General features: G+C 62.3%; 52 protein-coding genes and 3 pseudogenes (2 of these 55 running past the window's edge). 33 read left to right on the forward strand and 22 right to left on the reverse strand.

Annotated features, from left to right (window positions below; translation table 11 throughout):
• The 4 genes from PMM47T1_RS09155 to PMM47T1_RS09170 form a co-directional block, all read left to right on the forward strand.
• Window positions 1-158 carry the final stretch of a glycogen/starch/alpha-glucan phosphorylase gene (locus tag PMM47T1_RS09155; protein ID WP_008367912.1) on the forward strand. The gene continues 2293 nt to the left of window position 1, outside the view, so the window shows 158 of its 2451 coding nt (coding positions 2294-2451); the start codon falls outside the window, past its left edge; the stop codon is at window positions 156-158.
• 181 nt (window positions 159-339) lie between these two features.
• Window positions 340-3075, forward strand: a complete 2736-nt coding sequence (locus tag PMM47T1_RS09160; protein ID WP_008367915.1) for a DUF2339 domain-containing protein — start codon at window positions 340-342, stop codon at window positions 3073-3075.
• Between the two features lie 34 nt (window positions 3076-3109).
• Window positions 3110-4438: a DUF3999 domain-containing protein gene (locus PMM47T1_RS09165; RefSeq protein ID WP_008367917.1), complete on the forward strand. Its 1329-nt coding sequence runs from the start codon at window positions 3110-3112 to the stop codon at window positions 4436-4438.
• Between the two features lie 172 nt (window positions 4439-4610).
• Window positions 4611-5621, forward strand: coding sequence for a class 1 fructose-bisphosphatase (locus PMM47T1_RS09170; protein WP_008367920.1), 1011 nt, complete (start codon window positions 4611-4613; stop codon window positions 5619-5621).
• 188 nt (window positions 5622-5809) lie between these two features.
• Here PMM47T1_RS09170 and PMM47T1_RS30810 read toward each other — a convergent pair whose 3' ends face one another.
• A complete protein-coding gene (locus PMM47T1_RS30810) occupies window positions 5810-6574 on the reverse strand; it encodes a methyl-accepting chemotaxis protein (protein WP_425225301.1) in 765 nt (254 codons plus the stop codon).
• 90 nt (window positions 6575-6664) lie between these two features.
• Window positions 6665-7702 (reverse strand): annotated as a pseudogene (locus PMM47T1_RS30815) (HAMP domain-containing protein); the annotation flags it as partial.
• 243 nt (window positions 7703-7945) lie between these two features.
• On the opposite strand from PMM47T1_RS30815, the gene bamE reads away from it, so the two are divergent.
• Entirely contained in the window at window positions 7946-8200 is a 255-nt protein-coding gene (gene bamE / locus PMM47T1_RS09180) for an outer membrane protein assembly factor BamE domain-containing protein (protein ID WP_008367924.1), read from the forward strand.
• Complete coding sequence (locus PMM47T1_RS09185; protein ID WP_008367926.1) at window positions 8197-8775, forward strand: lipocalin family protein; 579 nt, start codon at window positions 8197-8199, stop codon at window positions 8773-8775. The genes bamE and PMM47T1_RS09185 overlap by 4 nt, the downstream gene beginning before the upstream one ends.
• A 111-nt stretch (window positions 8776-8886) precedes the next feature.
• On the opposite strand, the gene PMM47T1_RS09190 is transcribed toward PMM47T1_RS09185, so the two are convergent.
• Window positions 8887-10251, reverse strand: a complete 1365-nt coding sequence (locus PMM47T1_RS09190) for a formimidoylglutamate deiminase (protein WP_008367928.1) — start codon at window positions 10249-10251, stop codon at window positions 8887-8889.
• Window positions 10252-10406: 155 nt separating this feature from the next.
• Between PMM47T1_RS09190 and hutC the strand changes: the two genes are divergently transcribed.
• From hutC to PMM47T1_RS09290, 20 genes are all read left to right on the forward strand, one after another.
• On the forward strand, window positions 10407-11117 hold the full coding sequence (gene hutC, locus PMM47T1_RS09195) for a histidine utilization repressor (RefSeq protein ID WP_050990401.1): 711 nt from the start codon (window positions 10407-10409) through the stop codon (window positions 11115-11117).
• Complete coding sequence (locus tag PMM47T1_RS09200; RefSeq protein WP_008367932.1) at window positions 11114-11680, forward strand: HutD/Ves family protein; 567 nt, start codon at window positions 11114-11116, stop codon at window positions 11678-11680. The genes hutC and PMM47T1_RS09200 overlap by 4 nt, the downstream gene beginning before the upstream one ends.
• A gap of 383 nt (window positions 11681-12063) precedes the next feature.
• Window positions 12064-13743: a urocanate hydratase gene (hutU, locus tag PMM47T1_RS09205; RefSeq protein WP_008367934.1), complete on the forward strand. Its 1680-nt coding sequence runs from the start codon at window positions 12064-12066 to the stop codon at window positions 13741-13743.
• Window positions 13744-13991: 248 nt separating this feature from the next.
• A complete protein-coding gene (locus tag PMM47T1_RS09210) occupies window positions 13992-14849 on the forward strand; it encodes a transporter substrate-binding domain-containing protein (protein ID WP_008367936.1) in 858 nt (285 codons plus the stop codon).
• 63 nt (window positions 14850-14912) lie between these two features.
• Window positions 14913-15635: an ABC transporter permease gene (locus PMM47T1_RS09215; protein ID WP_008367938.1), complete on the forward strand. Its 723-nt coding sequence runs from the start codon at window positions 14913-14915 to the stop codon at window positions 15633-15635.
• Window positions 15636-15650: 15 nt separating this feature from the next.
• On the forward strand, window positions 15651-16388 hold the full coding sequence (locus tag PMM47T1_RS09220) for an ABC transporter permease (RefSeq protein WP_008367940.1): 738 nt from the start codon (window positions 15651-15653) through the stop codon (window positions 16386-16388).
• 17 nt (window positions 16389-16405) lie between these two features.
• Window positions 16406-17197 carry an ABC transporter ATP-binding protein gene (locus PMM47T1_RS09225; protein WP_008367941.1) on the forward strand — a complete coding sequence of 264 codons (792 nt, stop codon included), beginning with the start codon at window positions 16406-16408 and terminating at the stop codon, window positions 17195-17197.
• Window positions 17198-17223: 26 nt separating this feature from the next.
• A complete protein-coding gene (locus PMM47T1_RS09230) occupies window positions 17224-18690 on the forward strand; it encodes a purine-cytosine permease family protein (RefSeq protein WP_008367943.1) in 1467 nt (488 codons plus the stop codon).
• A gap of 16 nt (window positions 18691-18706) precedes the next feature.
• On the forward strand, window positions 18707-19558 hold the full coding sequence (locus tag PMM47T1_RS09235) for an ABC transporter permease (protein WP_008367945.1): 852 nt from the start codon (window positions 18707-18709) through the stop codon (window positions 19556-19558).
• A complete protein-coding gene (locus PMM47T1_RS09240) occupies window positions 19555-20364 on the forward strand; it encodes a quaternary amine ABC transporter ATP-binding protein (RefSeq protein ID WP_008367947.1) in 810 nt (269 codons plus the stop codon). Before PMM47T1_RS09235 ends, PMM47T1_RS09240 begins: the two co-directional genes overlap by 4 nt.
• Before the next feature lie 13 nt (window positions 20365-20377).
• Window positions 20378-21913 carry a histidine ammonia-lyase gene (gene hutH, locus PMM47T1_RS09245; protein ID WP_008367948.1) on the forward strand — a complete coding sequence of 512 codons (1536 nt, stop codon included), beginning with the start codon at window positions 20378-20380 and terminating at the stop codon, window positions 21911-21913.
• Window positions 21913-23136: an imidazolonepropionase gene (gene hutI, locus PMM47T1_RS09250; protein ID WP_008367950.1), complete on the forward strand. Its 1224-nt coding sequence runs from the start codon at window positions 21913-21915 to the stop codon at window positions 23134-23136. The genes hutH and hutI overlap by 1 nt, the downstream gene beginning before the upstream one ends.
• Window positions 23129-23947 carry an N-formylglutamate deformylase gene (gene hutG, locus PMM47T1_RS09255; RefSeq protein WP_008367953.1) on the forward strand — a complete coding sequence of 273 codons (819 nt, stop codon included), beginning with the start codon at window positions 23129-23131 and terminating at the stop codon, window positions 23945-23947. The genes hutI and hutG overlap by 8 nt, the downstream gene beginning before the upstream one ends.
• A 311-nt stretch (window positions 23948-24258) precedes the next feature.
• Complete coding sequence (pip, locus tag PMM47T1_RS09260; protein WP_008367955.1) at window positions 24259-25230, forward strand: prolyl aminopeptidase; 972 nt, start codon at window positions 24259-24261, stop codon at window positions 25228-25230.
• Window positions 25227-25664, forward strand: a complete 438-nt coding sequence (gene dtd, locus PMM47T1_RS09265) for a D-aminoacyl-tRNA deacylase (protein WP_008367957.1) — start codon at window positions 25227-25229, stop codon at window positions 25662-25664. The genes pip and dtd overlap by 4 nt, the downstream gene beginning before the upstream one ends.
• Before the next feature lie 265 nt (window positions 25665-25929).
• Complete coding sequence (locus tag PMM47T1_RS09270; protein WP_008367958.1) at window positions 25930-27663, forward strand: glucan biosynthesis protein G; 1734 nt, start codon at window positions 25930-25932, stop codon at window positions 27661-27663.
• On the forward strand, window positions 27656-30235 hold the full coding sequence (gene mdoH / locus PMM47T1_RS09275; protein ID WP_008367960.1) for a glucans biosynthesis glucosyltransferase MdoH: 2580 nt from the start codon (window positions 27656-27658) through the stop codon (window positions 30233-30235). Before PMM47T1_RS09270 ends, mdoH begins: the two co-directional genes overlap by 8 nt.
• 220 nt (window positions 30236-30455) lie before the next feature.
• Window positions 30456-31253, forward strand: a complete 798-nt coding sequence (locus tag PMM47T1_RS09280) for a transporter substrate-binding domain-containing protein (protein ID WP_043300890.1) — start codon at window positions 30456-30458, stop codon at window positions 31251-31253.
• Window positions 31254-31288: 35 nt separating this feature from the next.
• Entirely contained in the window at window positions 31289-32284 is a 996-nt protein-coding gene (locus PMM47T1_RS09285) for an ABC transporter permease subunit (protein WP_425226219.1), read from the forward strand.
• On the forward strand, window positions 32277-33011 hold the full coding sequence (locus tag PMM47T1_RS09290; protein WP_008367966.1) for an amino acid ABC transporter ATP-binding protein: 735 nt from the start codon (window positions 32277-32279) through the stop codon (window positions 33009-33011). The genes PMM47T1_RS09285 and PMM47T1_RS09290 overlap by 8 nt, the downstream gene beginning before the upstream one ends.
• A 343-nt stretch (window positions 33012-33354) precedes the next feature.
• Here PMM47T1_RS09290 and PMM47T1_RS09295 read toward each other — a convergent pair whose 3' ends face one another.
• Together PMM47T1_RS09295 and PMM47T1_RS30670 are read right to left on the reverse strand one after the other, a co-directional pair.
• Complete coding sequence (locus PMM47T1_RS09295) at window positions 33355-33555, reverse strand: hypothetical protein (protein ID WP_008367968.1); 201 nt, start codon at window positions 33553-33555, stop codon at window positions 33355-33357.
• A gap of 438 nt (window positions 33556-33993) precedes the next feature.
• Complete coding sequence (locus PMM47T1_RS30670) at window positions 33994-34227, reverse strand: hypothetical protein (RefSeq protein WP_157212976.1); 234 nt, start codon at window positions 34225-34227, stop codon at window positions 33994-33996.
• Here PMM47T1_RS30670 and PMM47T1_RS30675 point away from each other — a divergent pair.
• The 4 genes and pseudogenes from PMM47T1_RS30675 to PMM47T1_RS09310 all read left to right on the forward strand — a co-directional run.
• Window positions 34226-34731 (forward strand): annotated as a pseudogene (locus PMM47T1_RS30675) (DUF6861 domain-containing protein); the annotation flags it as partial. The gene PMM47T1_RS30670 and the pseudogene PMM47T1_RS30675 sit on opposite strands and share 2 nt — an antisense overlap.
• Before the next feature lie 180 nt (window positions 34732-34911).
• Window positions 34912-35385, forward strand: a complete 474-nt coding sequence (locus PMM47T1_RS30680; protein ID WP_337999155.1) for a polymorphic toxin type 15 domain-containing protein — start codon at window positions 34912-34914, stop codon at window positions 35383-35385.
• Between the two features lie 26 nt (window positions 35386-35411).
• Entirely contained in the window at window positions 35412-36029 is a 618-nt protein-coding gene (locus PMM47T1_RS09305; RefSeq protein ID WP_008367973.1) for a GAD-like domain-containing protein, read from the forward strand.
• Between the two features lie 182 nt (window positions 36030-36211).
• Window positions 36212-36421: pseudogene (locus PMM47T1_RS09310) on the forward strand (hypothetical protein); the annotation flags it as partial.
• A 569-nt stretch (window positions 36422-36990) separates the two neighbouring features.
• Here PMM47T1_RS09310 and PMM47T1_RS09315 read toward each other — a convergent pair.
• The 10 genes from PMM47T1_RS09315 to ubiE form a co-directional block, all read right to left on the reverse strand.
• On the reverse strand, window positions 36991-38571 hold the full coding sequence (locus tag PMM47T1_RS09315; RefSeq protein WP_008367977.1) for a methyl-accepting chemotaxis protein: 1581 nt from the start codon (window positions 38569-38571) through the stop codon (window positions 36991-36993).
• 189 nt (window positions 38572-38760) lie between these two features.
• Window positions 38761-39468: a 16S rRNA (uracil(1498)-N(3))-methyltransferase gene (locus PMM47T1_RS09320; RefSeq protein ID WP_008367979.1), complete on the reverse strand. Its 708-nt coding sequence runs from the start codon at window positions 39466-39468 to the stop codon at window positions 38761-38763.
• Window positions 39465-40256 (reverse strand): twin-arginine translocase subunit TatC, encoded by a 792-nt coding sequence (gene tatC, locus PMM47T1_RS09325; RefSeq protein ID WP_008367981.1) that lies wholly within the window; start codon window positions 40254-40256, stop codon window positions 39465-39467. The genes PMM47T1_RS09320 and tatC overlap by 4 nt, the downstream gene beginning before the upstream one ends.
• Window positions 40253-40747, reverse strand: a complete 495-nt coding sequence (gene tatB / locus PMM47T1_RS09330; protein ID WP_008367982.1) for a Sec-independent protein translocase protein TatB — start codon at window positions 40745-40747, stop codon at window positions 40253-40255. The genes tatC and tatB overlap by 4 nt, the downstream gene beginning before the upstream one ends.
• 3 nt (window positions 40748-40750) lie before the next feature.
• Window positions 40751-41017, reverse strand: coding sequence for a twin-arginine translocase TatA/TatE family subunit (locus PMM47T1_RS09335; RefSeq protein WP_008367984.1), 267 nt, complete (start codon window positions 41015-41017; stop codon window positions 40751-40753).
• A 23-nt stretch (window positions 41018-41040) separates the two neighbouring features.
• A complete protein-coding gene (locus PMM47T1_RS09340) occupies window positions 41041-41373 on the reverse strand; it encodes a phosphoribosyl-ATP diphosphatase (RefSeq protein ID WP_008367986.1) in 333 nt (110 codons plus the stop codon).
• Window positions 41366-41767, reverse strand: coding sequence for a phosphoribosyl-AMP cyclohydrolase (gene hisI / locus PMM47T1_RS09345; protein WP_008367988.1), 402 nt, complete (start codon window positions 41765-41767; stop codon window positions 41366-41368). The genes PMM47T1_RS09340 and hisI overlap by 8 nt, the downstream gene beginning before the upstream one ends.
• A 72-nt stretch (window positions 41768-41839) precedes the next feature.
• Window positions 41840-43444: a ubiquinone biosynthesis regulatory protein kinase UbiB gene (gene ubiB / locus PMM47T1_RS09350; protein ID WP_008367990.1), complete on the reverse strand. Its 1605-nt coding sequence runs from the start codon at window positions 43442-43444 to the stop codon at window positions 41840-41842.
• Entirely contained in the window at window positions 43441-44064 is a 624-nt protein-coding gene (locus PMM47T1_RS09355; RefSeq protein ID WP_008367992.1) for a ubiquinone biosynthesis accessory factor UbiJ, read from the reverse strand. Before PMM47T1_RS09355 ends, ubiB begins: the two co-directional genes overlap by 4 nt.
• On the reverse strand, window positions 44064-44834 hold the full coding sequence (gene ubiE / locus PMM47T1_RS09360; protein ID WP_008367995.1) for a bifunctional demethylmenaquinone methyltransferase/2-methoxy-6-polyprenyl-1,4-benzoquinol methylase UbiE: 771 nt from the start codon (window positions 44832-44834) through the stop codon (window positions 44064-44066). Before ubiE ends, PMM47T1_RS09355 begins: the two co-directional genes overlap by 1 nt.
• A 137-nt stretch (window positions 44835-44971) precedes the next feature.
• Here ubiE and PMM47T1_RS09365 point away from each other — a divergent pair, with 137 nt between their 5' ends.
• A complete protein-coding gene (locus PMM47T1_RS09365; protein WP_008367996.1) occupies window positions 44972-45250 on the forward strand; it encodes a polyhydroxyalkanoic acid system family protein in 279 nt (92 codons plus the stop codon).
• Window positions 45251-45443: 193 nt separating this feature from the next.
• Here the strand turns inward: PMM47T1_RS09365 and cptA are convergent, their stop codons facing one another.
• A complete protein-coding gene (gene cptA, locus PMM47T1_RS09370) occupies window positions 45444-47180 on the reverse strand; it encodes a phosphoethanolamine transferase CptA (protein WP_008367998.1) in 1737 nt (578 codons plus the stop codon).
• 226 nt (window positions 47181-47406) lie between these two features.
• Between cptA and PMM47T1_RS09375 the strand changes: the two genes are divergently transcribed.
• Entirely contained in the window at window positions 47407-47844 is a 438-nt protein-coding gene (locus PMM47T1_RS09375) for a phasin family protein (protein WP_008368000.1), read from the forward strand.
• 10 nt (window positions 47845-47854) lie between these two features.
• Window positions 47855-48631 (forward strand): phasin family protein, encoded by a 777-nt coding sequence (locus PMM47T1_RS09380; protein WP_008368001.1) that lies wholly within the window; start codon window positions 47855-47857, stop codon window positions 48629-48631.
• A gap of 195 nt (window positions 48632-48826) precedes the next feature.
• On the opposite strand, the gene PMM47T1_RS09385 is transcribed toward PMM47T1_RS09380, so the two are convergent.
• From PMM47T1_RS09385 to hslU, 6 genes are all read right to left on the reverse strand, one after another.
• A complete protein-coding gene (locus PMM47T1_RS09385) occupies window positions 48827-49441 on the reverse strand; it encodes a TetR/AcrR family transcriptional regulator (RefSeq protein ID WP_008368004.1) in 615 nt (204 codons plus the stop codon).
• A gap of 32 nt (window positions 49442-49473) precedes the next feature.
• Window positions 49474-51156 (reverse strand): class II poly(R)-hydroxyalkanoic acid synthase, encoded by a 1683-nt coding sequence (gene phaC / locus PMM47T1_RS09390; protein WP_008368006.1) that lies wholly within the window; start codon window positions 51154-51156, stop codon window positions 49474-49476.
• A 120-nt stretch (window positions 51157-51276) separates the two neighbouring features.
• Window positions 51277-52134, reverse strand: coding sequence for a poly(3-hydroxyalkanoate) depolymerase (gene phaZ, locus PMM47T1_RS09395; protein ID WP_008368007.1), 858 nt, complete (start codon window positions 52132-52134; stop codon window positions 51277-51279).
• 77 nt (window positions 52135-52211) lie between these two features.
• On the reverse strand, window positions 52212-53891 hold the full coding sequence (gene phaC, locus PMM47T1_RS09400; protein WP_008368008.1) for a class II poly(R)-hydroxyalkanoic acid synthase: 1680 nt from the start codon (window positions 53889-53891) through the stop codon (window positions 52212-52214).
• A gap of 247 nt (window positions 53892-54138) precedes the next feature.
• On the reverse strand, window positions 54139-54516 hold the full coding sequence (locus PMM47T1_RS09405) for a gamma-butyrobetaine hydroxylase-like domain-containing protein (RefSeq protein ID WP_008368010.1): 378 nt from the start codon (window positions 54514-54516) through the stop codon (window positions 54139-54141).
• A gap of 109 nt (window positions 54517-54625) precedes the next feature.
• Window positions 54626-55756, reverse strand: partial view of an ATP-dependent protease ATPase subunit HslU gene (hslU, locus tag PMM47T1_RS09410; protein ID WP_008368012.1) — the 3' portion only. The gene runs 207 nt beyond the window's last position; 1131 of the gene's 1338 nt are visible here — the last part of the coding sequence; the start codon falls outside the window, past its right edge; the stop codon is at window positions 54626-54628.

Raw genomic sequence — 55756 nt, forward strand, 5'->3', positions numbered from 1 at the left:
ATGGCTACTGGGATGCCCAGAAGCGTGTGGAAGACCTGTGGCACGACCCGGCCCACTGGTGGCGCTCGGCCGTGCTCAACACCGCGCGCACCGGCTGGTTCTCCTCCGACCGCACCATCCGCGAATACGCCGAGGAGATCTGGAACGCGCTGGAGTAACCTGACTCATCTGCTGAAAGCAGCCATGCCATGTGGGAGTGGGCTCTGGTGGGAGTGGGCCCTTAATGAATAGCCCTTTATGGCAGCGCCTGGTTGTTGGGATATCCGTCAGCAAATACTGGCCTAATCGATATACTGTCGCCCTACCAAGGACTTATGACACCGGTTAGGGAAATCGATCATGCAATGGGTATTGCTGTTGCTGGGCCTCGCGCTGGGTGGCGCTTTCGACGAATCAGTCGAAGGCGCGCTAGTGGGCGGCCTGCTGGGCCTGGTTTCCGGCCTGGCTTTTCGCGTGGGCTCGCTGGCGCGTCGCAGCGGCCAGCAACGCGTGCAATTGCAGGAAACGCAGCAGGCGCTCGCCGCCATGCAGTTGCGGCTGCACGCCCTGGAAGGGGGCGCCGCGGCGGCTGTCCCTGTGCCTTGCGAACCCATCGCCGATGCAGCCGCGCTGGAGTGGGAGCTACCTGTTACCCCGCCCGTACCTGCCCCTGAAGCGGTGCACGCCTGGTCTGCCCGGGCGCCCCAGCCCTCAGGGCCGGATATCTTCAGCAAGGCCTTCAGCGCTGCCCGGGGCTGGTTGCTGGGCGGCAATACCGTGTTGCGCGTGGGCCTGGTGCTGTTGTTCCTGGGCCTGGCCTTCCTGTTGCGCTACGCCACCGAAAACGTCGTGGTGCCCATTGAAATGCGCTACGCCGGCGTTGCCGCCAGCGCCCTGGCCTTGCTGGGCCTTGGCTGGTGGCTGCGGGTCAGGCGTCGTGGCTATGGCTTGCTGATGCAGGGGGCGGGGGTGGCGGTGTTGTACCTCACCGTGTTCGCCGCCATGCGTCTGCATTCACTGATCGAGCCCGGCCCGGCCATGGCCCTGTTGGTGGCGGTGACCGTGTTCTCGGCCATTCTAGCGGTGTTGCAGGACGCTCTGGGGCTGGCCTGCGCTGCTGCACTGGGTGGCTTTGCCGCGCCTGTTCTGGCTTCCACCGGCGATGGCAGCCACGTTGCACTGTTCACTTATTTTGCCCTGCTTGACGCCGGCATTCTCGCCATCGCCTGGTTCAAGGCATGGCGCTTGCTGAACCTGATCGGCTTCGTGGGCACCTTCGGCATCGGCTTTGCGTGGGGTGCACGCGCCTACACGCCGGAGCTGTTCTGGAGCACCGCGCCATTCCTGTGGCTGTTCTTCGCCATGTACTTGGCTATCGGCCTGTTGTTCGCTCGCCGTACCCTGCTCGACAGCCCCGAGCCACCGGCGGACGCCGACCGCGCCACCCTGCTGCGCTGGGCGGCGCGCCAGGGCGACTATGTGCATGGCACCATCCTGTTCGGGCCGCCTTTGGTGGGCTTTGGCCTGCAATGGGCGCTGATCCGCCACCTGGAGTTTGGCGCAGCCTTCAGCGCGCTTGGGCTGGGGGCCATTTACATGGTGTTGGCGTGGATGCTGGCGCGACGAGCGCCGCAGCGGGCCATGCTGCTCACCGAGACCTGCCTGGCCCTGGCGGTGATTTTCACCAGCCTGGCGATTGCGCTGGGCCTGGATGCACGCTGGACCAGCAGCGCCTGGGCCCTGGAAGGCGCCGGCCTGTATTGGCTTGGCCTGCGCCAACAGCGGCGCCTGGCACGCGCATTCGCCTTGCTGCTGCAACTGGGCGCGGCGGTTTTCTGCCTGCTGGACTGGAATGACTCGCCCTTCGTGACGCCCACCGGCGACTTTGCCTTCAGTGCCCTGTTGCTGGCAGTGGCGGGGCTGGTCTGCGCCTGGCGCCAGCACGTTGAGCGTCCGGCCACTGCGCTGGCCACGGCCCTGCTGCTGTGGGGCGCGGTGTGGTGGTTGCTGGCGTGCGTCACCGGTGTGCCGCGCATTGTGCAGTGGCCGTGGGACACGGCGGCCGTGTTGATCGCCTTCAGCGCCAGTGCGGCCTTGGCCGCTGTGTTGGCACCGCGCCTGCGTTGGTCGGGCTTGGCGTATGTGGCCTTGGCGCTGGTGCCCCTGGCGTGGTTACTGTTACCGCTGGGCTGGCGCCACGGCTTTCACGTGTCGGCTCGCATGGGCTGGCTGGCCTGGCCGCTGGTGCTGGTGGCGCACTTCTGGTCGCTGCGTCGCCTGCCTGACTGGGTGAACGCCCGGGTGTTGACCGCAAGCCATGTACTGGGCGCCTGGTTGCTGATTGTCTTGCTGTCGCTTGAGCTGAGCTACGGGCTGGAGCTGCTTTGCGGCTATTACAACGCCTGGCGCTGGCTGGGCTGGGCCGTGTTCCCGGCACTGTTCCTGTTGCTGGCCGCCAGCGAGCGCCAATGGCCCTGGCCGCTGGGCAGTTACCCACAGGCTTATCGCTGGTGGGCCGCCTGGCCCCTGGCCTGGGTGATGCTGGCGTGGCTATGGCTGGCCAACTTCTTCAGCGACGGTTCGGCCGACCCGCTGCCTTATGTGCCATTGGCGAACCCGCTGGAATTGGGCTTGCTGGTGATGCTCTACGCCATGTTCACCTGGGCGCGTCGCTTCGACAGCCGCTTGCGCAGCCTGCACATGCGTGGCCCGGTGACCTGGAAACTGGCCGCTTCCGCGTTCGCCGTGCTGACCGGCATGGTCATGCGCACTGCCCACCACTATGCCGGCTTGCCCTATGATCTGGATGCGTTGCTGGCGTCCATGCTGGTGCAGGCCAGCCTGTCCATTGTCTGGACGTTATTGGCCCTGGGCCTGATGATTGGCGGTCATTTTCGCGGCCGGCGTGACGTGTGGCTGGTGGGGGCGGGGTTGATCGCCGTGGTGGTGGCCAAGCTGTTCTTTGTCGAATTGAGCAACCACGGCGGTTTGGCGCGGATTGTCTCGTTCATTGGCGTGGGCGTACTGTTGCTGGTGGTCGGTTATTTCGCGCCGCTGCCGCCACGGCGCATAGAACCGGCGGGGGCCGATTGCTGATATGGGGCACATGATCAAAGCATGGTGTGGAGTGATGGGCCTGTTTGCCGCGCTGTCGGCCATGGCCCAGGAGCAACTGGGTGATTACGCCAATCAGGTGCCCTTGACCGTCAGCGGCCAGGGCCCCTGGTATCGCCTGGACCTGCCCCTGGCAGTGCAACTGGGTGCCCGCCAGGCCGACCTGTCCGATGTGCGCGTGTTCAATGCCGCCGGCGAGCCCATGGCCTACGCCCTGGTGCGCGAGCCGGTGCGTCATCAGCAAAGTGAGCACCAGGCCAGCGTGAAGTGGTTCCCGCTGTACGACGCCGCCGAAACCGCGCTGGCCACCCCCAAGGTGCGCATCCAGACCGGCCCCAACGGCAGCCTCATCGAAGTGCAGCCCGAGGAAGAACTGGAGGCGGGCGAGGAGGTGCTGCGGGGCTGGTTGCTGGACACCAGCGCCATCACCGAGCCCTTGACCCAACTGAGCCTGGACTGGAGCAGCGAGCGCGAAGGCTTCCAGCGCTTCAGCATCGAAGCCAGCGATGACCTGCAGCATTGGCGCTCATGGGGCGATGGCCAGGTGGCACGCCTGTCGTTCGCCGATGAGCGCATCGAGCAGCACGATGTCAGCCTGCCCACGCAGCCGGCCCGTTACCTGCGCCTGTTATGGCAGGTGCCGCAGTCGGCGCCGGTGCTCAGCCAGGTGCTGGTCCAAAGCAGCGCCAGCAGCCGTGTTCCGCCCGCACTGGTGTGGTCAGAGCCCATCACGGGCAGCAGCGCCAAGGCCGACGAGTACACCTGGACGCTACCGGCCGCCCTGGCCGTGGAGCGCGTGCAAATCGGCCTGGCCCAGCCCAACAGCCTGGCCCCCGTGGACCTGTTTGGCCGTTATGACCTCAATGGCAGCTGGGAGCCGCTGGAAAGTGGCTTGCTCTACCGCTTGACGCAGAACGGCCAGGACGCGGTGCAAAACGAACTGCCCATGCGCGGTGAAACCCTGCGCCAGCTCAAGTTGCAGGTGGACGACCGTGGCGGCGGCCTGGGTGCCGAGGCGCCGGTGCTGCGGGTGGCGGTGCGGCCGGTTCAGTTAGTATTCCTGGCCCGCGGCGCAGGGCCTTATCGATTGGCCATCGGCAACGCCAACGCCATCGGTGCGCAACTGCCCTTGGGCACCCTGATACCCGACGGCGATGAGCAGCGCCTGGCCACCCTTGGCGTTGCTGAGCCGGCCATTACGCCGGTGATCGTCGCGCCACCGGCGCCGGCCGCCTCGGCGTCGAACTGGAAGCGCTTCAGCCTGTGGCTGGTGCTGGTGGTCGGCGTGCTGGCGCTGGCGGCCATGGCGTTCAGCCTGGTGCGTGCGCGCCCCAGCGGGCGATGAGGCCATACGCGCCACCTGTGGTCGGTTTCGGACTACGCTTGAGCGGGTGGCGTGAACCTTTAACGTTACAGCCCTGTCTGAAGGGCTGGAACCGCGCCCCTATCGCTCGCTAGGTTTTCAATGAGCCTGTAAACTGCGCGGGTTTTTCCCACCCCATTCTCCGGAGCCGTCCATGTCCCGCGTTACCTTGAGTCGCTATTTGATCGAGCAGACCCGCAGCAACAAGACCCCTGCCGATCTGCGCTTCCTTATCGAAGTGGTGGCGCGCGCATGCAAAGAGATCAGCCACGCTGTGTCCAAGGGCGCCCTGGGCGGCGTACTGGGCAGCATGGGCACTGAAAACGTGCAGGGTGAAGTGCAGAAGAAGCTGGACGTGCTGTCCAACGACATCCTGCTCGAATCCAACGAATGGGGCGGCCACCTGGCCGGCATGGCGTCCGAGGAAATGGACAATGCCTACCAGATCCCTGGCCAGTACCCTAAAGGCGCGTACCTGTTGGTGTTCGACCCGCTGGACGGCTCGTCCAACATCGACGTCAACGTGTCGGTCGGTACCATTTTCTCGGTACTGCGCTGCCCAACCGAGTACCTGACCCAGAACGACAGCCTCAACGAGCAGGCTTTCCTGCAGAAGGGCACCGAGCAGGTCGCCGCCGGCTACGCCATCTATGGCCCGCAGACCATGCTGATCCTGACCCTGGGCAACGGCGTCAAGGGTTTCACCCTGGACCGCGAGATGGGCAGCTTCGTGCTCACCCACGAAGACATCAGCATCCCGGAAACCACCGCCGAGTTCGCCATCAACATGTCCAACCAGCGCCACTGGGAAGCCCCGGTGAAGCGTTACGTCAGCGAGCTGACCGCTGGTGAGGAAGGCCCGTTGAAGAAGAACTACAACATGCGCTGGATCGCCTCGATGGTGGCCGACGTGCACCGCATCCTGACTCGTGGCGGCCTGTTCATGTACCCGCGTGACAGCCGTGAGCCAGAGAAACCAGGCAAACTGCGCCTGATGTACGAAGCCAACCCGATGTCGTTCCTGGTGGAACAGGCCGGTGGTGCGTCCACCGACGGTCACCAGCGCATCCTCGACATCCAGCCTGAAGGCCTGCACCAGCGTGTGGCGGTGTTCCTGGGGTCCAAGCAGGAAGTGGAGCGCGTAACCGCGTACCACAAGGAATAAACCGCTCTGATGGAGCCGCTGGCTTTTGTGTGGGAGCGGGCTCTGCCCGCGAAGATGGCCCCGCGTAGCGGCTGACGAAATGCGTTGTTCTTTTCCCGGGCAGAGCCGGCTCCCACAAGAACAGGTTTTCTCAGCAGTCAGCTAAAAGCGCGCAAAAAAAATGCCCCCAGCGCTGGGGGCATTTTTGTTTAGATGCGGAAACTGCCCACCAGATGCTTCAGCCGCGTGACCTGCTGTTCCAGGTCGCTGCACGCGCGCAGCGTCGACTGCAGGTTTTCCACGCCTTCCTGGTTCAGCGTGTTGATCTCGGTGATGTCGACATTGATGGCTTCCACCACGGCGGTCTGCTCTTCGGTAGCGGTGGCCACTGACTGGTTCATGCCGTCGATCTCGCCGATACGCTGGGTCACGCTGCCCAACCGCTCGCCGGCCTGGTTGGCAATGCTCACGCTTTGTTCGCTCTGGCTCTGGCTTTCGGTCATGGTGCCCACCGCTTCACGGGCGCCCACTTGCAGTTCCTCGATGATTTTCTGCACTTGCTGCGCCGAGTCCTGGGTGCGGTGGGCCAAGTTGCGCACCTCGTCGGCCACCACGGCAAAGCCGCGGCCGGCATCACCGGCACGGGCCGCTTCAATGGCGGCGTTGAGTGCCAGCAGGTTGGTCTGCTGCGAAATGCTGGTGATCACTTCCAGGATCTGGCCGATGTTCACCGTGTTGGCGTTCAGGGTCTCGATATTGCCGCACGAGTCGCTGATCTTCGCCGACAGCTGGCCCATCACTTCGATGGTCTTGTTCACTACTTGCTGACCATCTTCGGCCAGGCTGCGTGCGTCGCTTGAGTGCTGGGAGGCGAGGGCAGCATTCTGGGCGATTTCCTGGGCGGCGGCGCCCAGTTCGTTGATGGCAGCGGCCACGCTGCTGGTGCGGCTGGCCTGCTGGTCGGAGTTGAGCATCGAGGAGTTCGAGGCGCTGACCACCTGCAAGGCCACTTCGTTGACCCGGCCAGTGGCCGAGGACACTTCGCGGATCGATTCGTGGATACGCTCCACGAAACGGTTGAACGAGTTGCCCAGCATGCCGAATTCGTCCTGGGCATGGATGGTCAGGCGCTTGGTGAGGTCGCCTTCACCTTCGGCGATGTCATGCATGGCGCGGCCCATCACGTGCAGCGGCTCCATCAGCACGCGAATCAGCAGGCCCAGCAGGGCGATGATGATCACCACGGCAATCACCGTGGCCACCAGCGCCGAATTGCGGAATTCACCCAGCATGGAATAGGCGGCGTCCTTGTCCAGCACCAGTGCCACGTACCAGTCGGCCGACGGAACACCGTTCACGCGGGTGAAGGAAACAAACTGCGCCTTGCCGTCGAGTTCCACTTCCTTCATGCCCGGGCTGACCTGTGGTGCGCCCTGCGGGTAGGCCTCGGCCAGGGTCTTGAGTACCAGTTTGCTGTCCGGGTGAATGAGAATCTTGCCGTTGCCGGTCACGATGAACGCGTGGCCGTGGCCGCCAAAGTTCAGCGAGTTGATGATGTCGCTGACGTTGGTGAGGTCAATGTCCGCACCGGCCACGCCGATGAACTGGTTGTCATGGCGCACCGGGGTGGCGATGGTGATCACCAGTTTGCCCGACGAGGCGGCGATGTAAGGTTCGGTGACGATGGTCTGCTGGGCCGCATTGGCCGCCTTGAACCAGCCTCGCTGGCGCGGATCATAGTCGGCAGGGCGGTTGCCGGCCGGTACCGAGAACATCACCCCGTTTTGGCCACCAAAATAGGTGAGCTGGAAGTTGCTGGAGTAAGCCGGCAACGCCACGCTGCGCGCAAGGCTTTGGGCCGAGTCACCGTCCACGGCAACCTGCTGGCCCAGGGACTGCAACAACTGGATGCGGCTTTCCAGCCACGTCTGAATGTTGCTGGTAGTCAGGGTGCCCAGCTGTTTCATCGAGGCATCGGTGCTTTCGTGCAAGGTGGCACGTTGGCGATAGTCGTTGAACAGCATGAAGCAGGCGAACGCCAGGGCGACGATAAGGGCCGCTGCGATCAGGATCTTGTGGCTGAATTTCAGGTTTTTTGTCATGGGGTTGATCTGTGCGCAAGGGGGCTGGTCAAACAGGGGTGGCAATCTGCCAGATAGACGCAGATAGCGCTATCTACTGTCGGCACAAATTTACCGAAGATTAATGTACGGTTTGGTGAGTCGACCGGCGGGCGGACAAGGGCTGGCATAAATGCCTGGGGCGCTGGGGAACCAGATCGCGGTTTTCTCTTCTAAGCTCAAGCTGGCAGCCAAGCCGGCCTTATTGTCCAGGAGTGACCTTTCATGTCTTTGCGTTCCATCGCCCTGCTGTCGTTTTGCGTACTGCTTGCTGCGTGCAACAAGATCAACCAGGAAAACTATTCACAGATCAAGGCAGGCATGAACAAGCAAGAGGTCGAGAAACTGCTGGGCAGCCCTACCGATTGTTCGGGCGCGCTGGGCATGTCGAGTTGCACCTGGGGTGACAAAAATAGCTTCATCAGCGTGCAGTACGCCGGTGAGAAAGTGGTGATGTACTCGGGGCAGGGTCTGAAATGAGCCGTATCAAACTGGTGGGTTGGCTGTTGGGTGGCCTGGCGGCCGGTGCATTGCTGGCCGGTTGTGCCAACCGCGGCGATGACCCGCTGGCGCCGCGCACGGTGGACAATGTGGACCTCAAGCGCTACCAGGGTACCTGGTATGAATTGGCGCGGTTGCCGATGTTCTTCCAGCGCAATTGTGCCCAGTCCGAGGCCCATTACCGCCTCAAGCCCGATGGCAACGTGGCGGTGCTGAACCGCTGTCGCACCATGAAGGGCGACTGGGAAGAGGCCACCGGTACCGCTTCGCCGCAGGTGCCGGGCAAAACCGACAAATTGTGGGTGGTATTCGACAACTGGTTCTCGAAGATCCTGCCGGGCGTGGCCAAGGGCGACTACTGGATTCTTTACGTGAGCGACGACTACAAGCAGGCCGTGGTTGGCAACCCCGACCGTAAATACCTGTGGCTGCTGTCGCGCACGCCTACGGTATCGAAGGACGTGCGCGAAGAACTGCTGGCCAAGGCGCAGCAGCAGGGCTTTGACACGACCAAGCTGATCTGGCGCGCCAAAGACGCAGAGATCGGCAAATAGGCTGATTTTTGTGGGAACGCGCTCTGCCCGCGAAGATCACGACAAGGAGCATCTGGTCGTCCTCTGCGGCGTGCTTTTCGCGGGCAGAGCCCGCTCCCACATTGACGCTTGTCAGTTCAGGAGGTCGCGCAGTACTTGGGCGAATGCCACGGCGCTTTCCTGCTCCTGGGCATGCCGCCCCTCGCTCACCACCTGCTTGCCATTGATCCACACATCCCGCACCTGACGATCCCCGCCGGCGAACAGCCAGCGGTTGAGAATGCCATCGCCCTGGGCGGTGGCCAGGTAAGGATCGCTGCCATCCAGCACCAACCAGTCCGCCCGCGCGCCCACGCGCAATTCGCCGATGGCCTGGCCCAGCGCCTGGGCGCCGCCTTGCAGGGTGGCGTCGTACAGGGTGCGGCCGACCATGGGCTGGTCCTTGCCATACAGGCGGTTGCGGCGCTGGTCGCGTAGGCGCTGGCCGTATTCCAGCCAGCGCAGTTCTTCCACCACGCTCAGCGACACATGGCTGTCGGAACCAATGCCCATGCGCCCGCCCTGGGCCAGGAAATCCACGGCCGGGAAAATACCGTCGCCCAGGTTCGCCTCGGTGGTCAGGCACAGCCCGGCCACCGCGCGGCTGGCGGCCATGCGCTGCACTTCGTCGGCATCGGCATGGGTGGCATGCACCAGGCACCAGCGCTGGTCCACCGCCACGTTGTCGTATAGCCATTGCAGTGGCCGCTTGCCGCTCCAGGCCAGGCAATCGTTGACCTCTTTCATCTGCTCGGCAATGTGGATATGCACCGGGCACGTAGCGTCGCTGGCGGCCAGCACTTGGCTGATCTGCTCGGGGGTGACCGCCCGCAGCGAATGGAAACACAGCCCCAGTTGCTGCGCCGGTTGCTCGGCGAGGATAGGGGCCAGGCGTTGTTGCAATGCCAGGTAGCCGTCGGTGCTGTTGATGAAGCGGCGCTGGCCTTCATTGGGTGCCTGGCCGCCAAAGCCCGAGTGGCTGTACAGCACCGGCAACAAGGTCAGGCCGATGCCGCTGGTGGCCGCAGCGTGGCTGATTTGCCGGGACAGCTCGGCGGGGTCGGCGTAGGCCTTGCCGCTGACATCGTGATGCACGTAATGGAACTCGGCCACCGAGGTGTAGCCGGCCTTGAGCATCTCGATGTACAGCTGGCGGGCGATAACCCCCAGTTGCTGGGGGCTGATCTTGCCTACCAGGCGGTACATCAGGTCGCGCCAGGTCCAGAAACTGTCATTGGGGTTGCCGGCCACTTCGGCCAGCCCAGCCATGGCGCGCTGGAACGCATGGGAGTGCAGGTTGGGCATGCCCGGCAGCAGCGGGCCCTTCAGAGGCGTGGCATTCTCGGCACTGGCGTTGGCCTGGAGCAGCGTGATCAGGCCGTCGGTGCCCACCTCGATGCGGACATTTTCAGCCCATCCGGTTGGCAACAACGCGCGTTCGGCAAAGAAAGCGGACATCGACACGTACCTCATCAGGTTTATTTGTATATACATATACAGACGTTTGCCTGCTCGGTAAACTGCGGCAAGCTATCCATCTATCGTTTCGAATTTGCTTACCAGAAGGATTTCCCGTGCCGACTCCGCCCGTTGTTTCTCCACTGGTTGCCCAGATGGGCGAAAGTCCGGCACCGCTCTACGCCCGTGTCAAACAGATGATCGCCCAGCAGATCCAGAACGGTACCTGGCCGCCGCATCACCGCGTGCCGTCGGAAAGCGAACTGGTCAGCCAGCTGGGTTTCAGCCGCATGACCATCAACCGCGCACTGCGTGAATTGACCGCCGAGGGCCTGCTGGTGCGCATGCAAGGCGTGGGCACGTTCGTGGCCGAGCCCAAGAGCCAGTCGGCGCTGTTCGAGGTGCACAACATCGCCGATGAAATCGCCGCGCGCGGTCATCGCCATCGCTGCCAGGTGGTCCTGCTGGTCGAGGAGGCTGCTGGTTCCGAGCGTGCGCTGGCGCTGGACATGCGCGAGGGGCAGAAGGTGTTTCACTCTCTGATCGTGCACTTCGAGAACGACATTGCAGTGCAGATCGAAGACCGTTACGTCAACGCGGTGGTAGCCCCTGACTACCTCAAGCAGGATTTCACCAGTGAAACGCCCTACGCTTACCTGACCCGCGTTGCACCGTTGACCGAAGGTGAACACGTGGTCGAGGCGATCCTGGCCGAGCCCTCGGAATGCAAACTGTTGCAGATTGAACCCGGCGAGCCATGCCTGTTGATTCGCCGCCGAACCTGGTCGGGGCGCACGCCGGTGACCGCCGCGCGCCTGATCCACCCCGGTTCCCGCCATCGCCTGGAAGGACGGTTCAGCAAATGAGTTCATTCAAGCTGCTGCGCGCCGCTGATTACCCCCGCATGCCATGGAAAAATGGCGGCGGCAGCACCGAGGAAATCACCCGTGACGGCGGCGACGGCCTCGAGGGCTTTGGCTGGCGCCTGTCGATTGCCGACATTGGCCAGTCTGGCGGGTTTTCCAGCTTTGCCGGCTATCAGCGGGTCATCACCGTGTTGCAGGGTACCGGCATGGTACTGACCGTCGACGGCACCGACAGTCGTGAGTTGCAGCCTTTCGATGCCTTTGCTTTCCAGGGTGACAGCGCCACCGCATGCACCTTGGTGGGCGGCGCCATTCGCGATTTCAACCTGATCTACTCGCCAGCGCTTTACCGCGCGCGGCTGCAATGGCTGGACGCGCCGCAACGGCTGTTCACGGCGGCGCGCACGGTGCTGGTGTTCAGCGTGGCTGACACCCTGACTGTGAAGGCCAACACCTCGGCGCAGATCCTCGGGCTGTATGACTGCCTGCAGATCGAAACCGATGGGCTTGTGGAGCTGAATATCGATGGCCAGTGCTGCCTGATCGAAATCTCCCCCGCTTGAATCGTTCACCCGTCCTCGCGTCTGTTGCTGCGGTCTTGCGTGGGAGCGGGTTCTACTCGTGAAAAGAACACCGCGCGTTGTCGATACTGCGCGGTACTTGCTTCGCGGGCAGTGCCCGCTCCCAGGTTGCTGATTGATGTAAGACCCAATCAGGGCGCACCAAAATGTTACTGATTGCCCCATGGCAGCGCAGAACGCTCCACCAGTAACACCGCCATCCTCCCCCGCCTAACCGCCACGCCCTCTGCAGAACCCGCCCACCACCTGGCTCGCACGCCTTTTTCAAACCCCGTCCGAAAACTTGGCCACTCAATTGCATATGCTTGTATGTACAAGTAAATACGTGCACGGAACAGTGCACTCAAAGCTGAGGAGTCTCGTTCGTGACTGACAATGCCCAAAACAAATTCCGTGACGTTGAAATCCGTGCCCCCCGCGGTACCCAGCTGACCGCCAAGAGCTGGCTGACAGAAGCGCCGCTGCGCATGCTGATGAATAACCTAGACCCGCAAGTAGCCGAAAACCCCAAGGAATTGGTGGTGTACGGCGGTATCGGTCGTGCCGCGCGCAATTGGGAATGTTACGACAAGATCGTCGAGAGCCTTACCCACCTCAACGACGACGAAACCCTGCTGGTGCAGTCGGGTAAACCGGTGGGCGTGTTCAAGACCCACAGCAACGCACCCCGGGTGCTGATCGCCAACTCCAACCTGGTACCGCACTGGGCCACGTGGGAACACTTCAACGAACTGGATGCCAAGGGCCTGGCCATGTACGGCCAGATGACCGCGGGCAGCTGGATCTACATCGGCAGCCAGGGCATTGTCCAGGGCACCTACGAAACCTTCGTCGAAGCCGGCCGCCAGCATTACAACGGTAGCCTGCAAGGTAAGTGGGTGCTGACCGCAGGCCTGGGCGGCATGGGCGGCGCGCAGCCGCTGGCCGCGACCTTGGCCGGCGCCAGTTCGCTGAACATCGAGTGCCAGCAGAGCCGCATCGACTTCCGCCTGGCCAGCCGCTATGTAGATGAGCAGGCCAGCGACCTGGACGACGCCCTGGCGCGCATCACCCAGTACACCGCCGAAGGCAAGGCCATCTCCATCGCTTTATTGGGCAACGCCGCCGAAATCCTGCCGGAGCTGGTGAAGCGTGGCGTGCGCCCCGACATGGTCACCGACCAGACCAGCGCCCACGACCCATTGAACGGCTACCTGCCGGCCGGCTGGACCTGGGAGCAGTACCGCGACCGTGCGCAGAGCGAGCCGGCCGCTGTGGTCAAGGCCGCCAAACAGTCCATGGCCGTGCACGTGCAAGCCATGCTCGACTTCCAGAAACAGGGCGTGCCGACCTTCGATTACGGTAACAACATCCGCCAAATGGCCAAGGACGAAGGCGTGGCCAATGCTTTCGACTTCCCCGGCTTCGTACCGGCCTACATCCGCCCGCTGTTCTGCCGCGGCATCGGTCCGTTCCGTTGGGCCGCGCTGTCGGGTGACGCCGAGGACATCTACAAGACCGACGCCAAGGTCAAGGAACTGATCCCGGACGATGCCCACCTGCACAACTGGCTGGACATGGCGCGCGAGCGCATCAGCTTCCAGGGCCTGCCGGCGCGTATCTGCTGGGTTGGCCTGGGCCAGCGCGCCAAGCTGGGCCTGGCATTCAACGAAATGGTGCGCCGTGGCGAGTTGTCGGCTCCCGTAGTGATTGGCCGTGACCACCTGGACTCCGGTTCCGTGTCCAGCCCCAACCGCGAAACCGAGGCCATGCAGGACGGCAGCGACGCCGTGTCTGACTGGCCTTTGCTGAACGCCCTGCTGAACACCGCCAGCGGCGCTACCTGGGTCTCCCTGCACCACGGTGGTGGCGTGGGCATGGGCTTCAGCCAGCACTCGGGGATGGTCATTGTCTGCGACGGTACCGATGAAGCCGCCGAGCGCATTGCCCGCGTGCTGCACAACGACCCGGCAACCGGCGTCATGCGCCACGCCGACGCCGGTTACCAGATCGCCATCGACTGCGCCAAGGAGCAGGGCCTGAACCTGCCTATGCTCAAAGGCTGATGAGCCAGCCTGGGCCTTGGTCAGTGAATCGGTGTGGGAGCGGGCTCTGCCCGCGAAAAGGGCACCGCGGGTTATCAGGAATGTCGCGGTGCGGCATTCGCGGGTAGAACCCGCTCCCACAGAGTGCAGTACAGATCTATCAGGGCACAGACATTGGCTTCCAATTTGCTTGTATGTACAAGCATAGATAATTGCCTGGTGCGGGCATGTAACACTTTCTCTCATTCGACATTGCAGGAAGGTTAACGATGGCGCAGAAATTCAAGTTATTGGGTTCATTGGCATTGGGCGCAGTGTTATTGGCAGGCATGCCCCTGGCGCAGGCCAAGGACTGGACCTCGGTCAACATCGCCACCGAAGGCTCCTACGAGCCGTGGAACGTCACCCTGCCTGGCGGCAAGATCAGTGGCTTCGAACCGGAGCTGATGGACATCCTCTGCCAGCGCATGAAAATCACATGCAACATTTCCGTGCAGAATTGGGACGGCATGATCGCCAGCCTCAATGCCGGCAAATTCGATGTGCTGATGGACGCCGTGGTCATCACCGATGACCGCAAGAAGGTCATGGCCTTCTCCATTCCCTACGCACGCACCCCCGCCAGCTTCGTGGCCCTGGACGCCACTATGTTGCCAGGCAAGACCGGCGCGGCGAACGAAATCACCCTGGGCACCGACGAGAAGCAGATCAGCGAGGCCATCGAAGGCCTACGCAAGGCGCTGAAGGGCAAAACCATCGGTATCGCCTCGGGCACCATCTACACCCCGTTTATCGATGACCACTTCAAGGACGTTGCCACCATCCGTGAGTACAACGCCTCGGCCGACACCATTCTCGACCTGCAGGCCGGGCGCATTGACGTGGCGTTCGATGATGTGACCTTCCTGGACTCGCTCAAGGCCAAGGAAGAAAACAAGAACCTGGCCTACACCGGCCCGCAGATTGGCGGCCCGATCTGGGGCGAAGGCGAGGCCCTGGGTTTGCGCCAGGCAGACCCGGACCTGAAGGCCAAGTTCGACGCGGCCCTTAAGCAAGCCCTGGCCGACGGCACGGTGAAAAAGCTCAGCGAGAAGTGGTTCAAGCTCGACCTCACGCCCAAGTCGTAAGGCGGCCTGGCCGGCGCCTGCGGGCGCCGGGTGTTCAACGATTGAAGTGTTGGGGTGAACGTCATGAATCTCTTGCAAATGCTCAGCTTCGGTGACACCGGTTGGGGCATGGCGCTGCTCAAGGCAGCGGCCATGACCCTGCTGCTGACCCTGGCGGCGTTGCTGATCGGCGCCCTGGTGGGCAGCTTGGTGGCGGCGGCGAAACTCTCGCGCCAGCGCAGCCTGCGGTACCTGGGCGATGTCTACTCGATCCTGTTCAGAGGGATTCCTGAACTGTTGGTGATCTACCTGTTTTATTTCGGCGGCGCCAGCGTGGTGTCGGCGATCGACCACTGGTTTGGTGGCCAGGGCTACGTGGACGTGCCGCCGTTCCTGGTGGGCGCCATAGCGGTGGGGCTTATTTCGGCCTCGTATCAGGCCGAAGTCTACCGTGGGGCATTTATTGCGGTGGCCAAGGGCGAACTGGAAGCGGCGCTGGCCATCGGCATGAGCCGTGGCATGCGCATACGCCGCGTGCTGATTCCGCAGATCTGGCGTTACGCGCTGCCGGGCCTGGGCAACGTCTGGCAAATGAGCCTGAAGGACTCGGCGCTGATCTCGGTGATCGGCCTGGTGGAGCTGATGCGCGCCAGCCAGGTGGCGGCCGGTTCCACCCGCCAGTACTTCACGTTCTACATCGTCGGCGGGGTGTGCTACCTGATCCTCACCGGGCTGTCGGGCCGCCTGTTCCACCTTGCCGAATCCCGCGTGCAGCGCACCCAGCGCCGCAACCCGACGCAGTCCTGAGAAGGGGAAACACCGATGATCGACTTTGCCTTTCTCGCCGACACCATGCTCAAGCTGCTGAGCGCTCTGCCCACCACCCTGACGCTGTTTTTCTCGTCCCTGCTGCTGGGCCTGATCCTGTCGTTGGGCGTGGTGTCCATGCGCGTCAGCCGCTGGTGGTTCCTGAGTTACCCGGCGCGCTTCTACATCATGCTGTTCCGTGGCACGCCGCTGCTGATCCAGATGTTCCTGATCTACTACGGCCTGGGCCAGTTCCCGGCCATCCGCGACAGTTTCCTCTGGGTGGTGCTGAAGTCGCCTTACGGCTGCGCCGTGGTATCGCTGGCCATGTGCACGGCGGGCTACACCGCCGAGATTATCCGTGGCGGCCTGCAAAGCGTGCCCCATGGCCAGATCGAAGCCGGCCAGGCGGTGGGCATGAACCGCTGGACCCTGCTGTACCGCGTGATCGGCCCGGTCACCCTGCGCCAGGCGCTGCCGGCCTATTCCACCGAGGCCATCCTGCTGGTGAAGTCCACTGCCCTGGCCAGCCTGGTCACCGTATGGGACGTGACCGGCGTGGCCCAGCAGATCATCCAGCGTACCTACCGCACCATGGAAGTGTTCATCTGCGCGGCGTTGATCTACCTGATCCTCAATTTCCTCGTGGTACGGGCCGTGGCCTGGATTGAGCACCGGCTGTCGCCGCACCTGCGCGAACGCCCCCAGGGCTTGCCGGCGACGCCGGTGCCTGACGCCACCCCCCATTCCTGATTGCAGCGGAGCTTGTCATGAGTACTCAATTCCAGACCGCCCTGTCGGTCGCCAATATTCACAAGGCCTTCGGTGCAACCCAGGTGCTCAAGGGCATTTCTCTGGACGCCCACAAGGGCGACGTGATCTCCATTCTCGGTGCCAGCGGTTCGGGCAAAAGTACCTTTCTGCGCTGCATCAACCTGCTGGAAACCCCCGATGAGGGCAGCATTGTCCTGGACGGCGAAGCCATCGAAATGAAGCGCCACCGCGACGGCCGCCTGCTGCCAGGCAACCGCCGCCAGGTGGAAGCCATGCGCAGCAAGCTGGGCATGGTGTTCCAGAGTTTCAACCTGTGGTCGCACATGACTGTGCTGCAGAACGTCATCGAAGGCCCGATGCGGGTGCTCAAGCGCTCGCGTGCCGAGTGCGTGGAAGAGGCCGAGCAACTGCTGCACAAGGTGGGCCTGTACGAGCGCCGCGATTACTACCCGGCGCATCTGTCGGGCGGCCAGCAACAGCGCGTGGCCATTGCCCGGGCGCTGGCCATGAACCCGCAAGTGATGCTGTTCGACGAGCCCACGTCGGCCCTGGACCCGGAGCTGGTGGGCGAGGTGCTGCGGGTGATGCGCTCCCTGGCCGAGGAAGGCCGGACCATGCTGGTGGTCACCCACGAAATGGGCTTCGCGCGCCATGTGTCCAACCGCGTGGTGTTCATGCAAGGGGGCCAGATCGACTGCGAAGGCACCCCCGCCCAATTGTTCGAAGGCTTGCCGACCGAGCGTTTTCGCCAGTTCGTGTCCAGCCATCAGCAGCGTAACGCCGAGTAAACGCTACCTAACCCGAGGATCGTTGTATGGCTGGTTCAGTTGACCGTGCTGCAAGCGCGCCATTGATCGAAAAACGCTCAATCGACTACATCCCTGAATCCGAGCGCCATGGTCGGTTATTCAGCCAGTTCACCCTGTGGCTGGGTGCCAACCTGCAGATCACCGCCATCGTCACCGGCGCCCTGGCCGTGGTACTGGGCGGCGATGTGTTCTGGTCGCTGGTGGGCTTGTTCGCAGGCCAGTTGCTGGGCGGTGGGGTCATGGCCTTGCATGCGGCTCAGGGGCCGCGCCTGGGCCTGCCTCAGATGATTTCCAGCCGCGTGCAGTTCGGTGTGTACGGGGCGGTGATTCCGCTGGTGCTGGTGTGCCTGATGTACATCGGCTTCTCGGCCAGCGGCTCGTTGCTGGCGGGGCAGGCCATTGCCCAGTTGCTGCAGGTGGATGACTGGAAGGGCATCGTCATCTTCGCCGCGCTGATCGTGGTGCTGACCATCTTCGGTTATCGAGTTATCCACCTGATCGGCCGCATCGCCAGTGTGCTGGGGGTGATCGCCTTCATGTACCTGTTCTACAAGCTGCTGGCCGGTAACGACATCGGTGCGCTGCTGGGCAACAAGCATTTCTCCCTGAGCAGCTTCCTGCTGGCGATTTCCCTGTCGGCGTCCTGGCAGATCGCCTTCGGCCCTTATGTGGCCGACTACTCGCGCTACCTGCCAAGCAAAACCCCGGTGGCCGGTACCTTCTGGGCCGTGGGCCTGGGCGCGGTGATCGGTGCGCAGGCGTCCATGGTGTTCGGTGTATTTGCCGCAGCCCTGGCCGGTTCGCAGTTCGCCCACCACGAAGTGTCGTTCATCGTCGGCCTGGGCGGCACCGGCGCAGTCGCCGCGCTGCTGTATTTCAGCGTGGCATTCGGCAAGGTCACGGTCACCACCCTGAATGCCTACGGCAGCTTCATGTCAATTGCCACCATCATCAGCGGCTTCCGGGGCAACCGCCACATCTCCAGCGCCCTGCGCCTGACCTACATCTTCCTGATGGTGGGCATGGCGACCTTGCTCGCGGTGCTGGGCAAGGACTCGTTCCTCAAGGACTTCTCGGCGTTCATCCTGTTCCTGCTGGCGTTCTTTACGCCCTGGAGCGCCATCAACCTGGTGGACTTCTACTGCATCACCAAAGAGCGCTATGACATTCCTGCGCTGTCCAACCCCGATGGCCGTTATGGGCGCTGGAACATCCCCGGCATCACTATTTACGTGATCGGCGTGCTGATCCAGATGCCTTTCATTTCCACGCACTTCTACACCGGCCCGCTGGTGGCCAGCCTTGGTGACACGGACATTTCCTGGATCATCGGCCTGGTGGTGCCTGCGGTCATGTATTACCTGGTTGCCAAGCGCTGGCACGGTGCAGTGCCAGAGCGCCTGATCCTGCCTGATGAGCAGTCGCCGGTGCCGGTGCCAGCGGGGAAGGCTATACCTCAGGGAACCTTCTGACGTGTGAGTGCCGCCCATGTTCCCCGATAACCTGACCTTCTCCATCGCCGACTGGGTCAACCGCGGCGTCGATGTCCTGGTGACCCGCTATGGCGACTTTTTCCGGCACGTGTCCGATTCGCTGTTATGGCTGATCGTGCGCCTGGAAAGCGGCTTGCGTCTATTGCCCTGGTGGCTGTTGCTGCTGGTGGTGGGCGGCATCGCGCTGCATGCCACACGCCGGGTAGTCAGTGCAGTGGTGATCATGGGGTTACTGTTCCTGGTCGGGGCCGTGGGGTTGTGGGACAAGCTGTTGCAGACGCTGGCGCTGATGCTGGTGGCCACTGTGATTGCCGTGCTGATCGGCATCCCGCTGGGTGTGCTGGCCGCGCGCAGCAACCGCTTGCGGGCGGTGTTGATGCCGTTGCTGGACGTGATGCAGACCCTGCCCAGCTTCGTGTACCTGATTCCGGTACTGATGCTGTTCGGCCTAGGCAAGGTGCCGGCCATCTTCGCCACGGTGATCTACGCCGCACCACCGCTGATACGGCTGACCGACCTGGGCATCCGCCAGGTGGACCGCGAAGTCATGGAGGCGGTAAACGCCTTTGGTGCCAGCCGCTGGCAGCAGTTGTTCGGTGTGCAGTTGCCGCTGGCCATGCCGAGCATCATGGCCGGCGTCAACCAGACCACCATGATGGCGCTGTCCATGGTGGTGATTGCCTCGATGATTGGTGCGCGGGGGTTGGGCGAGGACGTGCTGACCGGCATTCAGACGCTGAACATCGGCCAGGGCCTGGAGGCGGGGCTGGCCATTGTCATCCTGGCCGTGGTCATCGACCGCATCACCCAGGCCTACGGGCGTCCGCGCCACCAGGTGCACCCATGATCGAGGTGCGCAATGTGTCCAAGGTATTCGGTGCGCGGCCCGAGGCGGCCCTGGCCATGCGCCGCGAGGGGGCCAGCAAAGACCAGGTACTGGCGGCCACCGGCTGCGTGATTGGCGTGGATGACTTGTCGCTGACCGTGGAGCGCGGCGAGACCTTCGTGATCATGGGCCTGTCCGGCTCGGGCAAGTCGACCCTGGTGCGCCACCTCAACCGGCTGATCGACCCCACGTGTGGGCAGGTGCTGGTGGCCGGGCAGGACATTCTCGGCTACGACGGTGCGGCCCTGCGCGAATTTCGCCGGCATACGGTGAGCATGGTGTTCCAGGGCTTCGGCCTGCTGCCCCATCGCACGGTGCAGGAAAACGTAGCCTACGGCCTGGCGGTGCGCGGCGAAAGCCGCCAGCAGTGTGCCGAGCGCGCCGCGCACTGGATTGCCGCGGTGGGCTTGCAGGGTTACGAAAAGGCGTGGCCGGCGCAGTTGTCGGGCGGCATGCGCCAGCGCGTGGGCCTGGCGCGGGCGCTGGCGGCGGACACCCAGGTGCTGCTCATGGACGAAGCCTTCAGCGCGCTGGACCCGCTGATTCGCGCCGAAATGCAGGACCAGTTGCTGGCCCTGCAAGACAACTTGCACAAGACCATCGTGTTCATCACCCACGACCTGGACGAAGCCGTCCGGCTGGGCAAACGCATTGCAATCCTTCGGGACGGCCGACTGATTCAAGTCGGCGCCCCCGCGGATATTCTTCACCATCCGGCCGACGAGTATGTAGACCGTTTTGTCCGACGCCGGGTGGCCACTTATTAGGGGAGCGCTGTAGATGTTGTTGGCCGAAAACGTCGTAATCGCCGATGCGCGTATGCGTTGGCAGGATGTGGTCGCCGTGGCGCGCTTTGGCGCCCGGCTGGAGCTGTCCGCCCAGGCGTGGGCGCGAATCGACAATGCTCAGGGGATTGTGCAGCGCATCGTTGAAAGCGGCGAGCGCGCCTACGGCGTCAACACCGGCTTGGGGGCGCTGTGCAACGTGTCGTTGCAGGATGAACAGCTTAGCCAGTTGTCGCGCAATACGCTGCTCAGCCATGCCTGCGGGGTGGGCAAGCCGCTGACCGACGAGCAAACCCGAGCGATCATCTGCGCGGCGGTCATCAACTACTGCCAGGGCAAGTCCGGCCTGCATCGCCAGGTGGTGGAAGCCCTTTTGGCTCTGCTCAATCGCGGCATTACCCCGCAGGTGCCGTCCCAAGGCTCGGTGGGTTACCTGACGCACATGGCCCATATCGGTGTGGGCCTGCTGGGCATCGGCCCGGTGAGCTATCGCGGGCAAATCGTCGACGCTGCCCAGGCGTTCGCCGCCGAGGGCCTGCAACCGGTACTGCTGGGCGCAAAGGACGGTTTGTGCCTGGTCAACGGCACACCGTGCATGACCGGCCTTAGTTGCCTGGCGCTGGACGATGCCTGGCGCCTGACTGGCTGGGCCGACGTGATCGGCGCCATGAGTTTTGAAGCCCTGCGCGGGCAGATAGATGCCTTCGACCCGGCCATCATCAGCCTCAAGCCGCACCCCGGCATGCAGGTGGTGGCGCGCAACCTGCGCTGGCTGCTGGAAGGCAGCGAAGTGATCGCCAGCAGCCGCGGCATTCGTACCCAGGACGCCTTGAGTATCCGCTCCATTCCCCAGGTGCACGGCGCGTCCCGCGACCAGTTGGAGCACGCGGCGCGGCAGATCGAGATCGAGCTCAACTCGGCCACCGACAACCCGCTGCTGCTGGGCACCCCCGAGGATTACCGGGTGATGTCCCAAGCCAACCCCCACGGTCAGTCAGTGGCAATGGCCGCCGATGTGCTGGCCATCACCGTTGCCGAAATCGGCGCCATCGCCGAACGCCGCCTGGACCGCATGATCAACCCGTTGGTGAGCGGCTTGCCGGCGTTCCTGGTCAGCCAGCCGGGGGTCAACTCCGGGATGATGATTGTGCAATACGTGGCCGCCTCGCTGTGCGCGGAAAACCGCCAGCTGGCGCAACCGGCGGTTGTGGATAACTACGTGACCTCGGGCCTGCAGGAAGACCACCTGAGCATGGGCACCAACGCCTCGCTCAAGCTGCACCGGGCCCTGGAAAACTGCACGCAGATCCTCGCCATCGAGTACCTGCTGGCGGCCCAGGCGTTCGAGTTTCTAAAGGAACAGCGCTTTGGCGCTCGCACCGACGCCGCCTGGCGCCTGTTGCGCGAACACATTGCACCCTACGACCAGGACCGCTGGCTGGCACCGGACATCGCCACCAGCGCAGCCCTGCTCAAAGACCCGGCGCTGCTGGGCCGTACCTTCCCCGAATTGTTCCAGGAGACGTTGTGATGAAAACCCTGTGGCAGCATTGCCATGTGGCGACCATGGCCCATGGCAAATACTCGATCATTGAAGACGCGGCGATCGTCACTGCCGGCGACGTCATCCGCTGGATCGGCCCACGCAGCGAGGCGCCGGTGGGGGAGGGCGTGGCTATCATCGACCTGGGCGGTGCCTGGGTAACGCCGGGGTTGATCGACTGCCACACCCACACGGTGTTCGGCGGCAACCGCAGCGGTGAGTTCGAGCAGCGCCTGCAGGGCGTCAGCTATGCCGAGATCGCGGCCGCCGGCGGCGGCATTGCCAGCACCGTGCGCGCCACCCGTGCCGCCAGCGAAGACGAACTGTTTGCCAGCGCGCGCAAACGCCTGGTCAGCCTGTTGCGCGACGGCGTCACCAGCGTCGAGATCAAGAGCGGCTACGGCCTGGACCTGGCCAGTGAGCGCAAGATGCTGCGGGTTATCCGTCGCCTGGGCGAGGCGCTGCCGGTCAGCGTGCGCGCCACCTGTCTGGCCGCCCATGCCTTGCCGCCGGAATACAAGGACCGCGCCGACGACTACATCGCCCACATCTGCGACGAAATGCTCCCGGCGTTGGCGGCCGAGGGCCTGGTGGACGCCGTGGATGCGTTCTGCGAGTACCTGGCGTTTTCCCCGGCCCAGGTCGAAAAAGTGTTCCTCAGGGCCCAGGAACTGGGCATTCCGGTCAAGTTGCATGCCGAGCAGTTGTCATCGCTGGCCGGTTCCAGCCTGGCGGCGCGTTACCATGCGTTGTCGGCGGACCACTTGGAATTCATGACCGAAGATGATGCCCAGGCCATGGCCGCCGCCGGTACCGTGGCGGTGCTGCTGCCCGGTGCCTTCTACTTTCTGCGCGAAACCCAATTGCCACCCATGGATGCCTTGCGCAAGCACGGCGTGGCTATCGCCATTGCCAGCGACCTCAACCCCGGCACCTCGCCGGCGCTGTCGGTGCGGCTGATGTTGAACATGGCCTGCACGCTGTTCCGGATGACCCCTGAGGAAGCCCTGGCGGGCGCCACGCTCAACGCCGCCAAGGCACTGGGCATGGGCGCAAGCCATGGCTCGCTGGAAGTGGGCAAGGTCGCCGATTTCGTCGCCTGGGACATCGAACGCCCGGCAGACCTGGCCTACTGGCTGGGCGGCGAACTGAACAAGCGCGTCGTGCGTCACGGCGTGGAAGTCAACGTTGGAGAACTCAACCGTGGATAACGTCCTGACCTTCAAGCGCGGCCGCGTTCCGCTGCTGATCAGCATGCCCCATGCCGGCCTGTGTCTGAGCCCGGCGGTGGAAAACGGCCTGATCGACGAAGCCCGCAGCCTGCCGGACACTGACTGGCACATCCCGCGCCTCTACGACTTCGCCGACGAACTGGGCGCCAGTATCGTGGCCGCCAAGTATTCGCGATTTGTCATCGACCTCAATCGGCCTTCGGACAACAAACCGCTGTACGCCGGGGCCACCACCGGGCTGTACCCGCAGACCCTGTTTGATGGCGTGCCGCTGTTTCGCGAGGGGCAGGAGCCGTCCACCGCCGAGCGCGAGCGTTATCTCAATGAAATCTGGGTGCCCTACCACCGCACCATCGAGCAAGAGCTGGCGCGCCTGCGTGACGAGTTCGGCTATGCGCTGCTGTGGGACGCCCACTCCATCCGCTCCCACGTGCCGCACCTGTTCGAAGGGCGCCTGCCGGATTTCAACCTGGGCACCTTCAACGGCGCCAGTTGCGACCCGGCGCTGGCTCGCCGGCTGGAAAGTGTGTGCGCAGGTTTCAGCGATTACAGCCACGTGCTCAATGGCCGGTTCAAGGGCGGGCACATTACTCGCCACTTTGGCGATCCGGCCAATCACATCCACGCCGTGCAGCTGGAATTGGCGCAGAGCGCGTATATGGAGGAGTTTGAGCCGTTCAGGTATCGCGAAGACCTCGCGAAGCCAACCCAGGCAGTGCTCAAGGCGCTTCTGACCGAACTCATTGACTGGGCAGGCAGCCGATATCCATCAGGCAAAGGCCCGGTATGACGTAGGAGCCGCTGCCAGGCAGCGAAATGGTCCGCAGGGCCTTGGGTGGTGTCATGCCGATCGCGGGCCCGCTGTGCGGGCCTTCGCAGCCTGCGGCAGCTCCGGCCTTGCGGTAGCTACGAGCCTGTCGCGTGTGGCAGCGACTATCTTGTGGGGATCCTGTCGCTGCCGTCAGGGGGAAACCCAAGGGCCTGCAATGCCCCCTGACACCAAGGGGGCATGATCTGTAAGCGATTCGGGTTTATGATGCCTCACGGCACTTATGACAGAAGTCCCAGCAGGGATGACCCAATACCCTTACGGAGCGTGCAATGCAGACTTTGTACCCGCAGATCAAACCCTACGCCCGGCACGATCTGGCCGTGCAAGCGCCGCATGTGCTGTATGTAGATGAAAGTGGCTCCCCCGAGGGCCTGCCGGTGGTGTTCATCCACGGTGGCCCCGGCGCCGGTTGCGATGCCCAGAGCCGCTGCTATTTCGACCCGAATTTGTACCGAATTGTGACCTTCGACCAGCGCGGCTGCGGTCGTTCCACCCCCCATGCCAGCCTGGAAAACAACACCACCTGGGATCTGGTGGCGGACATGGAGCGCATTCGCGAGCACCTGGGCATCGACAAATGGGTGCTGTTCGGTGGCTCCTGGGGCTCGACCCTGGCGCTGGCCTATGCGCAAACCCACCCTGAACGCGTGCATGGCCTGATCCTGCGCGGTATTTTCCTGTGCCGCCCGCAGGAAATCGAATGGTTCTACCAGGCCGGCGCCAGCCGCCTGTTCCCCGACTACTGGCAGGACTACGTGGCGCCGATCCCGGCGGACGAGCGTCATGACCTGCTCAAGGCTTTCCACAAACGCCTGACCGGCAACGACCAGATCGCCCAGATGCACGCCGCCAAGGCCTGGTCCACTTGGGAAGGCCGCACGGCTACCCTGCGTCCCAACCCCTTGGTGGTCGACCGCTTCTCCGAACCGCAGCGCGCGCTGTCCATCGCCCGCATCGAGTGCCACTACTTCATGAACAACGCGTTCATGGAACCGAACCAACTGATCCGCGACGTACCGAAAATCGCCCACCTGCCGGCGGTGATCGTGCATGGCCGCTACGACGTCATCTGCCCGCTGGACAACGCCTGGGAGCTGCATCAGGCCTGGCCCAACAGCGAATTGCAGGTCATTCGCGACGCCGGTCACGCCGCCTCCGAGCCGGGTATCACCGATGCGCTGGTGCGCGCCTGTGACCAAATGGCCCGGCGTTTGCTGGACCTTCCCCTGGAGGAAGCGTGAAGGGGCTGCTGCAACGGGTCAGTTCGGCGCGCGTCGAGGTTGAAGGTAAGGTAGTGGGTGCCATTGACCAGGGCCTGATGGTGCTGGTGGCGGTAGAACCTGAAGATACCCGCGCCAATGCCGACAAACTTCTGCACAAGCTGCTTAACTATCGGGTGTTTTCCGATGCACAGGGCAAGATGAACCTGTCGCTCAAGGATGTGGGGGGTGGGTTGCTGCTGGTGTCGCAGTTCACCCTGGCCGCCGACACCCGCAGCGGCATGCGCCCCAGCTTCTCAACGGCGGCGCCGCCGGCCCTGGGCATCGAGTTGTACGAGTACCTGCTGGAGCAGGCGCGAGGGCAGCACGAAGGGGTGGCATGCGGACGGTTTGGTGCCGATATGCAGGTGCATTTGGTGAACGAGGGGCCGGTGACGTTCCTTTTACAGGCATAAGTGTCGGTAAATCGTTCATTTGCACGAATTTCGATGAGTTTGTAGCATAAAAAGTTTACATACCCTGATGCGTTGTAACGCAGGCTGCTGGATAATCTCGCGTTACGACGATCAGCGTTCGTTGATCCATTTGTTCCAACATGAGCCTTGGCCTTCACCGTTTGGGGAATCATTGCGCCCTTTCGGAGTCGGAACATTGCTCGCCAACCCGGCACATGATCGCTGGCCGTTGGTTCTTTGATTTGTTTTTCGGCGAGGGTTGCTCGTGATTGTTAGTCCCTGTAATGCACCAAGAACCCCAGGCAAACGCCTGCGCAGCGCCCTGTTGGCGGGGTCTGCACTGCTCTGCCTGCTGAGCGCTGGCCAGATCTGGGCCTTTGGCCTGGATGACGTGGCCGCCAAGGCAAAGGATCTTGCCGGTCAGAAATTCGAGGCACCCAAAAGCAATCTGCCTGCCGAATTTCGCGACATGAAGTTCGCGGACTACCAGAAAATTCGCTTCTTGAATGAAAAGGCCGAGTGGGCCAACGACAAGACCCCCTTCAAGCTTTCGTTCTATCACCAGGGCATGCACTTCGACACGCCGGTGAAAATCAACGAGATCGCCAATGACAAGGTCGAGGAAATCAAGTACGACCCGGCTCGTTTCGATTTTGGCGACCTGAAATTCGACCCCAAGTCCACCGAGAAGCTCGGCTATGCCGGTTTCCGCGTGCTGTACCCGCTGAACAAGGCTGACAAGCAGGACGAAGTCATGACCCTGCTGGGTGCCAGCTACTTCCGCGTCGTGGGCAAGGGTCACACCTATGGCCTGTCGGCACGTGGCCTGGCCATCGACACCGCGCTGCCGTCGGGTGAAGAGTTCCCGCGTTTCACCGAGTTCTGGATCGAGAAGCCGAACCCGGCCGACAAGTTCCTGGTGATCTACGCCCTGCTGGATTCGCCGCGCTCCACCGGTGCCTATAAGCTGACCCTGCGCCCGGGCGAAGACACCGTGGTCGACGTCAAGTCCAAAGTGTTCCTGCGTGACCACGTCAGCCGCCTGGGCATCGCCCCGCTGACCAGCATGTTCCTGTTCGGTTCCAACCAGCCGTCCAAGGTGCAGAACTACCGTCACGAGCTACATGACTCCACCGGCCTGTCCATCCACGCCGGCAACGACGAATGGATCTGGCGCCCGCTGAACAACCCGAAACACCTGGCCGTGAGCAGCTTCACGGTCGAGAACCCGAAAGGTTTCGGCCTGCTGCAACGTGGTCGCGAGTTCAGCCGCTACGAAGACCTGGATGACCGCTACGACAAGCGCCCAAGCGCCTGGGTAGAGCCCAAGGGCGATTGGGGCAAGGGTACCGTCGACCTGGTTGAAATCCCGACTGCCGATGAAACCAACGACAACATCGTTGCGTTCTGGAACCCGGAAAAACTGCCCGAGCCTGGTCAGGCCCTGGACCACGACTATCGCCTGGTATGGACCTCCAACGAGGACCAACTGCACTCGGCCGACACCGCGTGGGTCAAACAGACCCTGCGTTCTACCGGTGATGTGAAGCAGTCCAACCTGATTCGTCAGACTGACGGCAGCGTGGCCTTCCTGGTCGACTTCACCGGGCCGATACTTGCCGCCCTGCCGGAAGACGCCCAGGTACGCAGCCAGGTCAGCGTCGGTGACAACGCCGACCTGGTCGAGAACAGCCTGCGCTACAACCCGGAGACCAAAGGCTGGCGCCTGACGCTGCGCCTGAAGGTCAAAGACCCCAAGCAGTCGGTGGAAATGCGCGCCGCACTGGTCAAGGATGCACCACTGCCACCAGCCAAACCGGCTGAGCCTGTGAAGGAAGAGAAGCCTGTCGCCAAGCACGCCAAGGCAAACGCCAAGCATGCCAAGGCCGACAAGGCCGCCGAGCAGCCGGCCGCGGCTGCGCCCACCCCTCAGGAGCCCGTCAAGACCGAGCAGGTGTTGACCGAGACCTGGAGCTACCAGTTGCCTTCCGATGAGTAATTCCCAGACCCGGCCGGAGTCGCTCAGCGAATACCTGGCCCACCTGCCCCTGAGCGAGGAGCAGCGCGCAGAACTTGCCCGCTGCAACTCGTTCAGCGAGCTGCATGAATACCTCTCCGCGCAGCCGACGGACGAGTCACGCGAGGCCGCCCAGGCCTCGGTCGGCCGTCGCCTGACCCTTAACAGTGCCGCCGAAATGGAAGAGGCCGAGATGCTCTCGGTTGATTCCGACGGCCGCGTGCGCCTCAAGGCCACCCCGCCTATCAACCGTACGCGGGTGGTCCCGGAGCCTTGGCGCACCAACATTCTGGTGCGCGGCTGGCGCCGCCTTACCGGCCAGAAGAGTGCGCCGGAGCCTGTCAGCGACAAGCGCGTGCTGCCCAAGGCGCGCTGGCGCTGGGTGGGGTCGGTACGCCGTTATATCCTGCTGACCCTGATGCTCGGCCAGACCATCGTCGCCGGTTACTACATGAAAGGCATCATGCCCTACCAGGGCTGGTCGTTCGTGGACCTGGACGAGGTCATCCACCAGCCGATCGCGCTGACCGCGCAGCAAGTGCTGCCGTATGCGCTGCAAACCAGCATCCTGATCCTGTTTGGCATCCTGTTCTGCTGGGTTTCGGCAGGCTTCTGGACCGCCCTGATGGGCTTCCTGGAACTGCTGACCGGGCGTGACAAATACCGTATTTCCGGCGCCAGCGCCGGCAACGAGCCGATCGAGGCCGGTGCCCGCACCGCGCTGGTGATGCCCATCTGCAACGAAGACGTGCCCCGGGTGTTCGCCGGCCTGCGCGCCACGTTCGAATCGGTTGCCGCCACCGGCGACCTGGATCGCTTCGACTTCTTCGTGCTGTCGGACACCAACGACACCGACATCGCCGTTGCCGAGCAACAGGCGTGGCTGGACGTGTGCCGCGAGGCCAAGGGCTTTGGCAAGATCTTCTACCGCCGCCGTCGCCGTCGCGTGAAACGCAAAAGCGGCAACCTCGACGACTTCTGCCGTCGCTGGGGCGGTGACTACCGCTACATGGTGGTACTGGATGCCGACAGCGTCATGAGCGGTGAATGCCTGACCAGCCTGGTGCGCCTGATGGAGGCCACCCCGGATGCGGGTATCATCCAGACCGCGCCGAAAGCCTCGGGCATGGACACCCTGTACGCACGCATGCAGCAGTTCGCCACCCGCGTGTACGGCCCGCTGTTCACCGCCGGCCTGCACTTCTGGCAGCTGGGCGAGTCGCACTACTGGGGCCACAACGCGATCATTCGCATGAAGCCTTTCATCGAGCACTGTGCGCTGGCGCCGTTGCCGGGCAAGGGCGCGTTCGCCGGGGCCATCCTGTCCCACGACTTCGTCGAAGCCGCGCTGATGCGCCGTGCCGGCTGGGGCGTGTGGATTGCCTATGACCTGCCAGGCAGCTACGAAGAACTGCCGCCCAACCTGCTCGATGAGCTCAAGCGTGACCGTCGCTGGTGCCACGGCAACCTGATGAACTTCCGCCTGTTCCTGGTAAAAGGCATGCACCCGGTGCACCGCGCGGTGTTCCTGACCGGCGTGATGTCTTACCTGTCGGCGCCGCTGTGGTTCTTCTTCCTGGTGCTGTCCACTGCGTTGCTGGCGGTGAACACGCTGATGGAGCCGGCCTACTTCCTTGAGCCGCGGCAGCTGTACCCGCTGTGGCCACAGTGGCATCCGGACAAGGCCATCGCGTTGTTCTCCACCACTATTGTGCTGCTGTTCCTGCCTAAGTTGTTGAGCATCATTCTTATCTGGGCCAAGGGCGCGAAAGAGTACGGTGGCCGCATCAAGGTGACCATCTCGATGCTGCTGGAGATGCTCTTCTCCATGCTGCTGGCGCCGGTGCGCATGCTGTTCCACACCCGTTTCGTGCTGGCCGCGTTCCTGGGCTGGGCCGCTACCTGGAACTCGCCGCAGCGTGACGATGACTCCACGCCATGGAGCGAGGCGGTTCGCCGTCACGGTCCGCAGACCCTGCTGGGCTTCTTCTGGGCGCTGCTGGTGTGCTGGCTGAACCCAAGCTTCCTGTGGTGGCTGACGCCTATCGTCGGTTCGCTGATGCTGTCGATCCCGGTGTCGGTGATTTCCAGCCGCACCAACCTGGGCCTCAGCGCCCGTGACGACAAGCTGTTCCTGATTCCCGAGGAGTACGACACCCCTCAGGAACTGATCTCCACCGATCAGTACACTCACGAGAACCGCTGGCACGCGCTGAAGGACGGTTTCGTCCGTGCCGTGGTGGACCCGCAGCAAAACGCCCTGGCTTGCGCCCTGGCTACTGCGCGTCACCACTCGGTAGCGCCGATCGAGGCGATGCGTGAGGAGCGTATTCGCAAGGCCCTGGCCGCTGGCCCGCAGAAGCTTGACGGCAACACGCGTCTGCACCTGCTCAGTGACCCGGTAGCCCTGGCTCGTCTGCATGCACTGGTTTGGAGCGAAGGCAACGAATCCTGGCTGGGTGCATGGCGCCAGTCCCTGGAAGCCGATCCGCATTCGCCGTTGCTGCCGTTGCAGCCCCACTCGGCGATGCCGCCAACCCTGGCAAACGCCTGATTCCGGGCCCCCGGGCGTATCGCCCGGGGGATTTGGAAACCTCTGGAAACACTGCCAGCGGTCACTTTCTGTCGACCATTGCGCATTAAATCCCTCTCCAGCACTTGTATCACCGGACGAGTACGTTAGGATCGCACCCCGAAATGGTGCGCCCATGATGTGCGGCGCCCTGAATTGTCACGCGCGTGTCTATTGCGGGCGTTAGTTAGGGGACTTGGTGATGAAGAAGTATCTGTCGATGCTGCTGCTGGGCGTCATGGCGCTGAGCGCGGTCGGTTCCGCTCAGGCGGGGGCCATTGATGAGGCGGTCAAGCGCGGCACCCTGCGGGTGGGCATGGACCCTACCTACATGCCGTTCGAAATGACCAACAAGCGCGGCGAGATCATCGGCTTTGAAGTGGACCTGCTCAAAGCCATGGCCAAGTCCATGGGCGTCAAGCTGGAACTGGTGTCCACCAGCCTGGATGGCATCATCCCGGCGCTGATGACCGACAAGTTCGACATGATCGGCAGCGGCCTGACCCTGACCCAGGAACGCAACCTGCGCATCAACTTCAGCGACCCCTTCATCGTGGTTGGCCAGACCCTGCTGATCCGCAAGGAACTGGCCGACAAGATCAAGTCCTACAAAGACTTGAACGACCCGCAGTACCGCCTGACCTCCAAGGTTGGCACCACCGGCGAAATGGTTGCGCGCAAGCGTATTTCCAAGGCCCAGTACCACGGCTACGACAACGAGCAGGAAGCGGTGATGGACGTGGTCAACGGCAAGGCTGATGCCTTTGTCTACGATTCGCCCTACAACGTGGTGGCCGTGGACAAGGCCGGCAACGGCAAGCTGCTGTTCCTCGACCAGCCGTTCACCTACGAGCCACTGGCTTTCGGCCTGAAGAAGGGCGACTACGACAGCTTGAACTTCATCAACAACTTCCTGCGCCAGGCCCATGAAGACGGGTCCTACGATCGCATTCACGACAAGTGGTTCAAGAACACCACCTGGCTCAAGGACATGGAATAACTTTCCACGTCCTTGCCTGACACCAACGCGCGGGCATGCCCGCGCGTTCGCATTTACGGAACGCAGTAGTGATCAAACACAAGAAAGCCCAGTGGCCCTGGCACGCGCTGACGGCACTGGTCCTGGTGGGCCTGGCCGTCGCGCTGTTTTACGCGACTTCGCTGATTTCCTATGAGTGGCGCTGGAACCGCGTGCCGCAGTACTTTGCCTACCAGGCCGAAGACGTGCAGCGCGCTGCCGGCGACGGCACGGTGGAGGCCATCGTTACCCAGGGCAAGACCGCCCAGGTAACGCTGAAGGATGAAGACGGCAACGAGCAGCAGCTCACCGTGGCCCAGGACAGCCTGAGGCTGGAGCAGGGCGACGATGTCTTTGAAGGCGACGCTGTGGGCGTTACCCGCCATTGGGCCGCGGGGCCGCTGGCGTGGGGGCTCTGGGCCACGATCTGGATTTCCTTGGTGTCGGGCATCGTTGGCCTGTTCATCGGCCTGGTGGCGGGCTTGTGCCGCCTGTCCAGCAACCCGACGTTGCGCGACCTGTCCACGGTATACGTGGAGCTGGTGCGGGGCACGCCGCTGCTGGTGCAGATCTTTATTTTCTACTTCTTCATCGGCACGGTGCTGAACCTGTCCCGCGAGTTCGCCGGTGTCGCCGCGCTGGCGTTGTTCACTGGCGCCTACGTGGCCGAAATCGTCCGCGCCGGGGTGCAGTCGATCGCCCGCGGCCAAAGCGAGGCCGCGCGCTCGCTGGGCCTCAGCGCCGGCCAGTCGATGCGTCATGTGGTGTTGCCGCAAGCGTTCAAGCGCGTGCTGCCACCGTTGGCCGGGCAGTTCATCAGCCTGGTCAAGGACACCTCGCTGGTGTCGGTGATTTCCATCACCGAACTGACCAAGAGCGGCCGCGAAGCTATCACCACCTCGTTCTCCACGTTCGAGATCTGGTTCTGCGTGGCCGCCCTGTATTTGCTGATCAACCTGCCGCTGTCGCACATCGCCAGCCGGCTTGAGCGGAGGCTTGCACAAAGTGATTGAAGTTCGTGATCTGGTGAAAGTCTTCGACACCCGCGGCCACGTGGTTCGCGCGGTGGACCATGTGACTACCCAAGTGGCCAAGGGCGAAGTGTTGGTAGTGGTGGGGCCGTCCGGTTCGGGCAAGTCCACGTTCCTGCGCTGCCTTAATGGCCTGGAGCAATTCGACGAAGGCACGGTAAGCATCGACGGTCTGTCGCTGGCCGACCCGAAGACTGACGTCAACGCCTACCGCCGGGAAGTGGGCATGGTGTTCCAGCACTTCAACCTGTTCCCGCACATGACGGTGCTGGAAAACCTGTGCCTGGCGCAAAAGATCGTGCGCAAGCGCAGCAAGAAGGCGCGCGAGGAAAAGGCGCGCATGCTGCTCGACAAGGTGGGCATCGGCCAGAAGGCCAACGAATTCCCCTCGCGGCTGTCGGGCGGCCAGCAACAGCGCGTGGCCATCGCCCGGGCGCTGGCCATGGACCCCAAGGTCATGTTGTTCGACGAACCCACCTCGGCGTTGGACCCGGAAATGGTGGGCGAAGTGCTGGACGTGATGAAGACCCTGGCCCTGGAAGGCATGACCATGATCTGCGTCACCCACGAAATGGGCTTCGCCCGCGAAGTGGCGAACCGGGTGCTGTTCTTCGACCACGGCAAACTGCTGGAAGATTCGGCCCCCGAGCAGTTCTTCGCCAACCCCCGCGACCCTCGCGCCCAGGCCTTTCTGCGCCAAGTGCTGTAAGCGGCGTCGCCCGCTTCCCGAGCTTCGCCCGGTCCCACAATGCGCTCATCCTGTGGGACCGGGCGAAGCTCGGGAAGCAGACACCACGGTCTCCGTCCTGGAACCGCGTCGATGCCATCGCGAGCAAGGGCTCGGCGCCCCCCTTTGCTCCCACAGTGCCAAGCCTGGCACCCGTACTGGGTTCAACACTGTGGGAGTGGGCTCTGCCCACGAACAGGCCACCGCGTGGGGTCAGAGATTACGCAGCGCACTTTTCGCGGGTAGAACCCGCTCCCACACAGATGTGTAGCGGCTACAGGTCGTCAGTGCGCCGGGCAGGCATCCACCAACGCCTTGGCTGCATCTACCGCGGGATGTGGTCCTCCAGCGTGTCACTGTCAGCGCTTTCGTAAGCCACGTTACCGGCATAGCCGAGCAGCAGGGAGGCGTGGGTGAGGGCGTCGGCGGGGTGCAGCCCTTCGCGGACGGTGAAAAGCGGTTCGTTGTTGCGGTCGAGCGGGCCGAAGCCCTGGCTAGTAGTGAAACTGAAAGTATTGATATTCATTTCAAGAAACCTTGGCTATTGGGTTAGCGCCATCCTGACCGCTTGCACGCAATCAGGGGTGGCGGCTGGACACGGGTGTGCAAGACCGGGGGAATATCTGAAAACCCAGCAGGGCCGAAGCCCTCCCGTGTACAGCCGCCATAGCTTTCTTGAAGGCGTACAGGTACGCCGCAAGCATTCTACAACAGCCGCAAATATTCCCTTCAGGCTTGCACGCCCGATCGCTGTTCTCAGCGACCTGGGGAGCCTATCCCTGGCGTCCCCATGACCTCAAGTCAGACGTTTCTGAAAATGACGTTTCCTTGTAGGACGCAAGGCAAAAAATTCTCTTTGGGAAATTTCCCGCTGATCTGTCGGACTTGTCTGGCTTCCCAGAACACACCCCTTCGTTACGGTTGCCGCTCCAAAAAAACAGCTGCTGGCTTTTGAGCCACTCACTCATCCGCCAAGCGCCACAGCAACCTCACAAGGAGGGCCGATGCCGGCGTGGAGCAACGTTCCATCGTGGTTTGAAATGGAGACGCTGGCGAGCACCGTCAAGCCTCCCAGTTCAGGAGGGTTCAGCCATTCTCGTCCTGCCAATCGGCTGATTTCTTCACCCTCGCCATGGGAAGTGATCGAGTCGTCGATGCCAATGCGCCGCTTGCGGTGTGTGCAGAGCGCGTGCGACATGGCTAATCAGGAAGCTGCACGAAACATCGCGGCTCGCTTTCTGGAGCTGGGTATTGGGGATGTGCTGAAGGACTTGCTGGACGCCCTTGCCGACATGACCAAAATCGTTGCCGCCACCGTCATCACGGGTGCCGTGGCGGGCGGAACGGCGGGGTTATTTGCCGGCGGCGTCGGTGTAGTCCCCGGCGCGGCAGCTGGCGGTACCTTGGGTCTGAAAGCCAGTAGTTGGTTTTGGCTGCCTTCGGCTTGGGTGCCCTGGCCGACGACATCCTCAAGGGCTTGCCGCCGATTATCGACGCTTACGTGCGTGGGATCTCCATGGCCTGGAACGGCCCCAAGGAAGACTGGCCGATTGAGTCCGGATTCGTCGGCGGTGGTGACTTCGGCCCAGCTCGATTGGCCGCTTGGCAGATTGCAAGCGCCCATGAAACAGTTGTGCTGCTGATCCTCGGCGCGCTGGTTTCCTACCTCACGCGAGGGCGTGGCGATATCAACGTTCTGGCGCGCCAGATGCGTGGCAGCGAGCGCGGCTCACGGTTGGCCCAGTGGATGATCAAACATGAGGATCATCTGAAGCGCCGTCCTGATCTCAAACCGCCGGAGCCGCGACGCGGGGCGCTGGTTGACCCGCCGGAACATGGGCCGCAGAGAGAAAAGCGGTCGGGGCGAGGCAAAGCGCCTACCATGCCGTTGCATCATGTGGAGTGCTTCAAGGCGGACAAGTTGCCAGCATCGAAGATAGGAGAATTTGAGCGGCAGTTGGGTGGGCAGGAAAGAGGATTAAACAGGCTTACGGTTCAAGAGTATTTGGAAAATGTCGCCAATCCCATCAAGCGTAACAAGAGGGCAGCGGCAATAGCGCGGGCGGATTTTGAGGAAAAGCTTAGGCATCGTTTCCAAAAAGAATTCAGCTTTATGTTGGATCCAGTAGCAGCTAAGCGGAAGGCAATCGAAGATGCAAGGAATACAATGTCGAACCTTGCAGGCTTACATAACCCAGACTTGCGTGCAGGAGGTAGAGACATCGTTTCAGATTTCGGCGATCGTCAGGTGAATTCAAGTATTGGACCTCAGTGGCGGCCAAAAATAGATAACTTGAAAAAAAGCAGCGGAGAGTGTGCCGCACTATTTGCGCGGATCGACTTTTATAAATGTTAAACTTGTAAAGTGCTGAGGGCTACTTGATGGATGATGTCTTTTCAGAATTTTTGCAAACCTTTGGTAATGTGGCGGTCCGTCGAGAGGTGCCGGCGTCGACTATCGCGAAATATGCGGGAAAATTGCCAAGCCTTTTGCTTGAGCACTGGAAGGAGCACGGGTGGGGAGGATACGGTGATGGGATTTTTTGGTTCGTTAACCCTCAGGAGTATGAGGGAGTGGTCGCTTCGTGGCTTGAGGGGTCGGAGCTTGAGTGTAGAGATCGCTATCACCTGATAGCTCGTGGAGCGTTCGGAAGTTTATATTTGTGGGGGGAGGCGTCCTGTGAAACAGTTAAAATCACCGCGAGTCTATCAAGATACTCGATATATGAGTCTCAATTAGACCGTGAGCAGGGCGATAAGGCATTTCAGTATTTCTTGTTAGCCATGGATCCTGAATATAATGATGTCGATCATCTATTCAAAAAAGCTCGAAAAAAACTGGGGGCGTTGCTGCCTGACGAGATGTATGGGTTTGCACCCGCACTTATGCTTGGAGGAAGTGGTTCGCTCGCAAGTGTCGAGAAAGTCAAGGCGGTAGAGCACCTTATGCTTTTATCGCAACTTACAACACTTGAGTCGCACAACTTTCCTGAGCTTTAGTGCACCTTGGTTTGTCATGCGGCAGGCTCAGATCCATTGCTGCCGCGAACGGAATGTTGCCATAAAGTTTCGCCAACTCCCAGCGCTTGAAGCTCAAAAAACAGATCGTGACTGATTTTCTCGCTTGCGGGAATCTGCTATCAGCTTCAGAAAGTCGCGATGGGTCGTCTCGGAATGCGGCTCAAGTGCTGGACTTCATGAAGACCCTGGCGCTGGAAGGCATGACCATGATCTGCGTCACCCACGAAATGGGCTTCGCCCGCGAAGTGGCGCACCCTGTGCTGTTCTTCGACCACGGCAAACTGCTGGAAGATTCGGCGCCCGAGCACCTGCTACGCTGCTTTGTGCACGTGGGCGACACACTTCACTCGGCATCTTTTTTGTACTGTTAGTGTTACTTTTCGAAGGTTTGAAAAACTTCATGATTTGCAGGATTTGACAGTTGTCCATGCGGCTCCCGCGTTTATCTTATGGGTGCGTCACGAATGTTTCGTGGCTCTTATTCTGCAGAGGTATTTGAAAATGGATGATATGAGTACCGCCGAAGCAACATTCAATACTCCCTCCTTGTATAACCAACTTGCAGACGGGAGATATCCACCCTACGAGTCAGGGGGTACGTTCAAAGCGACCTACACACCAGCCGCAGGGGATGTAGTTACTTGGAAATGTGCCAGATTCAATATAAGTAATACCACCAGAGAGCTTGGCTCGATGACGGTCGGGGCCAGTAAATCAACAGACTTCGCTGTCAGTGGTACGACATTGATTTCACTGAAGTCTGTAGGCGCGTCGTGGGTGTTTCAATACATTGTGAGAAGGGGGAGTACAGAAATGGGCTACTCATACTTGTTGCTTGTCAATCTTGGGAATGCGTTGTAGAACGTGCTTTCGCCAGTTGGCGCCCTAGTCTGCTTGGCATTTTGATGGATGCAAACACAGACAACGGGCGCCTCATTTGTTACACCCTGAACCGGCCCACCAAATTCTGCAGATGGTTACCCAACCGCGCCAGCTCAATACTGGACGCCGCGGTCTCTTCACTCGCCGCCGACGTCTGATCCGATACATCCCGCACGGTCATCACACTGCGGTTAATCTCCTCAGCCACAGCGCTTTGCTGCTCAGCCGCCGCTGCAATCTGCTGGTTCATGTTCTGAATCGTTGAAACCGTTCGTGTAATATTTTCCAGCGAGCTGCCCGCTCGACGCGTCAGTTCCACGCTGCTGTCGGTCAGGGTACGGCTGTTGTCCATCACCGTCGCCACTTGCTGGGTGCCGTTCTGCAGGCCGGCGATCAGTTGTTCGATTTCTTCGGTGGATTGCTGGGTGCGCTGGGCCAGGCTGCGCACTTCATCGGCTACCACCGCAAAGCCACGGCCGGCTTCACCGGCGCGCGCTGCTTCAATGGCAGCGTTGAGGGCCAGCAGGTTGGTTTGCTGGGCCACGGACTTGATCACATCCAGCACGCCGCCAATCTTGTCGCTTTCGCGCTTGAGTTGGCCCATGGCTTCGGTGGAATGGCCCACCTCGGCCGCCAGGCGCTCGATGTGGTGGAGGGCCTCGCTGACCACGCGATCACCCTCGCGCGCTTGCTGGTCGGCCGCCACGGCGGCTTCGCTGGCCTGCTCGGCGTTGCGCGCCACTTCCTGCACAGTGGCGGCCATCTGATTCATGGCCGTGGCCACTTGGTCGGTCTCCACTTTCTGGCTGTTGACCCCGGCACTGGTCTGTTCGGTGACGGCGGACAGCTCTTCGGCGGCGCTGGCGATCTGCGTGACGCCGTCGCTGATGCCGCTGATCAATACGCGCAAGCCCACGGTCATGCGTTGCAGGCTGTTCTGCAGTTGGCCAAGCTCATCGGTGCGGTCGACGGTGTGGTCGTGGGTCAGGTCGCCGGCGGCCACCTCGTCCATGATCTTCAGGGTGGCTTGCAGTGGGCGTACCACTTGGCGGGTGATGGCGAACCCGGCCAGCAGGCCGAAGACCAGCGCCATCACGGCAGCCGAACTCAGCCAGGTCTTGGCGCTGGCGGCGTCGGCATCGCGCTTGGTCGTTTGGGAATGGGTGAGCTCGGTGCTCATGTCCAGCAGCACGGTACCGGCATCGGCCAGGCGCTTGAACAGGGGCGCGAGGTCACGCTGGTTGTCTTGGGACTTTCGCGCCTGATCGAGTTCGGTCACGGTCTGGCGGTATTCGCGCGTGGCGCTGATCTGGCGGTCCAGGCTGGCCACGTCTTCCGGCGAGGTTAATTGGTTGCGGGCGGTGGCCAGCGCCGTATCCAGCTTGCCCAGTACGTTCAATACGCCATCGATACTGCCATTCTCGTTCGCCACGCTCAGGCGGGCGATGCGCAGGTCACGCGTAAGGTCGCTGACGGTGGCGATGGTGTTGAGCTTGTCGCCACGGGTAATCAGCGCCGTCAGGCCGCTCCAGCCAGTGGTGGTGGTCAGCAGGGTCATGGCCAGGACCAGGCCGAAACCCAGTACCAGCTTGCGCCGCACGCTGATGTGCCCGAGGTGATATTGCATCCAACGATACATTCGCTTGCACTCCTAGCGAGCAGAAAAGGCTTAATGCCATTAGCGTGCCCTTGTATCGGCTTGGTGCAAAGGATCTGTAATACCGTGGATCGGACTTTTCCGGGGCATAGCGTTGTGGGAGCTGGCTTGCCAGCGAGCTTTTGAGGCCAAACAGCTCGCCGGCAAGCGCTCCCACAAAGGCGATGTTGGTTAGAACAGGCGGGCCAGCAGGGCGGTGACGGCGGTCTCGACGCGCAGGATGCGCTCGCCCAACTGCACCGGGTTCAAACCCGCCTTGCCCAGCAGGTCAACTTCGTAGGGAATCCAGCCACCCTCGGGGCCGATGGCCAGGGTCACCGGTTCGCTGAGGGCACGGGGGCAGGGCGGGTAGTCGCCGGGGTGGCCCACCAGGCCCAGGGTGCCTGCACTGATGGCCGGCAGGCGGTCTTCGACGAAGGGCTTGAAGCGCTTCTCGACGATGATCTCTGGCAGCATGGTGTCGCGCGCCTGCTCCAGGCCCAGCACCAGGTTCTCGCGGATGGCGTCCGGTTGCAGGAACGGCGTCTGCCAGAAGCTTTTTTCCACCCGGTAGCTGTTGACCAGAATGACCTTGGCGACGCCCATGGTGGCAACGGTCTGGAATACCCGGCGCAGCATTTTCGGCCGCGGCAGGGCCAGCACCAGGGTCAGCGGCAGCTTGGCGGGCGGCTGTTGCTCCAACACCACTTGCAGTTCCGCCTCTCGGGCTTCCAGGCGCAGCACTTGCGCACGTCCCATCAGCCCATTGATGCGGCCCACGCGCAGGCTGTCGCCGACGGCCACGCCGTGAACTTCCTGCATGTGCGTCAGGCGGCGGTCGCGCAGCACCACCCGGTCGGCCGCGATGAAGTCGGCCTCCTCAAGCAGCAGCAGGTTCACGCCTGGGTCGCTGGCGGCTGGTCGTCATGGTCCTTGTCGCTTTCCTCTTCAGGCTCGCCACGCTTGCTGACCAGACCGCCGAATATCACGCCGATCTCGAACAGCAGCCACATGGGCACGGCGAGCAGGGTCTGCGAGAAGATGTCGGGCGGCGTGAGGATCATGCCCACCACGAAGCAGCCGATGACTACGTACGGGCGCATCTTCTTCAGTTGCTTGACCTCGACCACGCCAATCCATACCAGCAGCACTACGGCCACCGGGATTTCGAAGGCCACGCCGAAGGCGAAGAACAGGGTCATGACGAAATCAAGGTAGCTGGTGATGTCGGTCATCATTTCCACGCCGGCCGGGGTAGCCGAGGCGAAGAACTTGAAGATCAGCGGGAACACCAGGAAATAGGCGAAGGCCATGCCGCAGTAGAACAGCAGGATGCTGGAAATCAGTAGCGGTACCGCAACGCGTTTTTCATGCTTGTACAGGCCGGGGGCGATGAAGCCCCAGATCTGGTGCAGGATGACCGGGATGGCGAGGAACAGCGACACCATCATGGTCAGCTTCAACGGCGTCAGGAAGGGTGACGACACGTCGGTGGCGATCATTGTCGCGCCGGCCGGCAGGTACTGGCGCAGCGGAATGGAGACAAAGGTATAGATCTGCTGAGTAAAGGCGAACAGCGCGGCGAAGATGATGAAAATCGCCGCAACGCAGCGCAGCAGTCGGGTACGCAACTCGGTGAGGTGCGAGACCAGCGGCATGGGCTGGTCGTTTTCGGGAATTTCGCTCATGGGGCTCGCGGCGGCTGTGTCGGATCGTGAGGCGGAGTGTGCTCGCCGGGGACTTGCTCGGGGATCGGCTGCCCGCTTGCAGGAGCCTGGCCTGGTTGCGCGGCGTGGGCGTCGTGACCAGGGTGTGCCACCTCAACCGGGGCTGGCGCTACGACAACCGGCGTCACAGGCGCTGGCTGCGCAGGGTGCGCCTCCATCACTGGCGGCGGCGCCGGCTGCGCAGGCGGCGGGTTGATGGCCTGCTGCAGCGGGTTCAGGATTTTCTTGGCTTCCTGCTCCAGCGACAGAATGTGCTCGTTGTGCAGTTGCCGGCGGATTTCGTCGGCGCCGATTTCACGCTCCACTTCCGCCTTGATGGCATTGAAGCTGCGCTTGAGCCGGCCTACCCACAGGCCCGCAGTGCGCGCGGCACCCGGCAGGCGCTCGGGGCCGAGCACCAACAGTGCCACCAGGCCCACCAGAAGCAATTCACTGAAGCTGATCCCGAACATGACTCAGTCTTTCCTGATCGGCTCTTCGACTTTCTGGGCCGTGGCATCGATGGTATGCGGCTGGCTCAGCGGCGAGGTGGCCTGTGGGTGAACCGGCTGGGCAGGCGGTACCTGCTGGTCGGCGGGCTTGTCGTCATCGTTCATGGCCTTGCGGAAGCCCTTGATCGACTCACCGACGTCGGTGCCCAGGTTTTTCAGTTTCTTGGTACCGAACACCAGTACCACGACAATCAGGATGACAATCCAGTGTTTCCAGTCAAAGAGACCCATGGGGTAATTCCTCGTTCGATACGTTATGAAGGCTGGCGAGCGGCTTTTTCGACATGGCCCGAGAGACCGAAGCGACGGTCCAGTTCGTCCAGGACCGCTTGCGGGTGTTGGCCGAGCGCAGCCAGCATGACCATGCTATGGAACCACAAATCGGCGGTTTCATAGATGACATCGTTGTAATCTCCGCTGACGGCGGCGTCCTTGGCGGCGATGATGGTTTCGACGGACTCCTCGCCCACCTTTTCCAGAATCTTGTTCAGGCCCTTGTGATAGAGGCTTGCGACGTAGGAGCTGTCGGGCTCGGCGCCTTTGCGCGACTCCAGTACCTCGGCGAGCCGGGTCAGGGTGTCATTCATGGGAGTGTCCTGCCTGGTAGATGGCTTTCGGGTCCTTGAGCACGGGGTCTACGGTTTTCCATTCGCCGTTTTCGTGGACGCGGTAGAAGCAGCTCTGACGACCAGTATGGCAGGCAATGTCGCCCACTTGTTCAACCATCAGGATAATGACATCGGCGTCGCAGTCCAGGCGCATTTCGTGCAGATGCTGCACGTGGCCGGAGTCTTCGCCCTTGCGCCACAGCTTGTTGCGCGAGCGCGAAAAGTAGATGGCGCGGTTTTCCGCAGCGGTCAGTTGCAGCGCTTCGCGGTTCATCCAGGCCATCATCAGCACGCGCCCGGTCTTGTGATCCTGGGCAATGGCCGGGACAAGGCCGTCGCTGTTCCAGTTGATCTCGTCCAGCCAGTCTTTCATTTTTGACTCCGACATCGAGTTCGATCCGCTCGAACTCCTCTCTAGTGTGCCAGCCCCATGGACGGCTGGCTATCAACGCACGACCAGATACAGGCCGGTGGCAAGCATGACCCAGGCGGGCCAGGCGGCCAGGGTATCGATAGCGCCGCCAGTGGCGGCCAGTGTCGCACCGCCGGCCAGCAGAACGCCACCTACCAGGCGCACGAAGCGCTGCTCGGTGGGCTTGTGCCACGGCGGCGCCGGGTCCTTGGCGTGCGGTTGCGACATGCGTTCCAGCAGGTCGCGGGTCATGTTGGCCAGGTGCGGCAGCTGTTCTACCTGCGACTGCACGTTGTGGAACAGGTTTTTCGGGCTCATGCGGTCGCGCATCCAGCGTTCCAGGAACGGCTGGGCGGTGCTCCACAGGTCCAGGTCCGGGTACAGCTGGCGGCCCAGGCCTTCGATGTTGAGCAGGGTTTTCTGCAGCAGCACCAACTGTGGCTGCACTTCCATATTAAAGCGCCGCGCGGTCTGGAACAGGCGCATCAGCACCTGGCCAAAGGAAATGTCCTTCAACGGCTTTTCGAAGATAGGCTCGCACACGGTGCGGATCGCTGCCTCGAACTCGTTGAGCTTGGTTTCCGCCGGGACCCAGCCAGAATCGATGTGCAACTGGGCCACGCGGCGGTAGTCACGCTTGAAGAACGCAAACAGGTTGCGCGCCAGGTAGTCCTGGTCCTCGGGCGTGAGGCTGCCGACGATGCCGCAGTCGATGGCAATGTACTTGGGGCTCCACGGCGCCACGGTACTGATGAAGATGTTGCCCGGGTGCATGTCGGCGTGGAAGAAGCTGTCGCGGAACACCTGGGTGAAGAAGATCTCCACGCCACGCTCGGCCAGCAGCTTCATGTCGGTGCGCTGGTCGGCCAGGGTGGCCAGGTCAGTGACCTGGATGCCGTAGATACGCTCCATCACCAGCACTTTCGGCCGGCACCAGTCCCAATACACCTGGGGCACGTAAAGCATGTCCGAGCCTTCGAAGTTGCGGCGCAGCTGGCTGGAGTTGGCCGCCTCGCGCAGCAGGTCGAGCTCGTCGTAGATGGTCTTCTCGTAGTCGGCCACCACGTCCACGGGGTGCAGCAGGCGGGCGTCAGCGGAAAACTTTTCGGCCCAGCGCGCCAGCAGGAACAGCCACGCCAGGTCCTGGCCGATCACCGGCTTGAGGCCCGGGCGCACCACCTTGACGACGACTTCTTCGCCACTGCGCAGCTGCGCCGAGTGCACCTGGGCGACCGAGGCCGAGGCCAGCGGTTCGACATCGAAGCGGCTGAACGCCTCGACGATCTTCTTGCCCAGTTGCTCCTCGATCAGCTTGATGGCCTGTTGCGGGTCGAACGGTGGCACCCGGTCCTGCAGCAGCATCAGCTCGTCGGCAATGTCTTCGGGCAGCAGGTCGCGGCGGGTGGACAGCAATTGGCCAAACTTGATGAAGATGGGCCCCAGGTCCTGCAACGCCAGGCGCAGGGCAGCGCCGCGGCTCAGTTCCAGGCGCTTGCGTGGCAACCAGCGCCAGGGCATGGCAAACCGGGTGATGCGCAGGAACCACGGCAGGGGGAGGGCAAATAGCAGGTCATCGAGACGGTAGCGGATCACGACGCGCTGGATGCGCAACAAACGGCGGACGGCAAGCAGCTTCATGCGTTATCGCTGGAGTTGAGGGATCGGGCGAGGCGCTCTAGGCGCGCTTCGAGGCGTTCTACATCGAGCTTCAGCTCGTCGATTTCGGCAAACCTGGCTTCGGCTTCGTGCTTGCCCACCAGGGTGCGGGTTTCTTCGGCCAGGTATTCGGCCATGTTCTGGTTCAGGCTGGCCACGCCACGGCGCACCCAGCTGGCATCGCGGCGCAGGTGGCCGCTGATCAGCTGGCTGGCCACCGGGCCGAGCCAGCGTTGCAGCTCGTATTCCCAGTCCAGTTCCAGGTCTTGCAGCACCGCCACCAGTTCCAGCAGCACGCCGCTGTCGCCGCCCAGGTCTACCTGGGGGCTGTGCAGCACGGCGGTCTTGTCACGGCTGACAGCCAGTTGCGCCAGGCTGCTGGCCGGGGCCTGCAGCACGCAGTCGGCCGGCGCTGCCCATTGGCTGGCCAGCATCAGGCCCTCGCCGCTGGGCAGGATGAACAGCTTCATGGCCGGCCTCAGGCAATCGACTTCGATCACCTTGCCAGCCAGGCGCGCCAGCCGGGGCAGGGCAGTGCTGTCCAGGCGCAGCACACGGTTGAGGCCGTGCTCGGCGCTGGCGATCAGGCCGCTGTAGAGCATCAGGGCTTGATGCCGCGGTGCAGGGCAACGATACCCGAGGTCATGTTGTGGTAGGTAACGCGGTCGAAACCGGCCTGCACCATCATGGCCTTCAGGGTTTCCTGGTCGGGGTGCATGCGGATCGACTCGGCCAGGTAGCGGTAGCTTTCCGAGTCATTGGTGATCAGCTTGCCGGCCAGTGGCATGAACGCGAACGAGTAAGCGTCGTAGACCTTGGACATGAACTTGTTGGTGGGCTTGGAGAACTCCAGCACCAACAGGCGGCCGCCCGGCTTGAGCACGCGCAGCATCGAGGCGATGGCGTCTTCCTTGTGAGTCACGTTGCGCAGGCCGAAGGCAATGGTCACGCAGTCGAAGTAGTTGTCCGGGAACGGCAGCTTTTCAGCGTCGGCCTGGACGAACTTGACGTTGCTGGCCACGCCCAGGTCCAGCAGGCGGTCGCGGCCTACCTTGAGCATGGACTCGTTGATGTCAGCCAGTACCACTTCGCCGGTGCTGCCCACCAGGTGGGAGAACTTGCGGGTGAGGTCGCCCGTGCCACCGGCGATGTCCAGCACGCGGTTGCCGCTGCGCACGCCCGACAGTTCAATGGCGAAGCGTTTCCACAGCCGGTGCATGCCGCCCGAGAGCACATCGTTCATCAGGTCGTACTTGGCCGCTACCGAGTGGAACACCTCGGCGACTTTTTCGGCCTTCTTGCTTTCGGGCACGTTTTTGTAGCCGAAGTGAGTCGTGGGTTCGGCATCGCTGGCTTTGCGCTGATCGGTCATATCGCTGTCACCGGAAAAAATTACTGGCCATTCTAATCCCCATGGCCGGCTTTGTCTTGGCAAGGCTGGTCGCAGATGGCTTGAAGGGCTATCCGCGATACTATAGCCCGCATTATCACTTATTCGGGATCGGTTGGATGACGCATATCAGCGTTGAGCGCAAACATAGCCTGGGGCGCGAGGCGGCCCGTCAGAAAGCCGAGGTGCTGGTGGACAAACTGGCCAGTGAATACGACCTGCAGGCGCGGTGGGAGGGCGATACCGTGGAGGTCAAGCGCAGCGGCGCCAGCGGTACCATCCGCGTCGGCGACGACACCATTCGTGTGGATTTGAAGCTTGGAATGATGCTGTCGATCATGGGCTCGTCCATCAAGGGCGAGATCGAGAAGGCGTTGGACAAGGCGCTGCAGGCCTGACGATAGGGGCGCCTGGCTGCCGCTGCCTTCGTAGGACTGCGTAGGCCCGCGTAGGCCCGCGGAGCTGCCGCCAGGCTGCGAAAAGGTCCGCAGGACCTTCAGCGATATCATGCCGATCGCGGGCCCGCAGCGCGGGCCTTCGCAGCCTGCGGCAGTTCCGGCTCCGCAGATAGCTGCCGAAGGCGGCGCAGGGTTACTTCTGGACTACGGCGGTGTTGGCATCGGCCTTTGGCGCGATGGTGGCGTAGTCACGCATGGTTTTCGGGTTGTACGGGTCGCCGATCAAGCGTGGGCGTACCACGAACTTGTCGTTGACCAGGCTCTTGGTCGGGTCCCATTCGTTGAAGCTCAGGCCCGCCAGGTCTGCCCAGGTGTGAATCAGGTCCTGGCTGCTGTACGGCCGGTTGGCGTCGCCCTGGAAGCTCCAGGCGTGGTCGGCCTTCCATTTCGGCGAGGCCCAGGCCATGAACGGGATGGTGTACATGGCCGATGTGGGGTTGCCTTCGTTGCGGCCCAGGTTGGTGTGGTCACCCGAGTCGTATACGTCTTCGCCGTGGTCAGACAGGTACAACAGGAAGCCGTTGGGGTCGGTGGCCTGGAATTTCTTGATCAGGCTGGACACCACGAAGTCGTTGTACAGCACCGCGTTGTCGTAGTCGTTGTAGGTTTGCAGGCGCTCGCCAGTGATGGACGGCGGAACACCTACATTGTCGTTGAACTTGTCGAATTCCGGCGGGAAGCGGTACTGGTAGCTGACGTGGGTGCCCAGCAGGTGGATCACGATCAGTTTGCGCGGGGCGCTGTCGGCCAGCACCTTGGCAAACGGGTCGATCACGTCACCGTCATACTGCCGCGCGTTCTGGTTGCGGTTGTTGTTCATGTAGAACTGCTCGTCCGCCTGTTCCGAGAACGTGGTGAGCATGGTGTTGCGCTTGGTCAGGGTCTGCTGGTTGGTGATCCAGAAGGTCTTGTAGCCAGCCTGCTTCATCATCTTGACGATGGACGGGGTCTTGAGGAATTCGTCCGGGTGCTGTTCGTCCGCGAAGGTCAGCACCTGCTGCAAGGCTTCGATGGTGTAGGGGCGCGGGGTGACCACATCGTTGAAGATGCTGAGCTGGTCCCGCATTTTCGACAGTTGCGGGTTGGTGTCGCGGCCATAACCGTAGAGGCTCATATGCCCGCGGTTGGTAGACTCGCCAATCACCAGCACCAGGGTCGATGGCTGCCCGGCAGCAGTGTCCTTGAGGTTGGTCAAGGGCGGGATCTTGGCATCCAGTGCCAACATGTCCTGCATGCCATCGAGCTGCTTGAGGTAGTTGCTGTAGCCGATTACCAGCTGCCACGGTACCGCAGGTTCCATGCGGCCCTGGAAGCTCTCCATGCCGTTTTCGAAACCACCCTTCTTTTTCACGGCCTTGACCAGCGGCCACACCACCAGGCCCAGGATCAGCGCCAGGCTGACCGCTATGGCCTTGGTGGTGCTGATGCGCACCGGGCGCAGGCGGGTCCAGATGAACACGGGCACAGCGGCGTACAGCATGAAGGTCGGTACCATCCACCACTGGAAGTACTGCCCCAGGTACTCGCTGGCCTCGGCGTTATTGGACTCGAACATGATGAAAATCACGCTCTGGGAAAACTCCTGGTGGTACACCAGGAAGTAGAACAGGCTGCCCAGCGAGCACAGGAACAGGACAATGCCGATCACCCCGGCGATCAGCTTGGTACGCGAGGGAAACAGCAGTACGGGGATCAGCCACAGGGCGCTTAGAAAGAAGGCGTCGCGAAAACCCTGGAAGCCGGTGGTGCCGTTATAGAGGATCAGGCCTTGGGTAACGGCGGAAAAGTACCAGAAGAACAGGAACAGCCAGCCCAGCCCAGACCAGTCGGTACGGGTGCGGCGGGGGGTAGCAGAGGTTACGGTGGTCATGGGGGGTTCCAACTCCAGCCTGTCGGGCGCCTGAATCAGTACCCGAAAAGAAACGCGGCTCGCATCCTACTGGGTTAAATGTGAGATTTTTGTCAAAAAAATTACCAGGGTGGCGATGATCGGTTCCGGCGCTTAGGGTGAGCATTCTAATTTTTGTCATTAAGGTGTGCTTAGGCCCTGTGGTTTGGGTGGGCAATCCTCTCTCTTTGAATGCATGAGGTGCACCATGGCAAAAGCGATCCTGAAGAAGAAAGTCCAGGTACCGGCGGAACACGCTGCCGGTGAGGTTCGTTCCTACGCGCGCAAGATCTGGCTGGCCGGCATCGGTGCTTACGCCAAGGCAGGCAAGGAAGGCGTGAGCTACATCAAAGAGCTGATCAAGGCCGGCGAAGGCGTGGAAAAAACCGGCAAGAAGAAGATCGATGCCGAACTCAAGGCCGCCAACACCGAAATCGCCGAAGTGAAGGGCGAGGTCAAGGCCGAACTCAAATCGGTCAAGGGCAAGGTCGAGCTGCAGCTCGATCGCATCGAAAGTGCCTTCGACTCGCGGGTTGCCAGTGCCCTGAACCGCATCGGCATTCCTTCCAAGCATGACGTTGAGACACTCTCTGCTAAGCTCGATGAGCTGACGGCATTGCTTCAACGTGTCGAGCGTAAACAATAAGGAGAGCGGGATGGCTGGCAAGAAGAAGGTTGAGAAAGAAGGCAGCTCCTGGGTCGGCGAAGTGGAGAAATACTCCCGTCAGATCTGGCTGGCTGGTTTAGGCGCTTACTCCAAGATCAGCAATGACGGCAGTAAGCTTTTCGAGAACCTGGTCAAGGACGGCGAAAAAGCCGAGAAGCAGGCCAAGGATGAAGTGGACAAGGGCGTTGATTCGGTCAAGTCCACTGCCAAGACCGCGAAATCACGGGTGGGCGATGTGAAAGACCGCGCGCTGGGCAAGTGGAGCGAACTGGAAGAAGCGTTCGACAAGCGTCTGAACAGCGCTATTTCGCGCCTGGGCGTGCCTAGCCGCCTTGAGGTCAAGCAGTTGCACAGCAAGGTCGATACCCTGACCAAGCAGATCGAGAAGCTCACCGGTCAATCGGTGACGCCGATCTCCAGCCGTTCGACCGCGGCCAAGCCTGCCGCCAAACCGCTGGCCAAGGCCGTGGCCAAGCCGGCCGCCAAGGCAGCTTCGGCCGCCAAGACCGCCACCAAGGCTGCGGCCAAGCCGGTAGCCGCTAAAACGGCAGCCGCAGCCAAGACCGCCACCAAGGCAACTGCCAAGCCGGTTGCCGCGGCCAAGGCTGCGGTGAAGCCGGCGGCCAAGAAGCCAGCAGTGAAGAAACCGGCAGCCGCCAAACCGGCCGCCAGCGCAGCCCCGGCGTCCACCGCCAACAGCGCGGCTGCCCCGGCAGCGCCGGCGCCGAGCAGCGCAGCAGCGCCAGCGAGCGCACCGCAGTCCTGATTCCTTCAAGGACTGCCCAACGCCCGGCCCCAAAAGGCCGGGCGTTTTTGTTTGCGGCCATTGAACAAAAAACGGCTCTTTGCGGCAGCGGGCTCTGCCCGCGAAGGCCGCACCGCGAAACCCATGATGAACTGCGGTGTTCTTTTCGCGGGCAAAGCCCGCTCCCGCGCAGGGACATTTTTGGCAAAAGGGTGTTCAGCCCTCCAGGTAGCGCAGGGCGATCTGCTCGGCAGCATGGCGCGGATCTTCATGCAGGTGCGGCGCCACCAGCATCATGATCTGGTACACCACCACGCCCACTTCGCCCTCGCGGCCCAGGATGCGCTGGTAGTCCAGGGAAAACACCAAGGTCAGGGTGATCTGTTCCACCAGTTGCCCCAGCGCCTGGGTGTCACTGGTGATCTGGCCCTGGGCCTTGAGGCTGGCCAGCAGCGCGGCCAGGGTGCGCTTGATAGCGTTAAGCAGGCTGCGCACCCCGCGAGCCAGCTTGGGCAGGCGCCCGGCCAGGTTGGACAGGTCCTGGAACAGGAAGCGGTACTGGGCCATTCGCTCCACGATCAAATGCAGGAACAGCCAGTAGTCCTCGGCCGACAACTGCACGTGCTCGGGGGGGTCCAACAGGGGCGTGAGCTCGTCTTCGAAGCGTTCGAACAGCCCCAGAATCAGCGGCTCCTTGCCGTGGAAGTGGTAATAGAGATTGCCTGGGCTGATGCCCATTTCGTTGGCGATTTCCATGGTCGAGACGTTGGGTTCGCCCTGCTGGTTGAACAGCTGCAGGGCGCATTCCAGGATACGGTCGCGGGTTTTCATCCGTTTTTCTTGTCAGTCCTTGAACAGAGGGGTCAGCGCACTAGCACATAGGTGCCGGGGGCTGCATCCAGGGTCGGATAATGGGCATTGCCCAGGGTGGTCTGTGTCTCGCGCTGGGTGCCGGAACGTGCCTGAATCCAGCCCAGCCACTCTGGCCACCAACTGCCCTCCACGTTCTTGGCGTCGTAGTACCAGGCACGCGGGTCGCTGCTCAAGCGCACGTTTTCCACGTAATTGGCCTTGGGGTTGCCCGGAGGGTTGAGGATGCTTTGCACATGGCCGCTGTTGGACAGGATGAAGCGGCGCTCGCCACCCAGCAGCAGGGTGGAGCGGTACACCGCATCCCACGGGGTGATGTGATCGTTGATGCCGGCCACGCTGAAGCTGTCGACCGTGACCTTGGACAGGTCGATGGCAGTACCGCATACCTCCAGCCCGCCCGGGTGGGCCAGCGGGTTGTGCTTGAAGAAGTCCAGCAGGTCGCCATGCAGGGCGGCCGGCAGGCGCGTGTTGTCGTTGTTCCAGTAAAGGATGTCAAAGGGCGGGGGTGCCTTGCCCAACAGGTAGTTATTGACGAAGTAGTTCCAGATCAGGTCGTTGGGGCGCATCCAGGCAAATACCCGGGCCATGTCGCGGCCATCCAGCACGCCGTGCTGGTAAGAACGACGCTTGGCAGCCTCCAGGGTCTGCTCGTCCACGAACAACGTGGCCGGGCTGTCGATCTGGCTGTCCAGCAGGCTCACCAGGTAGGTGGCGCTGGACACCCGGCGCATCTGCCGCTTGGCCTGCAACACGCCTTGCAGGGCGGCCATGGTCAGGCCGCCGGCACAGGCACCCATCAGGTTCACATCACGCGCACCGGTGATGGACCGGCACACGTTCAGCGCCTCTTCCAGCGCTTCCACATAGGTGGACAGGCCCCACTCGCGATGCCGCGCATCCGGGTTGCGCCAGCTGACGGTGAACACCTGCAGGCCGTTTTTCAAGGCGTACTGGACAAAGCTGTTGGTGGGACTGAGGTCGAAGATGTAGTACTTGTTGATTTGCGGTGGCACGATCAGCAGCGGCTTGGCGTACTGCTTCTCGCTCATGGGCCGGTACTGGATCAGCTCCAGCAGTTCGTTGCGAAACACCACTGCACCGGGCGTGGCGGCCACGGTCTTGCCCACTTCGAACGCCTCGCGGGTAACCTGGCGAGGCAGGCCGTCGTTGTGGCGCAGGTCATCCAGCAAGTGGCCGATGCCCTTGACCAGGCTGAGGCCGCCGGAGTTGAACAGCTCCTTGATGGCCAACGGGTTGAGCAGTGAGTTGGTGGGGGACAGGGCGTCGTTGAGCAGGGCAAAGACGAAGTGCGCGCGGGCACGTTCATCGTCGGGCAGGCCGCTGTCATCGATCCAGGTCTTCACTTCTTTCTGCCAGCTCAGGTAGGCCTGCAAGCCGCGCCGGTAGAAGGGGTTGAGGCTCCAGGCGGGGTCGCTGAAGCGGCTGTCCCGGGGGTTGGGCTGGTACAGGGTGTCGCCCATCAGCACCCGGCCCAGTTGGCCGCCCAGGGCGATAGCATGTTTGGCGGTATGCAAGGGGTGCAACAGGCTGTGGCGCCCCACGGTGCGCAGGGTGGACACCAGGTCGCGCCCTCGCAGCCCGGAAATCGCGCTCTGGGCGTTCATGAAGGTGGCGGCAACAGATGTCTGCGCCTTGGCTGGTTTGTCTTTCATGCGGCAACACTCCTTCGTCGAGCCATCAACCAACACTGCGGTGCAAACCTGGCGTATGCCAGGTTCGCGCACGTCGCGATTGGTGGCAGTCCGGCCCCCGCACGCGACACCTGCGGCCCGTCAGGGGCCGCCGAACGGCGCCGGTTGCGGGTGCATCACCGCACGTTGGCGCTCTTCCTGGAGAAACTTCATGATGATGGGGGCGACGGCCTCGGCCCGGGTGATCAGGAACAAGTGGCCGTCGTCGATTATGTGTAGTTGGGCATTGGGAATGCGCCAGGCCAGCAGGCGCATGTTGATCAGCGGAATCAGCGGGTCGTCGTCACCGGCCAGCACCAGCGTGGGCTGGTGAATCTTGTGCAGCCAGTGAATGCTGGTCCAGCCAAGCCCGGCGAACAGCTGCCAGTAGTAACCCAACTTGCCCGAAGAGCGCACCTTGCTGGCGTGGTTCATGGCCAGGTCCGGGTCGCGGCGGAACGCGCCGCCATAGATTTCCGGGGCAATGCGCACCACGTGCGAGGGCTGGATGTAGCGCCTGGGGCTGGCCATCATCAACAGTACTTTGGGCTTGCCCGGCACCATGACCGCGCCTGCCGCCGTAGCGGCCAGTACCAGCTTCTTGCAGCGTTCGGGGTAGTCGTAGGCAAACTGCTGGGCCAGCGCGCCTCCCCAGGACACGCCAATGGCGTTGACCTGGCCGTAGTCCAGATAGTCGAGCATGCGCGCGGTCAGGCGCGCCAGGCCCGGAAACCGGTACGGGTAGCTGGGTGTAGAGGAGCCGCCCACCCCGGGCACGTCAAAGGCAATGACTTCCAGGTCCGGGTCCAGCGCCTCAACGAAAGGAAATACCAGCTCCAGGTTGGCGCCAATGCCATTGAAGACCAGCAGCGGCGTCAAGTGTGGCTTGCCTGGCCTGACCGCCGTGCGAATAGCCTGGCCATCCAGGTCGACGGTCCGGAAGATGTACTGTTGCTGCATGCATCAAGCCCTATAAGGTTGTGCCACCGCAGTGCGGCCTGCGGTGGGTCTCTCGGACGGGCCCTGCGCCGTTGAACCTAGCGCTCGTGCACGTAAGTCCCGGGTGAAGCCTCCCCGGCCGGGTATGCCTTGTTGCCCAGCTTGAGTGGCGCCTTTGTCAGTTCCCCTGAACGCTCGGTCAGCCACGCTGCCCAGTACAACCACCAGGAATCTGTGTGCTTGGTTGAATCATCCTGCCATTGGGCAGGGGTGGACGTCAGTTGGCTGTTGGTCATGAACCGCGCCTTGGGGTTGCCCGGCGGGTTGAGAATGCTCTGGATATGACCACTGCTCGACAGCACAAACTCCACCTTGCCACCAAACAACTGTGCAGACTTGTAGCACGAAGTCCACGGCGTGATGTGGTCGTTGGTGCCGGCCAGGCAGAAGATATCGCTGTCCACCTGCTTGAGGTCGATGGCCGTGCCGCAGACTTCCAGGGCGTTGGCCCGGATCAGCGGGTTGTTCTTGAACATTTCGATCAGGTCGCCATGGAAGGCGGCAGGCAGGCGCGTGGTGTCGTTGTTCCAGAACAGGATGTCGAACACCGGCGGCTCGTTGCCCATCAGGTAGTTGTTGACCCAGTAATTCCAGATCAGGTCGTTGGGGCGCATCCAGGCGAAGATCTTCGCCATGTCCTTGCCTTCCAGCACGCCGGATTGGTAGGAGTGGCGCTTGGCCGCTTCCAGGGTCTGCTCGTCGACAAACAGTGCCACCTGGGTGTCCAGGGTGGTGTCCAGTACGCTCACCAGCAGGGTCAGGGCGTTGACCTTGCGTTCGCCCAGCGCCGCGTAGTGGCCCAGCAGCGCGGTGCAGGTGATGCCGCCCGAGCAGGCGCCGAGCATGTTGACGTCCTTGCTGCCGGTGACGGCGATGACCACGTCGACGGCTTCCTTGAGCGCGTCGATGTAGGTTGACAGGCCCCACTCGCGCTGGGCCTTGGTGGGGTTGCGCCAGCTGATGATGAAGGTCTGCACGTTACTGCGCAGGCAGAAGCGCGCCAGGCTCTTCTCCGGGCTGAGGTCGAACACGTAGAACTTGTTGATCTGTGGCGGCACTACCAGCAGGGGTTTTTCCAGCGTCTGCTCGGTGATGGGGCGGTACTGGATCAGCTCCAGCACGTCGTTGCGGTAGATGACCGCGCCCTCGGTGGTGCCCAGGTTCTTGCCCACTTCGAAGGCGTCCATGTTCACCTGGCTGGGCATGCCGCCGTTGTTCACCAAGTCCTTGGCCAGGTGCGACAGGCCGTCGAGCAGGCTTTTGCCGCCCGTTTCGAAGAAGCGTTTGACCGCCGCCGGGTTGGCCATGCTGTTGGTGGGGGCCATGGCTTCGGTCATCAGGTTGATGACGAAATGGGCGCGGGCAGTGTCCTGGTCGGTCAGGTTGCTATCGTCGGCCCAGTGGTGGAGTTCCTTGCGCCACGCAAGGTAGGTCTGCAAATAGCGGCGGTACAGCGGGTTCTGGCTCCAGGCCGGGTCGGCGAAACGGCGGTCATCGCTTTCCGGGGTAAGGCTGGATTTGCCGAACAGCACATTCTTCAGCTCAAGGCCGAACTGGGCCACGTGCTTGGCACTGTGCAGGGGTTGCCTGAGCGCCTGGCGCAGGATCATGCGGGCTGAGCTGAGCAGATCCTTTCCGCGCAAGCCGATGACAGGGTTCAGCCCCAGGGTGTTTTCCGAGGCCTGGTACTTCAGTTCATCGTTGTTCTTGTTACTCATCTACGACGCTCCGTTGTCCTGAGACGAGTACTGCCCTTGACTGCGCCGACAGCGCAGCCGCGAGCCAGTACTACTGCCCGGGTGACCAGTGATAGCGAACAGTTGATTGCAAACGATGCAGGGAACTTGCCACTTCCATTGGTTACCCGGTTTTGTACGAAATCGCAAGCGGCCGATTCAGGAACGCTGCCAGGGCATTCAAGCAAATAGAATTAGAAAATGCTCTCTAGAAAATCCGAGGCCCGCGCTAGAGCATCAGTTTGACCACCGACAATGCGGGGTCGCGGGTTTTTCCGGCTTTTTGCAGTTCGTCGAGATAGTCCGCCCAGAGTTGCTCCTGGCGAATCGACAACTGGTAGAGGTAGTCCCAAGTGAACAGGCCGCTGTCATGGCCGTCGTCGAAGGTCAATTTTAGTGCGTATTGGCCGGCAGGCTCAATTTTGGACAGGCTTACACCCAGTTTGCCGAATTGCAGAATTGGCTTGCCGTGGCCCTGTACTTCGGCTGAAGGGGAGTGCACACGCAGGAATTCGGCGGGGAGGTTGTAGACCTCGTCTGGCCCGTAGGTAAGGGTCAGGGTTTTCGAGGCTTTGTGCAGGTTGATGGCGGTGGGGAGTTTGGTCATGGGGGGGTAGGCCTGTCAGCTTGGCGCCGGCTATGCGCGGGCGGTCTCCCTGTTGCTGATGTGGGAGCGGGCTCTGCCCGCTCCCGCAAAAGCGGCTGGGAACGATGCCTTACAGGATATACCGGGACAGGTCTTCGTTCTGCGCCAATTCGCCCAGGTGGCTGTTGACGTACTCGGCGTCGATGCGGATAGGCGCTTCGCTGTGGGCTGCGGCCAGGTCGCCGGCGCTGAACGACACTTCTTCAAGCAGGCGTTCAAGCAGGGTGTGCAGGCGACGGGCGCCGATGTTCTCGGTTTTCTCGTTCACCTGCCAGGCTATTTCGGCGAGGCGCTTGATGCCCTCGGGCGCGAACTCGATGTTCAGGCCTTCGGTTTTCAGCAGTTCGCGGTACTGTTCAGTCAGCGAGGCGTGCGGCTCTTGCAGGATGCGCTCGAAGTCTTCGGGGCTCAGCGCCTTGAGTTCCACGCGGATCGGCAGGCGGCCTTGCAGCTCGGGCACCAGGTCGCTTGGCTTGCTCAGGTGGAACGCACCCGAGGCGATGAACAGGATGTGGTCGGTCTTGACCATGCCCAGCTTGGTGTTCACGGTGCAGCCTTCGATCAGCGGCAGCAGGTCGCGCTGCACGCCTTCCCGGGACACATCGGCGCCGCCGACGTTGCCGCGCTTGGCCACCTTGTCGATTTCGTCGATGAACACGATGCCGTGCTGTTCAACGGCTTCCAGGGCCTTGGCCTTGAGCTCTTCCTCGTTGACCAGGCGGCCGGCTTCCTCTTCGCGCACCAGTTTCAGTGCTTCCTTGACCTTGAGCTTGCGGCTTTTCTTCTTGCCCTTGCCCATGTTGGCGAACAGGTTCTGCAACTGGCTGGTCATCTCTTCCATGCCTGGCGGCGCGGAAATGTCGACGCCGACCGACTCGGCCACCTCGATCTCGATTTCCTTGTCATCCAGCTGGCCTTCGCGCAGGCGCTTGCGGAACAGCTGGCGCGTGTTGGAATCGGTGCTGTGGTTCTGGTCTTCGTTGAAGCCCATGCGCGCAGGTGGCAGCAGGGCGTCGAGGATGCGCTCTTCGGCGGCGTCTTCGGCGCGGTGCTGAACGCGTACGATTTCCTGCTCGCGCAGCAGCTTGAGGGCGGCATCGGCCAGGTCGCGGATGATCGATTCGACGTCACGGCCCACATAGCCCACCTCAGTGAACTTGGTGGCCTCGACCTTGATGAACGGCGCGTTGGCCAGCTTGGC

Source organism: Pseudomonas sp. M47T1 (genome assembly GCF_000263855.1).
In the GTDB taxonomy this organism is placed as follows: Bacteria; Pseudomonadota; Gammaproteobacteria; order Pseudomonadales; family Pseudomonadaceae; genus Aquipseudomonas.

Excerpts from the sequence above, each read along its gene's own strand:
- PMM47T1_RS09375 (WP_008368000.1), top strand. The coding sequence starts at position 47,407 with ATGGCAAAAGCGATCCTGAAGAAGAAAGTCCAGGTACCGGCGGAACAC.
- PMM47T1_RS09315 (WP_008367977.1), bottom strand. The coding sequence starts at position 38,571 with ATGTATCGTTGGATGCAATATCACCTCGGGCACATCAGCGTGCGGCGC.
- PMM47T1_RS09200 (WP_008367932.1), top strand. The coding sequence starts at position 11,114 with ATGAGTTCATTCAAGCTGCTGCGCGCCGCTGATTACCCCCGCATGCCA.
- pip (WP_008367955.1), top strand. The coding sequence starts at position 24,259 with ATGCAGACTTTGTACCCGCAGATCAAACCCTACGCCCGGCACGATCTG.
- PMM47T1_RS09355 (WP_008367992.1), bottom strand. The coding sequence starts at position 44,064 with ATGCTCTACAGCGGCCTGATCGCCAGCGCCGAGCACGGCCTCAACCGT.
- ubiB (WP_008367990.1), bottom strand. The coding sequence starts at position 43,444 with ATGAAGCTGCTTGCCGTCCGCCGTTTGTTGCGCATCCAGCGCGTCGTG.
- PMM47T1_RS09185 (WP_008367926.1), top strand. The coding sequence starts at position 8,197 with ATGAGCCGTATCAAACTGGTGGGTTGGCTGTTGGGTGGCCTGGCGGCC.
- tatB (WP_008367982.1), bottom strand. The coding sequence starts at position 40,747 with ATGTTCGGGATCAGCTTCAGTGAATTGCTTCTGGTGGGCCTGGTGGCA.
- mdoH (WP_008367960.1), top strand. The coding sequence starts at position 27,656 with ATGAGTAATTCCCAGACCCGGCCGGAGTCGCTCAGCGAATACCTGGCC.
- PMM47T1_RS09225 (WP_008367941.1), top strand. The coding sequence starts at position 16,406 with ATGAGTACTCAATTCCAGACCGCCCTGTCGGTCGCCAATATTCACAAG.
- PMM47T1_RS30680 (WP_337999155.1), top strand. The coding sequence starts at position 34,912 with ATGCCGTTGCATCATGTGGAGTGCTTCAAGGCGGACAAGTTGCCAGCA.
- cptA (WP_008367998.1), bottom strand. The coding sequence starts at position 47,180 with ATGACCACCGTAACCTCTGCTACCCCCCGCCGCACCCGTACCGACTGG.
- hisI (WP_008367988.1), bottom strand. The coding sequence starts at position 41,767 with ATGAAAGACTGGCTGGACGAGATCAACTGGAACAGCGACGGCCTTGTC.
- phaC (WP_008368006.1), bottom strand. The coding sequence starts at position 51,156 with ATGAAAGACAAACCAGCCAAGGCGCAGACATCTGTTGCCGCCACCTTC.
- PMM47T1_RS30670 (WP_157212976.1), bottom strand. The coding sequence starts at position 34,227 with ATGTCGCACGCGCTCTGCACACACCGCAAGCGGCGCATTGGCATCGAC.
- phaC (WP_008368008.1), bottom strand. The coding sequence starts at position 53,891 with ATGAGTAACAAGAACAACGATGAACTGAAGTACCAGGCCTCGGAAAAC.
- PMM47T1_RS09170 (WP_008367920.1), top strand. The coding sequence starts at position 4,611 with ATGTCCCGCGTTACCTTGAGTCGCTATTTGATCGAGCAGACCCGCAGC.
- PMM47T1_RS09305 (WP_008367973.1), top strand. The coding sequence starts at position 35,412 with ATGGATGATGTCTTTTCAGAATTTTTGCAAACCTTTGGTAATGTGGCG.
- PMM47T1_RS09220 (WP_008367940.1), top strand. The coding sequence starts at position 15,651 with ATGATCGACTTTGCCTTTCTCGCCGACACCATGCTCAAGCTGCTGAGC.
- PMM47T1_RS09340 (WP_008367986.1), bottom strand. The coding sequence starts at position 41,373 with ATGAATGACACCCTGACCCGGCTCGCCGAGGTACTGGAGTCGCGCAAA.
- phaZ (WP_008368007.1), bottom strand. The coding sequence starts at position 52,134 with ATGCAGCAACAGTACATCTTCCGGACCGTCGACCTGGATGGCCAGGCT.
- PMM47T1_RS09405 (WP_008368010.1), bottom strand. The coding sequence starts at position 54,516 with ATGACCAAACTCCCCACCGCCATCAACCTGCACAAAGCCTCGAAAACC.
- hutI (WP_008367950.1), top strand. The coding sequence starts at position 21,913 with ATGAAAACCCTGTGGCAGCATTGCCATGTGGCGACCATGGCCCATGGC.
- PMM47T1_RS09210 (WP_008367936.1), top strand. The coding sequence starts at position 13,992 with ATGGCGCAGAAATTCAAGTTATTGGGTTCATTGGCATTGGGCGCAGTG.
- PMM47T1_RS09215 (WP_008367938.1), top strand. The coding sequence starts at position 14,913 with ATGAATCTCTTGCAAATGCTCAGCTTCGGTGACACCGGTTGGGGCATG.
- PMM47T1_RS09230 (WP_008367943.1), top strand. The coding sequence starts at position 17,224 with ATGGCTGGTTCAGTTGACCGTGCTGCAAGCGCGCCATTGATCGAAAAA.
- ubiE (WP_008367995.1), bottom strand. The coding sequence starts at position 44,834 with ATGACCGATCAGCGCAAAGCCAGCGATGCCGAACCCACGACTCACTTC.
- PMM47T1_RS09335 (WP_008367984.1), bottom strand. The coding sequence starts at position 41,017 with ATGGGTCTCTTTGACTGGAAACACTGGATTGTCATCCTGATTGTCGTG.
- PMM47T1_RS09380 (WP_008368001.1), top strand. The coding sequence starts at position 47,855 with ATGGCTGGCAAGAAGAAGGTTGAGAAAGAAGGCAGCTCCTGGGTCGGC.
- bamE (WP_008367924.1), top strand. The coding sequence starts at position 7,946 with ATGTCTTTGCGTTCCATCGCCCTGCTGTCGTTTTGCGTACTGCTTGCT.
- PMM47T1_RS09285 (WP_425226219.1), top strand. The coding sequence starts at position 31,289 with ATGCCCGCGCGTTCGCATTTACGGAACGCAGTAGTGATCAAACACAAG.
- PMM47T1_RS09240 (WP_008367947.1), top strand. The coding sequence starts at position 19,555 with ATGATCGAGGTGCGCAATGTGTCCAAGGTATTCGGTGCGCGGCCCGAG.
- PMM47T1_RS09160 (WP_008367915.1), top strand. The coding sequence starts at position 340 with ATGCAATGGGTATTGCTGTTGCTGGGCCTCGCGCTGGGTGGCGCTTTC.
- PMM47T1_RS09295 (WP_008367968.1), bottom strand. The coding sequence starts at position 33,555 with ATGAATATCAATACTTTCAGTTTCACTACTAGCCAGGGCTTCGGCCCG.
- PMM47T1_RS09235 (WP_008367945.1), top strand. The coding sequence starts at position 18,707 with ATGTTCCCCGATAACCTGACCTTCTCCATCGCCGACTGGGTCAACCGC.
- hutH (WP_008367948.1), top strand. The coding sequence starts at position 20,378 with ATGTTGTTGGCCGAAAACGTCGTAATCGCCGATGCGCGTATGCGTTGG.
- PMM47T1_RS09385 (WP_008368004.1), bottom strand. The coding sequence starts at position 49,441 with ATGAAAACCCGCGACCGTATCCTGGAATGCGCCCTGCAGCTGTTCAAC.
- PMM47T1_RS30810 (WP_425225301.1), bottom strand. The coding sequence starts at position 6,574 with ATGCTCAACTCCGACCAGCAGGCCAGCCGCACCAGCAGCGTGGCCGCT.
- PMM47T1_RS09165 (WP_008367917.1), top strand. The coding sequence starts at position 3,110 with ATGGGCCTGTTTGCCGCGCTGTCGGCCATGGCCCAGGAGCAACTGGGT.
- PMM47T1_RS09190 (WP_008367928.1), bottom strand. The coding sequence starts at position 10,251 with ATGTCCGCTTTCTTTGCCGAACGCGCGTTGTTGCCAACCGGATGGGCT.
- PMM47T1_RS09365 (WP_008367996.1), top strand. The coding sequence starts at position 44,972 with ATGACGCATATCAGCGTTGAGCGCAAACATAGCCTGGGGCGCGAGGCG.
- hutC (WP_050990401.1), top strand. The coding sequence starts at position 10,407 with ATGGGCGAAAGTCCGGCACCGCTCTACGCCCGTGTCAAACAGATGATC.
- tatC (WP_008367981.1), bottom strand. The coding sequence starts at position 40,256 with ATGAGCGAAATTCCCGAAAACGACCAGCCCATGCCGCTGGTCTCGCAC.
- PMM47T1_RS09280 (WP_043300890.1), top strand. The coding sequence starts at position 30,456 with ATGAAGAAGTATCTGTCGATGCTGCTGCTGGGCGTCATGGCGCTGAGC.